The following is a 55908-nucleotide window of genomic DNA, read 5'->3' on the forward strand; positions in this document are numbered from 1 at the left end:
GCCATCGAGCTCAAGGCGGAAGTCGTAATGCAGCCGCGTGGCGTCATGCTTCTGGACGCAAAATTGGAGGGCCTGAACCTTCCGCTTCGACTGCTTACGATTTCCAGAGGGCTCAGGAGACGCGTCGAAATCTCGCATCCGGTTGTATTTTTCAAGGCTGGAAGCATCGGCATTGGTTGGAGCATCGGGCTCGATGACGGCCTTGCCCAAAATCATTTCAACGAGTTTGCCCAGGGTTTTGCGCTGATCCTTGGCTTCAGCACGGAGGATCTGTACGGCCATGGTTTCACGCAGATCCGGGAGTGCTTCGCCAGCCTCCAATGCATCCGCTTCTGTAAGCGCTTGCACCTGCTCAAGCACCTCAGGCCGTGAGGCAGCGAACACCATGAATGCCAACATCGTGTCGTCCATCGCCACGCCCCCTCGCTCAATCGGCCTGGCTCTTCTTGCACGGGCTCAAATCGTTCGATACCGGTGTGATCAGGAATGTTCAGCTTGAAATGGTGGAGTCGAGAATGAGTTTTACGTACCACCGGACTTGTTGGTCTGAACTTTGCCATCTCTCATGGCTTCACCTGCATACCAATCACGAAAATACGCGGCTGCAGGAGCTGACTTTCATGAGAGCACTCACCTACCACGGCGCAAACGACGTCAGAGTCGATAACGTCCCTGATCCCATCATCGAGCAAGAAGACGACATTATCCTCAGGGTCACCGCCACAGCCATTTGCGGCTCCGACTTGCACCTCTACCGAGGCAAAATTCCAGAAACCGAGGCTGGCGATATCTTCGGCCATGAGTTCATGGGCATCGTCGAAGACACCGGCAGTGCCGTCACCAATCTGCAAATCGGCGACCGCGTTGTGATTCCCTTCGTAATCGCTTGCGGCAGCTGCTTCTTCTGCCAGCACGACCTGTTCGCTGCCTGCGAAACCACCAACACAGGTCGTGGCTCGATCATCAACAAGAAAGGCATTCCACCGGGCGCCGCATTGTTCGGGTACAGCCATCTCTACGGCGGTGTCCCTGGCGGCCAAGCGGATTACGTCAGGGTGCCCAAGGGCAACGTCGGCCCGTTCAAAGTGCCCACCGACATAGCCGATGACAAGGTGCTGTTCCTCTCGGACATTCTGCCCACCGCTTGGCAGGCGGTCATCAATGCCGACATACACCAGGGCTCATCGGTGGCGATCTACGGCGCCGGGCCGGTGGGCTTGCTGAGTGCCGCCTGTGCGCGAATGCTCGGGGCACAGACCATCTTCATGGTCGATGACAACGACTACCGCCTGGCCTACGCCAGCGAGGCTTACGGCGTCATACCGATCAATTTCGAGCAGGACGACGATCCAGCCGACAGCATCATCCGCCAGACACCAGGCATGCGCGGGGTCGATGCGGTGATCGACGCGGTCGGCTTCGAGGCCAAGGGCAGCACTGCCGAAACGGTGATGACGGCCCTCAAGATTGAAGGCAGCAGTGGCAAAGCATTGCGACAGAGCATTGCTGCCGTGCGGCGTGGCGGCGTCGTCAGCGTGCCCGGGGTCTATGCGGGGTTCATACACGCCTTCATGTTCGGTGATGCCTTCGACAAAGGCCTGACCTTCAAGATGGGACAAACCCATGTTCAAAAATACCTTCCCGAGTTGCTCGAGCATATCGAAGCAGGACGCCTTCAGCCCGAATTGATTGTCACCCACCGCCTTGCGCTAGAAGAGGCAGCCATGGGCTACAAGATGTTCGATCAGAAGCAGGATAACTGCCGCAAGGTCATCCTCGTGCCAGGCGCTGCAGCGGGCACCTTGGGCCCCGACTACGTGTAAAAGAGGCAAGCATATGAACGGCCTCGCCAGCTATTTCTGGATTGCCATAGCGGTCATTCTTCTGCTCGTCGACCTGTGGGCCATCGTCAGCGTGTTCCGGAGCGACAAGAGCGATGCTGTCAAAGCGGCCTGGGCGCTTTTGATCCTGGCGCTACCCCTGGTTGGCCTGGGTATCTGGGGCGTTGCTGGCCCGCGCGGTATCAAGCGAGGTAATGGGCCCACTTCCGACGAGCACAGCAAAGGCTGACATTTCCGAGCTCCACTTACAGGGGTTTCAACATGATCGATCAATCAACCGGCATGAAATCAGGCGAGCGCTATCGCGTGGAGAACGTGGAGCGCGCTCATCAGTTTCCAGGCTTCTTTCAAGATGGGAAGTATTACCTCGGCCCTGAGCTTCTCACCGCCGTGGGCTGGCTGGAAGGTACGCGCTTCATCTACGACAGCTTGGATGCCGAAGGTGAGCCCGTATTTCCAAACCGGGAGGCAGGCACGGTCGAAGGGCTGACGCTGACCTTGGTCGTTGGCACCACCCTTGAGCTCTCGCGGATCGAGGCCAGCGACGCCATTGCCCCCCTTGACCCCAACGCCTCGGGTGCGGAACCAGAAGCGCCTGACCGTGGCGCTCCGCTCAAAGGGCCTCTGCGCGGCAAGGTTGTCGTGATCACTGGTGCTTCCTGCGGTATTGGCCGAGCCGCCGCGCATGCCTTTGCGTGCAAAGGTGCTCGCCTGGTACTGGCCGCACGCGACGAAGAGGCGTTGTTCGACGTCCTGGATGAATGCACCGATTGCGGTACGGATGCCATAGCGATCACGACCGACGTCACTCACAGCGACCAAGTTCAAGCGCTGGCCGCTCAGGCCGCAGACTTTGGCCATGGACGGGTCGATATCTGGGTCAACAACGCCGGAGTTGGCGCGGTCGGCCAGTTCGAGGACACCCCATTGGAGGCACACGAACAGGTTATCCAGACTGACCTGATCGGTTACCTGCGAGGTGCCTATGTCGCCCTTCCCTTCTTCAAGGCGCAAGGCAGCGGCATTCTGATCAACACGCTGTCGCTGGGGAGCTGGGTGGCCCAGCCCTACGCCGCCGCTTATTCGGCGAGCAAATTCGGCTTGCGTGGAATGACCGAGGCATTGCGGGGCGAACTGACTGAGTTTCCCAACATCCATGTGTGCGATATCTATCCAGCAGTCATGGACACACCAGGCTTCCGAGACGGTGGCAATTACACCGGGCATGCGCTGACACCGCCAGGCCCCGTATACGATCCCGAAATGGTGGCGAAGGCTATGGTGGCCTGCGCAATCTCGCCTCGTGCTCACACCACGGTTGGCGTTGCGGCGCGCCTCGCGCATTTGGCCAGCTACCTGATACCAGGCCTGCCTCTGTTGTCAGGAAGGCTGACGCGCTGGGGGATCAATCGCAGCCCCATAGCCGAAGCATCATCAGGCAACCTCTTTGATCCTCCAAGTGGCCGGAGGGGTATCGACGGAGGCTGGAGAAAGCCGAAAGACAAAACGCCGCTGCTGATCGGCGCAGCGGCGCTGGGAATCCTTGTAGGTTTTACACTCACACATTCACGACGCAGGGATAGCTAGAGGAGGTCTGCGTACCGAGAATGAGCATGGTTTCATTGCGAGATCACGTTCGATCCCTACTTTGCTGACGAGCTCGTGGGATTAACCGGGCGATAGTCCTCCCCTGCTACCGCTCTCAAGTAAGCAGCGTCAGCCTCCAGACGAAGATCGCGCCATTCCTGCCAGCAGATAATCCCTCGACGATCCATCTCATCGGCCTGGCGAAGCAATTCGTCATGATATTCGTCTGGCGAATCCATTCGGAAGGCCCTGCTTTTCAGCACGCGGTACCAGTCTGCCAGACAGTTGAGCTTCAGCAATTGGGCGGCAGAGAGGTTTTTCTCGAACGTTCGCATCAGGAGGCCTCACACGCTGATGGAGGGTTGAGTCACGAAGATTCCAGAGGTTCAGTAAAGCGGTGTCAGCGGCGTCGATGTGTCCAGAAGGTCGCCCCGTTATGGTTCCGCTCACGGATGGGTATGGACGGCACTGACTCAAGTTGGAGTGAATTTCTTGAACGCTGGCGATGTCGTAGTGATGGCGCGCTGCTACGTCTTGCTGGAAGAAAGCAAGCAGACCTGGATGTCCCTCCCTTCCTGCAGCCGCATGTCCGAGTACCCATATGAAAGAGCTGCTTTCCGCTGCGAAGATAATTCGCCCAACTGTTCTCATCGTTGAGGACGAACCCATGATTCGAGAGCTTTTGACCCTGTACCTGGAAGAATGGGGGGCCATGGTGACAGCGGTGGCGACTGCCGATGACGGCAATGAGGCGTTGAGGAAGCAAAATTGGACGCTGCTGATAACGGATGTGCAAACGCCTGGTTCACTCAATGGGGTCGATCTTGCCTGGATGGCAAGCCAGCAAAAACCTCAGACGCGCATCATTGTCATGAGCGGATACTACGAATTTGCAGGGAGAGTGTTGCCGCCAGGTGCCCGGTTCCTTCCTAAGCCGTGGCCAATAACCCAGCTCCAGGAACTGCTCTGCGCTCAGCTTAACCACGCCGGCGGAGGCTGAAAATTCGGCGTCTGCAGACGGGATGCGAGCTTGATCCTTCCCAAACGTTCGCGAACAAAGCTTAAGGACGCCACACACGCCTGCACCAGTTCTTTCGCGCAACCCGTCGGCCTCGGCAAGAACCCACGGAGTAAACACCCCACGCCCCGACGTCCGAGTTGAACACAGACTTTCCTGTGTGACGACATGAGGTGAAAGATCATGGCTAACAACCAAACCAATCGTGGCCATCAAGGTGGTACTGCTCAGAACAATCCTGGCAATTTTGCCAATGATCGCGAGAAAGCGTCGGAGGCAGGTCGCAAAGGCGGGCAGAGTTCAGGCGGCAATTTTGCCAACGACCGTGAGCGCGCCTCAGAGGCAGGCCGTAAAGGCGGTCAAAACAGCCACGGCGGCGGGCGCGGTAGCGAAAACCGGTAACTTGAAATGAGGCTGGCCGGGGTGCCTGGCACTCTGGCCACTTTTTGAGAAAATGAAAGCGGTCTTAAGGAGACAGCGAAATGGGCAACAAGGGTTTGCTTCTCGCTCGAAGACGACCACCAACAAGCACCAGCGCCAATGACGCTGCCGCTAGCAATAGGCTCACCCCTAGCATCTGGCTAGTGAGGTTATGAAACCCTGAAACCGCAGCGCCGATTATGGCTAACATTCCTGAAAGCCCAGCGTAGCCTACCGCAGTCATCAGCCATCCCCAGTTACGCATCCCCTACTCCTCCAATGATGATTCCAGGTCTCGAATCAGCCTGATTACGACTATACGCATTTGGCTAAGTGCCATCGGTGTGCGCAGGCGCGCCTAGAGTTTGAAGCGTACATGGATACAACTTTTACTATCCTGCCGATCAACCACCACTGCCGCGCTACCGTAGCCGGAATAGCTTTTGACCAATCGCATGCCAAGCCCCGTACCTGTCGGCTTAGGATAATTATCAGGAAAGCCGTCGCCCTCATCCCTGACGGTGAGCTGAGCATGATCGCCGGCATGCTTGACGATCACTTCTATGGATCCTTTGCCGTACTTAAGGGAGTTGGTGATCAACTCAGAGATCACTAACCCCAAGGGAGCCATTCTTTCAGGTGGCAGGACGAAGTCGTCAGCCTCCAACAGAATTTGCCGGTCGGCCAAAGCCTTGCCCAGATCACCCAACAGGGCACTTAGGTAATCGCGAGCGCGTACTTCTTGGTCTTCGGCGGCCTGGTATAGTCTCTCGTGAACACTGGCAATGGTCACCACTCGCCCTGCGGCAGTTTCGAGCTGCAACTTAACAGCCGCATCTGGCGTGAGATTGGCTTGAAGTAACAGCAGGGTGTTTACAAGGTGGAGGCTATTTTTGACGCGATGATGGATTTCTTCGAGATAAAGGTCGCTTCGATTTTGCCTGCTGTTCTGCGCCTCAATGAGAGAGAGCAGCTGAGCTTCGTACTGGTGCCGTTCAGTGATATCCCGTGATACCGCTATGATCCGTTCGACCTGACCATCCGTGCCCATGATTGGCGCCACAGTCACGTCCCACCATTTGGGTTCATCGGGAGCGATTGGGCAGTACGATTCGAACCTCATGGTTTCGCCAGCGCTAACTTTAGCTACCGCCTCCCAAACAAGTGATCGCGACTCCTCAGGCCACAAGTCATACCATCGCTGACCTTTAACACTGGTCAGTTGGGTATCCAGGAATTTCAGCCCGGCTTCATTCATGAACTCGATCTCGCCGCTCGGGGCCAGGATATCCACCCAGTCAGGGCTTGCGTTCAGAATGGTCTCGGAATAAGGGTCGGGAACTGGAACATCCACGCCTGCAGATATTCTTTCGACAGCCATGGAAATGACGTTCGAGATGCCTTCCAGAAATACCAGATCGCTCTCTACGAAATCGTCCCCGTTGCTGCTGTCGGCTTCCAGTACACCAAACGGGCTGAGCACACCCCGGATCGGGACATTGATGGCCCGCTCGATTCCATATTTTTTGAGCAGTTCCGGCGTTCGAAAGCGATTTTCCATACCCAAATGATTCGAGAGTACGGGCCTATAGGTGGCCAATGCATAGCCTGCGGGACTAGCCACATCGCCGCCCACGGTTGCCCGCCCGATGTCAGAAGCATCCCAGCCAACGCCATGGGTCAGAACAAACCCTTCCCCGTCCTCTGCTGGCTGGAGCACCTTGGAAAAACGAGTGCACATTCCTTCAGCGACTACTTCACATGCACGGGTCAGCAACAGATCCAAGTCCGCAGCCTTCAGGGACATTACGCCAAACTCGACCACGAGCTCATGTTGGCGGTGCAAGCGCGTATGAGTCTTTTTCAAGGCCGCTCGGATTGTTTCGTCCACTGGTAGCTGCTGCATAGTCTTCCCTTCCGGATTAACGGGAAACGCCCAGAATCCTTTCAGGGCGTACAGGCGGTTCGCTTACCGCTTTCCTACCATAGCCGCTAATCCATGACGGCGCCTAGCGCACCACTCATCGCCCAGTAGCAACGGCGTAGAGGCCCAGAGCCCTAATGCATATGACCCGCGAGCAAACCCTACATGCCGAAAACCATCCTCATTGTGGAAGACGACGACCTCCTAAGAGACCTAACTGCCGAGAGCCTCTCGTCACTCTACGCCGTTGCTATGACGTGCTGCGCAAATGCTGACGAGGCGTTGCATTACCTTTGCAATAAGGAAGTCCCTAGCTTGGTGATGACCGATATCCATATGCCTGGAAGCATGGACGGTTTAGGCCTTGCACACGAGATTTGGCGTCGATGGCCTACCCTGCCAGTGATTCTGACTTCGGGCGACGCAATAATCGACACCGGTTTGCTGCCTGCTCGGACAGCATTTCTCCCCAAACCTTGGGAGATTTCTGATCTCGCCTCGCTGATCAACAAATTAGTAACGCTCCCGCCGCAAGTTGAAACCTGATCCAAAGAACACTGCCTATCCCTTCCATGCTTCGTATTTGGCTAGCAGCGGTTGAACGCTCAACCCATGCAGCAGAATGCTCAACGCCACCACGGACAGCACCAGGTTGATGCTTTGCGCGGCCAAGGTGGGAAGCAGCCCATGATTGAGGGCATAGAACAGGTAGTAGAAGCTGCCGATACCTCGGATGCCAAACCACCCTAAAAGTCCACGCTGGCGGATATCCAGCATTCCTCGAGCCGGGAACAGCAGGATGCTGATGGGGCGAATGACAAAAAACAAAGCACCGGCAACAAGCACTGCCCGCCAGTCCCAATGCTCAATGAGCACTACCCCGAGCAGGGTCACCAGAAATACTTCCATTGCCCGTTCGATCAGGCTACCGAACGCCAACATGTCACCCAACATGATCCCCGCTGCTACCTGCGAGTCGTCGAGCCCTTTCAGATCGCCTTTGACTGCTAGCTCCGGTGCCACGTGCTGGTGACCTACCACAGGCTGTACCAAATGTTCAGCAGCCGGCGCTTCAGGGCTATTGGCGGTCTGCACCTCCGCCTGACGTAAACCAAGTCCCGCAGCGAACACCGCGAGGAACCCATAAGCCTGTATCGACTCGGCGCTCACGTATGCCAACGCAATCAGGGCAAGGGCCAGATAGTCATTGGGCGAGACGGTGCTGTCGTCGTTGCGCAGACGCAAGAACAGCGTGAGCTTGCCCAGGCCGCGCCCCATCCAGTAGCCAAGCACTAGACCTGCGGTTACTGCCCACAGCATGTCCTTGAGCAACCAGTCACTGAACCAAGTCTGGCCATTGTCCTGTTGCAGGAACAGTCCAAGCATGACGAAGGGAAACGCCACGCCGTCGTTGAGCCCTGCCTCACCCGACAAGCTGAAACGGACAAGATCATCGTCCCGGGCATCAACCACCTGCACCAGGGTTGCGAGCACGGGGTCAGTGGGTGCGAGGATCGCTCCGATCAGTAGCGAGACGCCCCACCCCAAGTTCAGGCCGTAGTGCAGCACCAGCGTTACCCCACCGATGCAGAGCAACATCACCGGCCCGGCTAGAAAAAAGGCGCTGCACCAACGGCGGTTGTGCAAGGGCAGGCGCAATTTCAAACCACTGAAGAACAGCGAAAACAACACCGCGACTTCTGTGAGGTGCTCCATCCACTCGCTCGACTTGCTCACGTCCAGTTGAAGAAAACCCAGCCCCGATGTCCCCAGGACGATGCCCAGGGCAAGGCACACTACAGACGAGGTCACAGGGATCCAGCGTAGGTAGGAGGATGAGAGTGCGAGCAGCAGCAAGACTGCGCCCAGCATGGCGAACCAGACGATGAAGGTCATCTGTGCAGAAGCCTTGGGAAAGTTTTCGAGTATTTTTTTGACTTTCCGGCAGGCCACGTCGTTCCGCTGCGCTTGGTGGGCTCACCCAATACCTCGGTGAAATGTAAAAAAAGATTTCAGCGCTCCACTGCGGTCAAACCCTATAGATCGCAGTGGAGATTACGTCATGAAATTCGCCCAGTTCTGCCAATGGCTCGCCAACCACGCCGGTAAGCCGAGCACCTTCTTGATCGCCGTGGTGTTGATTGCCATTTGGGCGGCCTCTGGGCCCTGGTTTCACTACAATGATACCTGGCAACTTATCGTCAACACGTCGACCACCATCATCACATTTCTGATGGTTTTCCTGATCCAGAACACCCAGAACCGGGATAACGACATCATCCACGTGAAGCTCGACGAACTGATTCGCGCTACGAAATCTGCGGAGCAGTCGGTATTGGATCTCGAAGCGCTCGATAACCGGGAAATCCATAAACTTCGCAAGCAATATCAGGCGATGGGCAGCGAATGTGATCCCCAACATCAGGCGCCTGCTGAGCATCAGACGGACGATGTGGCTCGGGATAACCTACAGCGCTAGAGACCTTGTTGGTGGCCCAGCAGAAGAGTTGAAGGTACGTCTGCAGGGGGAAGCGCTTGGTCAATAGCTTGAGCGAGCTCCTCTATCGACCACGGCTTGAAGAGGTAGGTAACAGGTGGTGTGACCTGAGAAGCATCCAGCTGATAGCCCGAGGTCAGAATGGCGGGTAGCCCAGGCCACCTTTCGTGTGCCATGGAGATGAATTCCATACCTTTGATGCTTCCCGGAACACCGTGATCGACAACGATCAACGAGCAGTCGCTCTTGAGTCCCATCAAGTGAATCAAAGCATCTTCTGAGTTATCGAACGCATCGCAGGTGGCGCCCAACTCGATCAGGATTTCCACCAGAAGGGCTTGAAGCGTTGGATCATCCTCTACGACAACTACTGTCTTCCCTGACAGCGACAAACCCTCAATGTCGAGCTTCATCACCCTCTCCAGTACGTAATCCAATGGTCGAGTGTTTCACTCTTCCGGACATGCGTCGATGGGGGCTAAAGGCCACCAAACTCAATGGCCTTACAACTTCGTCAAATGGGACAAGCCTTCACGCATGAAAATCTCCACGGTCTTTGGGCCTACGCCCTCTAAACTCAGTAGCCAGCGCTTAAATCCCTCAGCATCTGACCCCTCCTGCAGTGCCTCAAGTTGGGCAACCAGTTCCACTTCTACCTTGTTGCCAAGATCATGCAGTCGTCGGGCAGTGGATTCATCGTAGCGCGCATAGCCGGCCTGGCCGAGGAGTTTGACCAGCGTGGAATGAGAAGTCTGGGCAAGCTTAATCGGCGTATCCAGGCCCTGCTGATCGACAAGCGTCCGGTACGCCTGCACTGCTACGGTGGCGCGGATGCGCTTCCCCATGAGAAAGCTGGCCAACAACCATCTGAACACGCCAAGGGCATCCGTGACCTCAATGTCGAGGTCACAGGCAGTTATAGTCTTCAACCTTTGCTACGGCGCGGGTCAGCTGAACGTGGATAGGTGCGTTCCTCCTCGAGAGTGCCGTCCGCTTTGTGGATCTTCACGGACGCCGTCTTATCCTCGAAGACATCTGCAAGGACACTGACAAGCTCCTGCTTCGTGGCGGCTCGTTTTGAGGCTCGCTCAGCACCGACTTTCTTCAATTCCCAGCCATCCGAAGTCGGGCTGAGGTGATAACTATCCATCAGCTGGTTCTCCTCTCTAAAGGGATTGGCCATCGTCCTGAAGGTCTTCTTCAGGCTCAGCCGCATCCGTGGCATCAGCGTCATTCAGTGGCGGCGACGTGGGCTTTTCCGGATCGTTAATGAAAGGCACGTCGCTTGGGCCTTTTTCTTCAGAGCCTTCGGTTTTAGGCTGCATGGCAACACCTCCAGGCACGTTGATGGAATACCGGTCTCAGGCCCCTTAGGTAGCACCTGAGAATTTGCCGACATCGATAGGTTGCGGAACGAATTCGGGGCCCTCTCCAGCCAGCCTCCACTTCACCTTGGCAATGCCATACCGCTCAGCCATCGGGCGACTGACCAGTTTGATGTTCTGCTGACTGAAACGCGGAATGATGCCCACGCCGGCATCACAGCTGGCCCAGTGCCATGCGGCGCCGTTGTCCATTTTCTCCAGACGGATAATGAATGTCCGAGGCTCACTGTGAAGCTCGTACTCAATTACATAGAGTTGCTGTCCGATCACCAGAATTCCCTCCCTAGTCATGCGTTATTGAGCAAACCAAGGAAGAAATAATTCCATCGAAATGGCAGGCGGTAAGGCATTCTTTGCATGTACGGCGCGTGGGGGCTATTTGTCCTGACTGCCTGTAAGAAATTCGAACAAGGTTTCAGCGCAGGCTGTGATCCCTTCCACATGCACCATCTCGAAGCCATGGGTATTCTCGGTCGGTATCGCAATGCAACCGGCCCGGGCATCGATGCCGGCACTCAATACCGCACTCGCATCCGACGCAAAGTCAACGAGCAATGCCGCCTGGGGCTCATAACCGGCCTTTCGTCCAGCGGCGATCAGGCCCTGCACCACGGTGCGGCTGTAGTATCCCTTCTGGTCGCCGGTATTGATGATCGGGTTGACCGAAAGCTCCGTGCCGTACTCCTCTAGTACAGGGCCGACCTCGACGGCGATTGTGGTGTCACCGGGCAGCCGGGAAGCTGCGTACATGGCGCCGGCATTCGACTCTTCCTCCAGCGTCGTAAGCACGAACCAGACATCCTGCTTCAGTCTTTCTCGCCGTTTACTCAGCAGCTCCGCGCAGAGAATGACAGCGCTCAGCGGAGCTCGGTCGTCCAGGAAGTGAGCCGCAATACAGTCATGTACCTTGAAGGGCTTACGCCAGTGCTGACTGAGCACGACTCGAGTACCAGGCCGAACGCCTAGCTCCTGGAGTTCCGACTTGCTCTTGCGCGTGACGATGTAGACATCTTTCCACTGAACATTACCTGCCAGCACGTCTCTTCCATTCGAAGTCCGACCGCTGTTGTGCATTGAACCGTAGGACAAAACACCCGGCAGGATGTGTTCATCGCCCAGAATATCGACAGGGCAGACGCCGAAGCTTATCGGTTGCGACCCACCTAGAGCGAGCACCTCCAGGGTGCCGTTCTCCAGCACATTTCTGACAATCATCGCGATCTCATCGAGGTGGGCCATAACGCGTATGGCTGGCTCGGGGCTACAAGCGCGGCCCCCACGAATCACCCCCACCACATTTCCAGCAGGGTCAATATGGGCCTCCTCACAGAAACGGCTGAGCTCCCGCAGGCAAATGTCTCGCACCTCATCTTCTTGTCCGCCCGGCCCTCGGGCGTTGAGGAGCTCGGTCAGTAGTGCCTCAGTCTTCAAAACGTTACCTCCATGTTTGCACGCAAACGTGTTCAGGCCAGCTGGATGTACACCGAGTAGCTACCCAATAACACCCAGAACACCAGAAAGATCCAGGGCGTCCGTAGCGAGAACAGCAATGACTTTCGATGCCCTGCACGCGAGGTTTCCGCCTCACAGAACAGCGGTGACTCGTCGTAAGCCAACCCCATCAGCGGCTCGCTGCGCAGCAGGTGGCTCTGCTTGAGCTGCCAGTGATCGATGATGTTGTACGCCGCCCGGATGCCAGGCCAGGCGTTGAGCGAGCTCAGTACACCGAGTAAGGCGAGGAACGCGGGCACGATCAGGGTGAACATCTCGCCCCATCCTTGATTGAGATTCCCCATGGAAGAGACGAAGGCGATGACCAGGAATGACTGCGCCGCCAGATAGGCATCCGTGCGGTTGGCCAGGATGCTGGTTTCGTATTGGATCTCACGCCGGTAAAAATCCAGACGCTCCTTGGGAGAGCCAAACATCCTGGCATTGTGCTCGCTGATCTCGTGCTCAGGGGTCGCAGGGGTAATGATTCGAGGCACTCGCTACTCCGGGAATTAGGCTCCAAGCGAAGAGATGAGCCTGGAGCTGAGTCCGGTAGAACAGGCGATGGAGCATGGAATTCAATTGGATTGATATCCCGCACCGCTCGTCGTACCAACGGCAGATTGAAACCAACACGCGGAGGCCAGGCCTTTCGAACCGGTATGAACGTTCTCAACTGCAGGAGCTTCTACCATGCGAGACTTCCCTACCCCGCCGTTCCCTTCGCAGCCTCAAAATGTCCCTGGCTCACAGCGCAAGATGGAGCCCTACCCCGACTGTGGTGAGCAGTCGTATATCGGCCACAATCGACTCGAAGGCAAAGTTGCACTCATCACCGGAGCAGACAGCGGCATCGGTCGGGCAGTAGCGATTGCCTATGCCCGTGAAGGAGCCGACGTCGCCATCGCTTATCTGAATGAGCATGAAGACGCGCAAGAAACCGCGCGCTGGGTTGAGTCTGCAGGCCGTCAATGCCTGCTGTTGCCCGGAGATCTGGCGCAGAAACAGCATTGCTACGACATCGTCGAAAAAACAGTCAGCCAGTTCGGGCGTATCGACATCCTGGTCAACAACGCGGCGTTCCAGATGTCTCACGAGACCCTGGAGGAAATCGACGATGATGAATGGGTGAAGACCTTCGATACCAACATCACCGCCATCTTCCGTATTTGCCAGGCGGCCCTGCCTTCCATGTCCAAGGGCAGTTCGATCATCAATACGAGCTCGGTCAATTCCGACGATCCCTCCCCAAGCCTGCTGGCCTATGCCACGACCAAAGGAGCCATTGCCAACTTCACTGCTGGCCTGGCTCAGTTGCTAGGCAAGAAAGGTATTCGGGTCAACAGCGTTGCGCCAGGGCCTATCTGGACGCCTCTAATTCCTTCTACCATGCCAGACGAAGCGGTCACACAGTTTGGTTCCAAAACACCATTGGGTCGTCCTGGACAACCGGTGGAGGTCGCTCCGATTTACGTGCTGCTGGGTTCCGACGAGGCCAGTTACATCAGTGGGTCACGTTACGCAGTGACTGGCGGCAAACCGATCCTTTAGCGAATGAAGGCTCGCCGTGCTGGCGAGCCTTACCCTCTTTTTGCGTGGCAGTCTCAGCGTTTGTGCTGATCGTGATCACGGGCCGTTTTTTGCGCTGTCGAGTCATGTGATGTGCCGGTGGATCCATCCGGACGATGGGCATCGTTGTCTCGCTCCTCTTCCCCATGCGGCCTTGTCTGCGCACCTTCTTTTTGCCTGTCGCTCTCTTTCTTCATGTTGCTCTCCTCCCATTGCCTTTGAACAAGGGAAGCCAATCTACGGAGCAAAGTTCAGGTCAGTGACACTTCAGGAGATGGGCGGGCAACAGGGGCGATGAACCAATTACCCCAGGATCGCGTCCACCGCAAAACAAGCGAGTCGATTCTGGAATGGTAAACGACCCTGTACTGGCCGCCCTCGGCTATCTCAAAGACAACCGATTGATCTTGACCACAGCAGAGTCGTGCACTGCGGGCTGCATGGTGGCTTTGTTGGCGGCGGTACCGGGTACAGGAGAGGTGCTGGAAAGCGGCTACGTCGTCTACTCCCCCAGCGCCAAGAAACGCCTGCTGGGGGTCAGCGCCGAAACCATCGAACGATACGGCCTGACCAGCGAAGCAGTAGCCTGGGAAATGGCCTTGGGCGCCTTGAGAGACAGTGATGCGAATGTGGTGATCGCCACCACCGGGGTAGCCGGGCCTGCGCCCGAATCAGGGATACCACCGGGGACGATGTGCTTTGCGTGGGCTTTCGCCGGCGAGCCAATTGCCGTTTTCACACGCACTCAACGTTTCTTCGGCGAGCGGTCTGAAGTCATGCGTCAAGGCGCCCTGTTCGGATTGACCCGGCTTTCCCACTATCACCAGCGCTGGCTACGCGGTGAGCGCGCTTGAGGGCTGGGATCATGTCGGAAGATGAACTGCTATCCAGGCGTCACCCTGTTCAAGAAGATATGCCGATGCAACAGCGTGTCTGGCGCTTCGAGCGCGTGGGGTGGTACGTGCTCGTGGCCATCGTATTGCTTGCCTTGGCAGGCCTGTTCGGTAATGGCCCATTGAGCGATGCCCAGGTGGTGAGCCAGGATGGCCGGGTACGGGTTGAGTACCAGCGCCTCAGCCGAAGCGGCACGACAGACAGTCTTTTCATCACCGTTCAGGGTATCCCTGGTCAGCCGGTGGAGGTGCAACTCGAGGGGTCATTGCTCCGTGACGCCAGTATCGAGACGTTGCAACCGGAGCCACAACGGTCGATGTCGCATGGCCAGGCCATGCTGTTCCAATTAGGTACTAAGCAAGATGGGGTCGCCACCTTGTACCTAACCCTTCGAAGTGAGCACGTGGGAACCCTGAAGGGCAGCGTCATGGCTGGCCCTGAAAGCGCCGTTCACTTCTCCACATTCCTTTACCCCTAGGAGTGCGTCATGGATTCGATCCTCCGCGCAGCCGGGATGTACGTCGCCCTTATGCTGCTGTTTCGCGTAGCCGGGCGGCGCTCACTGGCCGACCTGACGACCTTTGACTTCGTCTTGCTGCTGATCATCGGGGAGGCCACCCAGCAGGCTCTTCTAGGCGAAGACTTTTCGTTCACCAATGCCATGCTGGTAATTGCCACGCTGATCGTTTTGGACGTCGGTCTTTCACTCGCAAAGCTCAACTCCAAGCCCTTAGCCAGACTTCTGGACGGGCACGCTACCCTGGTTGTAGAGAATGGGCGCTTTCTGCATCACCGCATGCGTCGGGCACGACTCACGGAGGACGATATCCTTGAGTCAGCGCGGGACAGCCAAGGCATCGAAAATATTGAGCAGGTCAAGTTCGCTATCGTCGAACGAAATGGAAAGATTTCGATCATTCCTGTCGAGTAAGGCACGGCGCTACTCCTCGCAGAGCCCAGGCCGTTCAGAGTGCCAATATCGCCTGGCTATGGTCTATGGTAGGTACGGGCATCAGTTCGCGCCGAGATATTAGCCAGGCCCGCATCCGCTCGGTATCAAAAATCTGACCCTCTTCCATCATCAGCACAATGAGCGACTGGGACATTCGGTAACAGCCGCATTGAGAACAGCGTCGCTCTTCCCAACCACCGATGCATTCGACGGACTCAGCTTGCCCGGCGCAAATCAGACAGCTCATGTAAACCCCCTTTTGTTCTTGTTCCCTGCAGGGTAAATGCGAGGTCACGAAGCTCCCTTGTGTCTCGCTTTACATGAGATATACATACCAATCCTAAATTCCCTCTATTTGCGCAGCGCTCACATAAGACGAACCAGAGCTAGATAGCCATGTCGGAATCAGAACACGTGATCTCGAAGGCATACCGATGGAAAGAGAACCAGTAGACGCTCAACAGGGTGCGCCTCAGAGAGATGAGGGTGGATGGTTGCCCCTGGAGCAGTATGGTGCGCTCGGCGATGGGCGCTCTGTGGCACTGATTGGCCTGGACGGTTCCATTGACTGGTGGTGCGTACCCCACATGGACTCCCCACCCCTGTTCGACAAACTGCTGGCCCCGCAAACAGGCGGCTGCTTCTCCATCACCCCCATCGAGTCGTTCGTTGCCGAGCGCCGTTATCTTCCTGACAGCAACGTTCTCGAAACGACGTTCATCACGGGTGATGGTCGCGCTCGACTCACAGAATCCCTGAACAGCGGCCCTGCTGGCAGGTTGCCGTGGGCAGAACTGGCCAGGCGTATCGAGGGCGTCGAAGGACAAGTGGATTTTCAGATCGCCATCGATTTCGGAACCCAGGCCGATACGGTCAGCCCCTATGTAGCGCCGAACGACAACGCCTGCGTCTTTCATGCTGGGCGCATACTTGGCATGTTCCTGCACGACGACCAAGTACACATCGAACGCAAGAACGACATGGGCGTGCGTGCATCCCTTACCGTTGCCGCTGGACAGCGCTCTGTGGTCGCGATCATTGCAGGTCGAGATGAGCCGCTGGTGGTACCGCCAGTAGCCTTGATCGATGAACGAATCGACGGCTCACACAGGGAGTGGTGCCAATGGTCTAAGGGGCTTATCTACGACGGCCCATACAGGCACCAGATAGTTCGGAACGCTTTGGCCCTCAAGCTGCTGCTGTCCTCTCCAAGCGGCTCCATTATGGCGGCAGCTACGTCATCGCTTCCTGAACGAATCGGTGGCAACAAAAACTACGACTACCGCTTCGCCTGGGTTCGTGATGCCGGCTACACCATCGAAGCGTTTCTGAGCATCGGTGCGCAGCCAGAAGCCAAGGCTGCCTTTACCTGGTTGCTGCGCCGCCTGGATGAACATGGGCCACGGGTGTTTTATACCCTGGATGGGGCCATTGGTGATTGCGTGCGCCAGGTGGATCTCCCGGGTTACAAAAACTCGCCTCCAGTGGTTGGCAACGACGCGCGCGACCAGCTGCAGCATGGTGTGTTCGGCGACATTTTCGAAACCGCCCGCTGCTTCATCGACAGCGGCAACATTCTCGACTCGCCGAGCGCCATGATCCTGTCCGAACTTGCCGACCAGTGCGCCGACTGCTGGAGGCAGGAAGACGCTGGCATCTGGGAGTTGCCGGAAAAACAGCATTACACGATGTCCAAAATCAGCTGCTGGCAAGCCTTGAGCCGGGCCATCGAATTGGCCGATGGCGGTCACCTTCCCACTACATGCCGGGAACGTTGGGATCGCGAGAGGCAACGGATCAAAGAGTGGATTGAGGCCAACTGTTGGAGCGAGGCACACCAGGCCTACCTGTTCTACCCCGACAGTGACCGCTTGGATGCTTCGGTGGCACTGGCTGTTCGATTCGGTTACCCCAGCGTGGATCGGCTGCGCAGCACGCTGGAGGCTGTTCAAAATGAGCTGGGCGCCGGCGCTTTCCACTATCGCTACAGCAAAGCTCAGGAGGAGGAAGGTTGCTTCCTAGCCTGCACGTTCTGGTTGATCGAAGCCTGGGCAATCCTTGGCCAGCAAGATCGAGCCGAGGTTGCATTTTCCAGGTCACTGAAAGAGCTGTCGCGGGGGGTGGGCATCTACTCGGAGATGATCGACCCGGAGAGTGGAGAGTACCTTGGCAACCTACCGCAGGGTCTGACCCACTTGGCTGCGCTTCGGGCAGCACTAGCCATCGGTGGTTGTCGCCCTGATCGGTGATGCCAACCATCGTGAATGATGAACCCTCCCGATTGGCAACGACTCAACCACAGGCAAGTTCTCCATTCTTTCAATCCGTGATGAGGTAACGCCATGAACGCTATCGACTTACTGATTCAAGACCACAAGCTGGTAAAGAAGCTGCTTGAGGAGCTATCTACCACCACCGAAAGGGCTGTGAAAAAACGCGCAGAACTGCTGCACCGCATCGAGCAAGAGTTGCAGATTCACACGGCACTCGAGGAGGAAATTCTCTATCCAGCCATCAAGCAGGCGGGAGGTAAGGAAGAAGCGAAGATGTACTACGAGGCTAAGGAAGAACATCGGACTGTCGACTCCCTCGTACTCCCCGATTTGCTTCACACCGAAACCGGCACCATCGAGTTTGCCGGTCGTGTAAAGGTCATGAAAGAGCTTCTGGAGCATCACATTGAGGAAGAAGAAGGCGAGCTATTTCCAACGGCCAAGAAGCTCCTGAGCAAAGACATTCTGGAGGAGCTTGGGCGAACCATGGAAACGCAGAAAAAGATGCTCAAGGGCGAGCAGCGGGCCGCCTGATACGGCCAGTCCCTGCCAGCACTCACAAGGCTGGCAGGTCTCCACTTTCAAACATCGAACAACGAGTTGGGAAAGGTTTCATGGAGCATTGGATCGGATTACTGTAATGGCCAGCCATGGTGATGACCGTGCTGGCAGCATGGTGCATCGGCTCCCGCCGTCCGGGCAGAAGAAAGGTCGGCTTCTGCTGCTTCATCGCGAGCAATGTCTTGTGGGCCGTCTGGGGCTGGCAAGCAGAGGCTTGGGCCCTGATCATCCTGCAGTTCTGTCTCTGCGCCATGAATTTGCGCGGTTGGAGGAAGAACACACAACTAGAGGTATGTGGCTGAGGGAGATTGGCTGAACTGACATCGAGTGATTCCCGGCAGCAAGTTGGTACTGTTCAACCACCCATCATGCTTCCCTCCCTGGAAGCATGGGTGAACGGATCATGCCGCCGGCTTGAGCACCACCTTCGTCCAACCATCATCCCTAGCATCGAAATGCTTGTAGGCTTCTGGGCCTTCAGCAAGCTTCAGACGATGAGAGATAATCTGGGAAGGCTTGGCACGCCCATGATGGATGAGCTCTGCAAGACGACGGTTGTAGGCCTTCACGTTCGCCTGACCTGTGCGGATCTGCTGGCCCTTAAACCAGAACGCACCGAAATCGAAGGCCATCTTGCCCTCTTTCGCCAAGTCATTCTTCGCACCAGGGTCTTCAGGCACGAACACGCCCACAACGCCAATGCCACCGGTAGCCTTGGTAGAAGCGACCAGGTTGTTCATGGTGAGGTAGTTCGCTTCATGACCATGTTTGTCGCAGCACTGATAGCCGACGCACTCGCATCCCCGGTCGGTGCCTTTGCCATGGGTAAGGTTCAATATCTCTTCCACGGCCTTCTGTTCGACTGCATTGATAGGCGTTGCCCCAAGCTGCGCGGCAAGCTGTAGGCGATCCGGCTGATTGTCGATCACGAAAACCTGTGAGGCACCTTTGATGATCGCTGAATGCGCCGCCATTAGCCCGACAGGCCCTGCACCATAGATTGCGATGCTCTCGCCTGGCTGCAAGCCGGCCAATTCCGTGGCATGCCAACCGGTGGGGAAAATATCCGAGAGCATGACGTAGTCATCTTCTCGTTCCTGGGCATCCTCAGGCAGCACCAGGCAATTGAAATCTGCGTACGGAACGCGGAGCAGTTCCGCCTGACCGCCTTGGTAGGGCCCCATCTCGGCAAAGCCGTAAGCGGCGCCGGCAGAACCGGGGTTGGCTGTCAGGCAGAATCCCGTGAGCCCTTTTTCGCAGTTCTCACAGAACCCGCAGCCTATGTTGAATGGCAGGCAGACGCGATCACCAATTTTGACCCGGTCGACTCCGGCTCCCACCTCAATCACTTCGCCGAGGTTTTCATGGCCAAAAACTCGACCTGTCTCGAAAGACGTGCGGCCTTCGTACATGTGCAGGTCGGAGCCGCAGATGTTGGTCGTGGTGATACGCACCAGTACGTCGGTGGGCTTCTCGATTTTTGCGTCAGGAACATCCTTGACCGCGACGTCTCGTGGCCCGTTGTACACGATGGCTTTCATGTTGAACTCCCAAAGTCAGGGGCGACGGAAAAGTGCCCTACCCTTTTCAGGTAATCGCTGAGCCTCAGGTGTTCACCACAGTCTGTCGCAGCTCGGATCGGCGGTACTAATCATCATCGCCCTATGATTTAGCGTCCTTGTATGTAGCGAATGAACTGTACTAATTCCTAATCAACACTGACATTGAGCATCGCAATGCTTGCAATGCCAGAAAGCCAAATCACTTTCCTGAAAACACCTAACAGAATCAAGAAAAAGCCCCCATCAGGGGGCTCTAGCAGAATGTCGGAGGAACGTGTTACCGGGCAAGCCAGCCTTCCACTACGTCGCCGCCATACTGGGCTTTCCACTCTTTGAGCAGCTTGTGATTGCCGCCCTTGGTCTCGATGATCTCGCCGTTATGCGGATTCTTATACTGCTTAACCTGGCGCGCACGACGCGGGGCCTTTCCAGCTGCTGCAGGGGCGGCGGCACGACGGTTGGCTTGAGGATCCAGGATGTTGATGATATCTCGCAGGCTGTAGCCGTACTCAGCTAGCAAGTCACGCAGTTTGGTCTCAAATTTAATTTCTTTCTGAAGTTCAGAGCTGCCTTTCAGGGCTTCAAGCTCTGCGAGTTGCGCGGCGAGTTGCTGTTCAAAGATATTGATCAAGCAGTGAATACCTGGAGAGAAAGTATAACGATTTTGATCTAGCGCAGGTACCGGCCCCACTACTGTGGGGCCTTTCGATCTCTCTAAAATGTGGCTATAAATTCAATTGGATACGCCAGAGGCCTTTGCTGCCAAAAACGCCGCAACCCATAGTTGGTCGGCGAACCATTCCGCTTCCGTAGGGCTCAACATCCAAGCCACCCATCCGAACTGAAGCATAATCGACTGCTCATAAGGTCTGATCGACAGGTCGTAAATGGCCTGTGCCTCGTCGGCAAAATGAACGACTGGGTCTGGATCTCTCAGCGCTCCAATTGCGGCGAAATCTGCGCCATCCCCGTCGCAGTGCATTTTATCAATACCTACTTGAGGCTTTGATAAATGCGGCATGATCAATTGAGTCCAAAAACCTATGGTGTCGTAGACCTTCATGGACTTGCGGTCGTAGGCGTTTGTTAGTGATAGACGCAGATTCATGGCCGCCCGGAGTAAGCCGACTGCGTGTCGGCGCTGATTGAAAACTGACCCACCCTGCCGATTGAAAAATGACCCAGGGCTGCTTGCCGATTTAGACCCCGGCAATTGTGGATAAGCCTAGCAGTCGACAGCGTCGTGAAAGTGCTGACCCTGCACTCAGCAAGGCCAGCCCAAAGAGGTCAAAACGGGTCGTCCTCCGATTCCTCGACATCCTGCCGTCTGCGCTCCCTCGCCTGGATCTTGGTCTTGGCCACCAAGGTGCTGTTTTGCAGGCGGTATGATTCATTCCCCGTCTCGACGATGTGGCAGTGGTGTGTCAATCGGTCGAGCAAGGCCGTGGTCATCTTGGCGTCGCCAAATACGCTCGACCACTCGGCGAAGCTGAGGTTGGTGGTGATGATCACGCTGGTGTGCTCGTAAAGCTTCGAAAGCAGGTGGAACAGCAGGGCTCCGCCGCTCTGACTGAAAGGTAGGTAGCCAAGCTCATCAAGGATTACCAGATCTGCACGCAGTAGTCCTCGGGCGATACGCCCTGTCTTGCCCTCATGTTTTTCACGCTCCAGCAGGTTGACCAGATCGACTGTGGAGTGAAAACGCACACGCTTGTTATGTTGGGTGATGCCGGCCACTGCCAAGGCAGTAGCGAGGTGCGTTTTACCGGTGCCAGGGCCACCGATGAACACCACATTTTGCGCTGTGTCGGTGAAGGCCAGAGTGGACAGTTCCCTGATCAATCGGACATCGGCGCTGGATACACCGAAGTCGAAGCCAGCCAGGTCACGGTGCATGGGCAGTTTCGCCATGCTCATCTGATGATGCACCGAGCGTACTGCTCGGTCGGCGTGCTCTTGATCAAGGAGATGCTCGATCAGCCATTTCGATGACGCAGTGGAAGATTCGCCTTGTGCGGCCAGCTCTGCCCAGGCATCGGCCATGCCGTGCAGGCGTAAGTCTTTGAGTTCCTCTGTGAGATCACGCATTGCGCACCTCCTCATCCGTGCTGCGCAACCGGTCATAGCGTGCGGTATTGGCAACAGGGGTAACGTTCAGTTGCAGGTTGGTTTCGACCGAGGGTGGTGCTTCACGAGCGGTCAGACGGGCCACGATGTTGAGGATGTGGTCAGCGCTCAGGCTGCCAGACTCCAAAACCAGCTCAACCGCTACGAGAACAGCATCCAGGCCAGCGATGGGCACGGCGGCCAAGACCTGGGTCATAACCCGGTCACCCTGTAGATTCCGCAGCAGCCCGCGCCTGAGCAGGCGTAGTGGCTTAGGCAGATCGGCAAACGGGGCACCATTGCGTAGGGCCCCCGGTTTGCGTTCAATGAGGGGGATGTAGTGTTGCCAGTCGTAGCTGACCTGATCGCGATCAAACAGGCGCTCATGGCTAGCAATCACACCCTCATCGGCAATCACGACGATTCGCGAGGGATAGAGCCGACTGCTGACCCACTGGCCAACACGCTCACAGGGTACTGAATAGCGGTTGCGAGCCACGTTGATCAGACAGGTGCTGGAAACGCGAACCGTGCGTTCTACATATCCGTCGAAAGGCGTCGGCATCGGCATCATTTCGACGCGCTCCAATTCCAAGACTTCTGCGACGGTAAGGCCGTTGTACTGCGGATGAATCAGCTCATGCCAGAGAGCCCGGCAGCGCTGGGCAAGCCAGGCATTCAACTCTTCGAAGCTATGGAAAGTATTGTCGCGGGCGGACAGCCAGATGCGGCGCCGACTGTCTTGGACATTCTTTTCGACGATACCTTTTTCCCAGCCGGACGCTACGTTGCAGAAGTCCGGGTCGAACAGGTAGTGCGAGCACATCACCATGAAGCGAGCATTGACCGTGCGGCCTTTACCCTTGGAGACCTTGTCGACCGCAGTTTTCATGTTGTCGTAGATGCCGCGACGCGGCACGCCACCTAAGGCGGCGAATGAGCGGGTATGGGCATCGAACAGCATTTCATGCCCTTGGCTGGGATAGGCCACTAGCCAGAAAGCTCGGCTGGCACATAGCTTCATGTGCGCGACCTGGACGCGCCTGAAAACACCGCCAACCAGCAGGCCTTCCTCGCTCCAATCGAACTGGAAGGCCTCGCCCAAGGCGAATGCCAACGGCACAAATGCCCGTACCGCCTTGCCTTGCTCTCCGCGCCAATGACGAACGAAGGCAGTGAGCTGGCTGTAGCCGCCGTCATAGCCTTCAGCGCGGATCATGGCCAGCAGCGCCTTGGCACTGCGACGATGTTGCTTGGCCCTTAAGGCATCAGCCCGCAGCGCTTGCTCCAACATCTCGTGAAAGGGACTGAGCTTGTTGAACACGGCTCGACGCTGATAAACCGGCTGTTTGGACTCCGGCGCTCTGACCCATTTTCGGATGGTGTTGCGCGACAGTCCGGTGCGCTTGGCTATCTCATGCAACGACAGCTTGTCGCGGAAATACATCCGCCGAATTTTGCCCATCATTTCCATGCTGATCACCCTGTGTTCTCCTGCTCAAAAATTGAGCAGGTGCAGTGGAACACCTGGGTCAGTTTTCAGTCAGCACAACGGGCGAAACTGGGTCAGTTTTCGGTCAGCGGCAACAGCCGACTGCGATTTGATGGGCCTGGCAGGGCGTATAAGCTACTCGGAAATCATGTAGCCATGTATCAATGAGGCCCGTGCTGGTGAGGCTCACAGAGGCCTTGTAGCTCTCCTCCGTTTCTGGAAAATTAAAGGCCGAGGTAGCCTCAAATAGAGCGGTGGCTTTGCACTTGCTGTAATTCATTTTGCACTCTAGAAAATACGCTTACCTACCAAAACGGTTCGTTTCGGCAAACCTTGAGCGTAAAATTCAAATTTCTTCGAAATTTTTCATAGCGTGGGGCACGCACTGCATCACCGATCGAAGAGATGGCTGACTCCGCAAAATTCAGGCAAAAAAAAGCCCCACTTAAGGGGCTTTTCACACGCGCCTAGATATTCCATATCTTCGATCGCGGCTCTTGATGGAGATCGGAGGTCTTACACATCAGCTGCAGTGTCCATGAGCGCTCCACTTCGAGATGGAGAGAGCATATTGGAAACATCATCCATTCGTCAAATTTATTTTTATTTACAAATACTTATAAGAAGTTGGCCTTCTCCCCCAGGACAGAGATACCAGTCTCTAGGGAATCTCCGAACAAGCCTTCAGTTATGCGAGAATCCCCGCAACACCTGATCCGAGCCGCCCATGAGCCAGATGAGCTTTTCCGACTTTGAGTACGCCGGCAAGCGCAAGCAAACCCGCCGAGAGCGCTTCCTCGCCGAAATGGATCAGGTGGTGCCCTGGGCAGGCCTGCTGGAGCTGATCGAACCGTTCTACCCCAAGGCCGGCGGCGGTAGAAAACCCTATCCTCTGGAAACCATGCTGCGCATCCATCTGTTGCAGAACTGGTTCTCCCTGAGCGACCCGGCCATGGAAGAAGCGCTCTACGAAATCACGCCCATGCGCCAGTTCGCACGCCTGACGCTGAGCGCGCCAATCCCCGAAGACACCACGATCATGAACTTCCGGCACTTGCTGGAGAAGCATCAGCTCGCACCGGCAATCCTTGCGGTCATCAATGGTTATCTGCAGGAAAAAGGCCTGTCGCTGCGCCAAGGCACCATCGTCGATGCCACCATTATTCATGCCCCCAGCTCGACCAAAAATAAAGAAGGCAAGCGTGATCCCGAGATGCACCAGACCAAGAAAGGCGGTCAGTATTTCTTCGGGATGAAGGCGCACATCGGTGCCGATGTCGAGTCCGGCCTGGTGCATCACGTCCATGGCACCGCTGCCAATGTGGCCGATGTCACGCAGGTGGCTGAACTGCTGCATGGCGAAGAAAACGCCGTGTATGCAGATGCCGGTTACACCGGTGTCGAAAGGCGCGAAGAGCATGAAAATCGGGGGGTGATCTGGCAGATTGCAGCGCGTCGCAGCACCTATTCCAAGCTGAACCAGCGCAGCGTACTGTACAAAGCCAAGCGCAAGATCGAGTTCTGCAAGGCTCAGACACGGGCCAAGGTCGAGCATCCGTTTCGCGTGATCAAGCGGCAGTTTGGTTACGTGAAAGTACGTTTTCGTGGGCTGATGAAAAACACGGCTCAGTTGACCACGCTGTTCGCCCTGGCAAACCTGTGGAGGGTTCGAAAACAGCTCATGGGTATGGGTGAGGTTCGCGTTTAACACGGAGAACCGGTCGAAAAAGCTCTCCGTACATGATTTTTCGGTCACTTTTCGTCCAATGACGCTGTAGGTGCCTGGAAAATTGCAACTTGCCGCGGCTGCACGACAAGTTGATCGGAGCATCCCTAGGATAACCAGGCGGCCTGTACTCTAATCCGGCCACCTAAGCTACTCACCATTGTCAATTTCGGCGGACTTTGCATATCTGAGAGTTTCTCCGCGATCAGGCCACGTGCTCTCCAACGATCGCGGACAAGGGATACGTTCAAGGATCAGCTCTGTATTTGCTATGATACCTCTACCAATGGCGCTCCCCCCTTCGAAGTATTCAGGCACGATCATGACGCTTACAGATGCAGTAATTGTCCTCCTTCTGGCCGAGAGAATTCACGGCACAGATGAGGCCATACGAAAGTCAGCGAAGAATGTGGCCAAGAAGCTACCGCGTAGTAAGCGCGACCTTATGTACCACATAGCTAAAAGCCAAAGGCCTTCAGAGATGATACGGCACATAGCCCTAGGCTTGGACGACTAGCACCTCCGGCCAAAACCACACCACGTAAAGGCTGAATCCGCGAGGATCTAATCCGGCACACGCAATTCTGTTCGACTGTTAAATACCTCTCAGGCAAGCGGAGCGCGCAGGCCAGGAAGGCCGGAGGCGAAAAGGATCGAAGCCCGAAAGGGCCGAGACTGGGCGGAACGCCATGGCTCGGTTCACGACAGCCTGGCCGCTATCAGCGGCACGCCTAACGCCTACAACTCACTGAAGCCGATTCGGTGATGCGACATATCAGCCCCCAGCCAAGCGCTTGAACTCACGCAGACTCCTACGACCGTTATCCCGATTAAAGGTAGCCACAACGTAACGGGAACTAACGGTAGTAATAACCCAAAACCTCCCTTCCCTCGCTACCTTCTGGATGTCCGAAGTCCGGATCAAATGCCCATCTGAGAAGCGCCCATATGGCCCTTTGCGCGCGTGACCGAATACCACGCCTACAGCACTGCAAGCGTGTATTTGAACGTTCAACAAGAACGCGGTGACCTCGTCCTCATACCCCTGCCCGACAGCTCGAGCAATTCGAAGCAGGTCAAAATCAGAGTAACGCTTAACATGGAAGTCGACTGAAACCGTGCTGATGTCTGTCATGACTATTACGCCCCCGCCATCTCGGCTGAAGCAGCTTTTACAGGGCTGCGCCGGTACAGCTCTTTCAGCCCTGCCAGTGACTCAACATTGAGACCTGGCTCATGCGAGTCGATGTATACCTTGCCACCCTCGACCTCGAGGATCGACACCGGAACTTCTTCCCGGCTAAAGCCCATGGAGAGAGACATTAGCTTTTCCATCTTCCAGCCATCACCGTTCATCCAGCCGGGTGTGACCGCTTGGACTTCCCGGACAATCAGGCTTTCATCTTGCGCTAACAACAGCTCAACGAGTCGGGCCTCATCGTTGGGCATCTCTACACAATCCCTGAGTTGACCATCAAGAAGACGCTGAACACTGACATGGTACCAGTGGGTAGCGAGAGCTCGGGAAACGCAATGCCAGTGCATTAGCCCGTCGCCAAACATGCCAGGAATACCGGCCATATCAGCTTGGTGGGAACGGAACATATTTTGATCTCTGGAATAGTCGAGTCGTCACGAGCAAGGCCGTGACACTTAAAAGATGGAGAAGATGCCTTGCAGGGTGGAAGGCTTGCGATACCCCGGCCCCTTCAGAACGTAGATCGTGTTCCTTGTCCCGAAGAGATAGCCATCCTTGAAGGCATGAGCGATTGTCGACCTGACCCAATCACCAGGCTCGAAGCGCCGCTGTTCGTCGTGAACAACCTTGTGGGCAAACAGGAACATGGGATGGCACCCAGCCGCAGCCACCCTGGTCAACTCCTCTTCCGTGAGGATGGCGTCCAAGATGACCCATTCCTCGACAACGCAGAGAGGCATCCACTTGAAGTGTCCTCGAGCAGCGAGGAGTAAATCATCAAGAGTCAGATCAGAGCCGACCAGCTCAACGCCTCCCTCCCCCAGTAGCCCGTCGCTGAGTGGGCTATCCATCAAGCACATCCCCGCATTTCATTTTCCATAAATCGCTGGCTAGACCGCTGAACCGCCAAAAGAACAACTATAGACGTTTGTTTGGCGGCAGGCAAACGGGGCATACCTCTTGGTTTTTGGGGATTCGCAATGTTGCTCCGTCAGTCCTTCGCGGCAGTGCTGCAATTGCTACGCATGCGCAAGGGAATATCGCAACCCTCTATAAGCAAGCACGTCGACCAAAGGACAGTCAGTAAATTGGAGCTGGCCAAGAGCTCTGTATCCCTCGAGACGAGCTATAAGCTGGCTTCCGGTCTCCAGGTTGAAGCCACCACGCTCATTGCGCTGACCGTTGCCTCACACGATCACCGCACAGCCAGGGAGATCCTTCTTTCCTCATTGGCTGAGATCGAAGCTCTGGAACTAGCTGACATCGCTCTACCTGAACACCCGGAATCCAAGACACCGTTGAACGTATCTGCAGCAAGAGAGAAATTGCAGGCAGTCCAGCAGTTGAAAGCGAAAGGAACTACTCAGGCTGAGGCAGCTAGAGAACTCGGATTGCCTGAGTCAACAGTGCGACGGATGTGGCATCAGGAACTGGACAGCTGACAGCACGATGGTCAAGCGCCTGTGCTTCTCGTCATTGCATCATCACTTGGTTCAAGGAAGCTGAATGGGCTGATTCGGATGCGGCTTTCCGACACCACCATGCAGGCCACTACGCTTATCAGCTGAGTCGGCGGCTGACTGCTTCATGAGGCACGCATCTGCCAACAGAATCGCACAAACTACCTTCGGCCTTCCGAGCAAGCCGAGACCTTTAGTAGGAGCCGAATTGGATCACTCCTATCAGCTCGCCCAGCTACCGAGCTGGTCATAACGGGAGCTCGGCTACGCGCCCTCAGCGTTAGAAATGTTGATGCATCGGAAGGAAAAACGAGGGGAGGATAATGGAAATAAAGGTGACAATTGTCAAAATTGGCGATGGTTGACGGGAGGGCTTGAGAGCCCCATGAATGCTCAGGCCGCCAGCGGTGGTGCCGAAATTTTTGACAAGAAATTGGCCATTTGTGGTGACATTAGCAATATCGGCTTGCCTTCGTAGAAGACGGTGGTACAGCCGCTCATCAACGGCCCGTAGACGATCAGTGAATGGCCGACCACCCAACCGACGTCGGATATGCCCCACCACACATCGCCAGCCTGCATGCCATAGATATGGCGAATGGCGTAACACAGCGCCACGGCATTGCCGCCGTTTTCCCGGACGATACCCTTGGGTTTCCCGGTGGTGCCCGACGTGTACATGATGTACAGCGGGTCGCCGGCATCCAGCTCGACGGGCGCCACCGGCACGGCGCCGGCCAAGGCCGCCTGCCAGTCCAGGTCGCGGCCTGGCAGCAGTTCAGCGTGCGCCTGTGGCCGCTGCAGCACCAGCACATTGCGCGGCTGGTGCCGGGCCAGTTGCAGGGCACGGTCAACCAGCGGTTTGTAGGCAATGACCCGGTCGAACTCCAGCCCGCACGATGCCGTCAGCAACAAGGTGGGCCGGGCGTCATCGATGCGCAGGGCCAACTCGTTGGCGGCAAAGCCACCGAACACGACCGAATGCACCGCGCCGATCCGCGCGCAGGCCAGCATCGCCATGGCTGCTTGCGGCACCATGGGCATGTAGATGATCACGCCATCGCCCTTGTTCACCCCCAGCTGGCGCAGCAAACCGGCCAGGCGTGCTACCTCGTCGCGCAACTGGTTGTAGGTGTAGGTCTGCTGCACGCCGGTTACGGGCGAATCATAGATCAGCGCCAACTGCTCGCCCCGGCCCTGCTCGATCTGGTGATCGAGGGCCAGGTAACAGCTGTTGAGGCGGCCGTCAGCGAACCAGCGGTGGGTACCGTCGGCGTTGTCTTGCAGGGTCAAGGCAGGCTTGCGGTGCCAGGCCAGGTGTGCGGCCTGTTCCGCCCAGAACGCGGCAGGGTCGGAAATGGAATGGGCGTAGCTGTGCTGGTAGCTCATGTCGTTAGAAACCCGGTACTTGTTGTTATTGAAGGGCGAAACTTGAGTATGGACCGCTATACCCACGCCGCCATGGGACTAAAGTCACAACCGACCTGCAAATTTGCAGACAACGCAATAGCGCCCCATAACGGTGCAAAGCCTCTAGAATAGGCAACCCCTTCAAACACCGAGCAGCCCATGGACATCGATCAGGCCCGTACCTTCCTGGAAATAGTGCGTTGCGGCAGCCTGGTCGCCGCGGCCGAACGCCTGTTCGTGTCTCAAACCGCGATCACCGCGCGCGTGCAGCGCCTGGAACAGCAACTGGGTTGCCAGTTGTTCGTGCGTAGCCGCAGCGGCGCCAGCCTGACCAGCGATGGCGAAGCGTTCGTCAGTTATGCCAACCAGTTGGTGCAAACCTGGGAAGCCGCGCGCCGCGACCTGCCGTTGCCTGAAGGTTGCCAGCAGGTGCTGCATGTGGGCGGTGAGGTGAGCCTGGGCAACCCGATGATGCTCGACTGGGTAAGTGCCCTGCACCGTGAATTGCCCAGCCATGCCATCCGCAGCGAGGTGAGCGATGGAGAGTCGCTGCTGCGCAAGGTCGAGATGGGCTTGCTGGACGCCGCGCTGGTCTACCAGCCGACCTACGGTCCAGGCCTGCAGGTGGAGCAGTTGATGGAAGAGAAGCTGATTCGCGTGCGCCGGGTCGAGCGGCCCGAGCCGTACATCTACATCGACTGGGGCGAGGCCTTCCGCCGCCAGCATGATGCGGCCCTGCCCGACTGCGCACGCCCGGCGCTAAGTTTCAACCTTGGCCCGCTGGCCCTGCAGTTCATACTCGACCAAGGTGGCAGTGGCTACTTCCGCACGCGGGTGGTGCAGGCCTATCTGGACAGCGGCGTGTTCGAGCGGGTACCGCAGGCACCGGAGTTCACCTACCCGACCTTTCTGGTGTACCCGCGTAAACGTGACAGCGAAGCCCTGCAACAGGCCTTCGCGATCCTGCGTCGGCTGGTAGCTGCCGGCGCCAGCGACTGGTCACAACGCTGGGACCCGGTTATCTGAAGCCTCGGTCTTGCTGAGCAACTGACGCTTGAGGCCGGCGATCAGGTCGGTCTGGGTGATCACCCCCACCAGCGTGTCGGCATCAAGCACCGGCAAGCAGTGCAGGCCTTGTTCGCACAACAAGGGCAGCAGGCGTTCCAACGGGTGCTGGCTGCTGACACTGACAACCCGCCTGCTCATCACTTGCGCCATGCGCACCGCCTGGCGGCCGAACAGACCGCGCCAGCTGAAACGCCCACGCTGCATCGCCGGGCCAACCAGGTCGCTGAGGCTGACGATGCCTACAAGCTTGCCGTGCTGCAGGACTGGCAGGGTTTTCAGGTGATGGCTGGCGAGCATTTTCCAGGCCTGCTCCAGCGTGGTATCAGGCGTGACGAACTGCACATCGCGGGACATCACCGAGGCCGCGGTGATACCGCCAAGGCTGCGCTGCAGGGCGTGCTGCTCGGTGGCGAGGATGATGCGCTCCAGCTCGTCACGGGTGACATCGACGAACTCGCCCAGCTCTTCCAGGGCCTGGTCCAGGTCTTCACTGCGGATGCCGACCCGCTCGCTGGGCAGCGGGTCATGGGTGTGGTGCAGGTCTTTGCGTGGCACCGTGCCTTTCGGGTAGCGCACCCCCGTCAAACGGTTGTAGGCGATTGCCACTGTCACCAGGATCAGCGCATTGAGCAGCACCGGCTCCAGCAGGTGATCGCCCATGGCGGTCAACCCCGGGTCGGCCAGCACCGCGCTCACTGCCACACCGCCACCCGGCGGGTGCAGGCAGCGCAACAGGCACATGACCAGGATCGAGATGCCGAGCGCCGCAGCGGCCACCCACAGCTCGGCGCCGAAGCCTTCACGCATGGCCAGCCCCACTGCACCCGCCAGGGCGTAGCTGCCCAACACCGGCCAAGGTTGGGCCAAGGGGCCGGAATGCACCGCAAACACCAGTACCGCCGAGGCTGCCAGCGGGCCGAGCAAGTGCAGGGCGATGCTGGGGCCATAGACCATGCTGGTCAGCCAGCCCGCGAGGAAAAGGCCAAGCAGCGCACCGATTCCGGCACGCAACCATTCTTTTGGGGGGATGTTGAGAGGGGCCGGCAACAGCCGCTGCAGACGACTTTCGGAACGCGAGGCAGACATTTGGGCAATCGGGATCTTTGGTTTTTCTGTTTAAAAAGAAAGCCCAGCCGAGCTGGCCTGGGCCTCGTATTGCGCATGCAATACCACAAGGGGCTCCGTCCGTGGAGAGATGGAAACCGCAGGGTTTCGTGGGGCGATTTTGCCGGGTGGGGGGAATTTGGGCTAATTCAAAAAACTGCGGCTGTACTGCAATTTTTTTGCAGTACTGATAGGGCCAAAGGGGCACTGCGCGCCCTTTCGCGACACAAGGCCCCACAGGGTATTGCGTACACCTGTGGGAGCGGCCTTGTGTCGCGATGGGCCGCACAGCGGCCCCGGCATTAACGAGCCTTGCGCGGCAGGTCGATGCTCACCCGCAGGCCGCCCAGCGGGCTCTCCAGCAAGGCCAGGCGCCCGCCCCAGGCATCAACGATATCGCGCACGATGCCCAACCCCAGCCCATGCCCAGCCACCTGTTCGTCCAGCCGCGAACCACGCTCCAGCACCTGCTGCCGCTGGTCTTGCGCAATACCCGGGCCGTCGTCATCAACCCACAGCCGGTAGCCCTCGGCGTTCGGCGCGATACCCAGGCGCACTTCGCTGTCTGCCCACTTGCAGGCATTGTCCAGCAGATTACCCAACAGTTCCAGAACGTCCTCGCGGTCCCAGGGCAACAACACCCCGGGCGACACATCACTTGCCAGCAGCAGGCCCTCGCCATGAATCATGCCCAAGGTGCCGAGCAACCCCGGCAGTTCGGCATCACAATCGAACTGCGCGCCCGGCAGCGCATCCCCTGCCAGGCGCGCACGGTTCAGCTCGCGCGCCAGGCGTTCCTGAATCTGCTGCAACTGCTCACGCATTTGCGCCCGTACCTCCGGCAGACCCTGCAAGCGTTCACTGGAGGCCAGGCTCAGCAGCACCGCCAGCGGCGTCTTCAGCGCATGGCCGAGGTTACCGAGGGCATTGCGTGAACGGCGCAGGCTGTCTTCGGTATGGCTAAGCAAATGGTTGATCTGCCCCACCAGCGGTACCAACTCGCTGGGCACCTCGGCATCCAGCTGCGAGCGCTGCCCCTGCTGCAGCTGGGCGATCTGCTGGCGCGCCCGCTCCAGCGGCCGCAGCGAGCGGGTAACCGTGATGCGCTGCAGCACCAGAATCAGGATCAGCGCCACCAGGCCCATGCCCAGGCCGATCTGCTGCAAGCGCCGAAAACCTTCGCGCACCGGCGAATAGTCCTGAGCCACACTGATCGAAATGTCCTGGCCCAGGCGCCGGTAGTCGGCACGCAGGGCCAGCAGTTGCTGGCCTTCCGGGCCGAGTTCATGGCTATCGGAAAGCCCGGGCGCTGCGGGCTTGGGCATGTCCAGGTCCCACAGCGAACGAGACCTCCAGGTACCCTGGTCGAAATCGATGCGGAAGTAGTAACCGGAAAACGGCCGCTGATAGGCAGCCGAGATGCGCCGCTCATCCAGCTGTAGGCCCGAAGGCCCGCGCACCAATGCCACCAGAAGGTTCTCGCTTTCGTTGCGCAGGCCGTTTTCCAGATAACGTTGCAGGCCGGCCTCGAACAGCCACAAGGTCAGTTGCGCCAGCACCACGCCGACCACCACCAATACCGCCACCAGGCCCAGGCTCAGGCGCGCCTGGATCGACTTCACTCGCCGCTCCCGGCATAGATGTAGCCTTGCCCGCGACGGGTTTCGATCACACTGCGGCCCAGCTTGCGGCGCAAATGGTTGACGTGGACCTCCAGCACGTTCGAGTCGCGCTCGGTTTCACCGTCGTAGAGGTGCTCGGCCAGGTGGCTTTTGGACAGGATCTGCTGCGGGTGCAGCATGAAGTAGCGCAGCAGGCGGAACTCGGCGGCAGTCAGTTGCACGTCCACACCCTCGCGGCTCACGCACTGACGGCTTTCGTCAAGGTGCAGACCGGCCGCTTCCAGCTTCGGCTGATTGGCCAGGCCACGGGCACGGCGCAGCAACGCCTGGATGCGCAGTTGCAGCTCCTCGGGGTGGAAGGGCTTGCTCAGGTAATCGTCAGCCCCGGCCTTCAGCCCTTCGATGCGCTCGGCCCAGGAGCCGCGGGCGGTGAGGATCAATACCGGTGTGGCCAGGCCAGCGGCGCGCCACTGGGCCAGCACGTCCAGGCCAGGCAAGCCAGGCAGGCCGAGGTCCAGGATGATCAGGTCGTAAGGCTCGCTTTGCCCCTGGTAAACCGCGTCACGGCCATCAGCCAGCCAGTCCACGGCATAGCCCTGGCGCTGCAGGCCGGCGGTCAGTTCATCGGCCAACGGTACGTTGTCCTCGACAAGCAACAGGCGCATTCAGTCATCTTCCTCGTCTTTGAGCAGGGCGCCGGTGCTGGCATCGAGCTTGATCTCGCGTACCACACCTTCAGTCGTCAGCAACTCGACTTCATATTCGTAGCGATCATCGTCTTCTTCCAGCTCGGCTTCCAGCAGACGCGCCCCGGGGTGACGCCCCAGGGCGGTTTCGAGCAGTTGTTCGAGCGGCAGGATGATGCCCTTCTGACGGAGCTTCAGGGCTTCATCCTGGTCCAGGTCGCGGGCAACAGCCAAGGAGCAGACGGCAAGCAGCGAGAGCGCCAGGTAACGTGCCGTCCGGGATACATGGATCATCAGTTGTCTCGTGCGTCCTTGAGTACCTCACCGGTCTTGGCATCCATGTCGACGTCCCATTCGACGTTCTGCGTATCACGCAGTTCGACCTTGTAGATGTAGCGGCCGTACTCGTCTTCAAGCTCCGAGTCAGTGACGGTGGCGCCTGGGTGCTTGGCCACGGCAGCGGCCTTGAGCTCGTCCAGCGACTTGATGGTCTTGGCGTTGACCAGTTTGACCACTTCGTCAGGCTGAACGTCCTTGGCGAAGGCGGCATTGGCGCCCAGGGCAAGGGCAGCGGCGGTGATCAGGGCAGTCATGGTTTTCATCGTTCTTCTCTCCTGAGAACTGTGCAAGTTGTCTACGGGGTTAAGATTAACCAGCGGTCCTTAATTCAACCTGAAAACAGCTGGCGGCATGATAGCGCAGTTACGCCGCCAACCCGACTCGGCCCCGTGCAAGGTGCGGCCTTGTGCTGCGAAAGGGCCAATACAGGCACCTACAGGTGTGTTATCTGTAACGGCTGCTTTTCGCCCAAGAGACCCGCCATGAGCGCCATCCACATCAAATACCCCGCCCTCACCTTCAAGGCCGGCCAGCGTGCCTTGCGACACATCCGCGAGCGCGGCCTGCAGGCGGCCGATGTCGGGGTATTGCCGGGCGCGGCGGGTGGGCCGAAGCCGCTGGGCATCCAGGGCCTTGACCTGGCGCTGTTCGGCGAGTGGCTACCCTCGGCACCCCGTCAACGTGCCCTGATCGGTGCTTCGATCGGTGCCTGGCGCTTTGCCAGCGCCTGCCTCGACGACCCGGTCGCCGGCATCCGTCGCCTGGGCGAGCTATACACCGAGCAGGATTTCGCCAAGGGCGTCACCCCGGCCGAAATCAGCCGCAGCTGCCAACGCATGCTCGATGACCTGCTGGAAGGCCGCGACGGCCAGCTGCTGGCCAACCCACACTACCGCCTGAACATTCTGGTGGTGAAAAGCCATGGCCAGCTCGCGCACGACCATCGCGGCCGCCTGGGCCTGGGGCTGGGCTCGGTGGTTGCCAGTAACCTCCTGGGCCGTTCGCGCCTGGCCCGCCACTTCGAGCGCATCATTCTGCACGATGGGCGCGCCGCGCCGCCGCTCGACACGCTGACCGACTTCCCCTCACGCTACCTGCCGCTGGACTTGACCAACCTGCGCCACGCCCTGCTTGCTTCCGGGTCGATACCGATGGTCATGCAGGGCGTGAAAGACATCCCCGGTGCCGGCGCCGGCACCTACCGCGACGGCGGCCTGCTCGACTATCACCTCGACCTGCCCTACCGCGGCGACGACCTGGTGCTGTACCCGCACTTCACCGACAAGGTCGTACCCGGCTGGTTCGACAAGGCCCTGCCCTGGCGCAAGGGCGATGCCACCCGCCTGCAAAACGTGCTGCTGATGACGCCTTCGCCGCAATACCTGGCCGCCCTGCCCTACGGCAAACTGCCCGACCGCAACGACTTCAAGCGCTTCATGGGCGATGCGCCAGGGCGCAAGCGCTATTGGTACAAGGCCATTGCCGAAAGCCAGCGCCTGGGTGATGAACTGCTGGAACTGACCGCCACCGGGCGGCTGCATGAACGCCTGCAAGCCTTGTAGCGGCCATGCTGGTAGACTGCGCGCATTATTGATTCACACAGAGTTATGACAGCGTGGAAATTTTCAAGGAATTCACATTCGAATCGGCCCACCGCCTGCCCCACGTCCCTGAAGGGCACAAATGCGGCCGTTTGCATGGCCACTCGTTCAAGGTCGGCCTGCACCTGACCGGCCCGCTCGACCCGCACACGGGCTGGATCCGCGACTTCGCCGAGGTCAAGGCGATCTTCAAGCCGATCTATGATCAGCTGGACCACAACTACCTGAACGACATCCCCGGCCTGGAAAACCCCACCAGCGAAGTGATCGCCAAATGGATCTGGGACCAGGTCAAGCCGCTGATGCCGGAGCTGTCCAAGGTGCGCATCCACGAAACCTGCACCAGCGGTTGCGAATACACCGGCGACTGATTCGCCCGGCTCACTGGCCCTGCGCGCTGCCCATGGCATCGCGCAGGAAGCTGGGGGCGATGTAGCGCTGGTAGTGCGCCTCTGAAAGCAGGAAGAACTCGCGATCGATCGCATCGCGCAATTGGGGCAGTTCCCAGTCACGGAACTCCGGCAGCAACGCCATGCCATAGGCCTCCAGATCACGGATCATCCGCGCCCCGCGGGCAATCAGCTGGTAAGCCCAGCAATACGCCGACTGCTGCTCGACAAAGCGGATGGAGCGTTGCTCCAGTTGCTGGCGCAGCAGGCCTTTGTCGAACACCTCAAGCTTGGCCATCATCACCTGCACCAGCAGCTGCTCAAGGCGCAACCACACGGCACGCTTCTGCGTGTCGTCGTAGCCGTTCCAGTTGATCACTTCGTGGTGAAAACGCTTGCAGCCACGGCACACCGTGTCTCCGTACACCGTGGAGCACAGGCCGACGCAAGGGGTTTTGATGGACTTGTTGGACATGAAAAACAACAGCTTGGCGATGGAACACAGGCCCATGTTAGCCCTTTGTCTAACCAGGGTCACTCGTTAAAGTCATGAACACCGCCTTACCTTCAGGCTTTTTTTACCGTAGAATCATCCGGCCTTTTCAAAGGCAACAATGTCCGTTGGAAGCTGTTTTCAAAGCGTCACGAGCACAGTTGATCCGGTAGAACGGCGTTGGCCCGGGCCATGCATCCCTCGCATGCCCGCGCCAGCCCTCATCAGTCCCCGTTCTGCAGGCGTAAAACTTTGAAAGCAGCTTCTGTAAGGATTCCTTGCGACCCTGGTTGGGCGGCCCACAAAGCCGCGGCAGCGCATGGGTGCATTGAATGCTGGATAAGCGTCCCGGACCCCCTTTAGGGACCACTGATGAGGGAAATAACTGTGCTTGAAGCCTACCGCAAACACATCGAAGAGCGCGCCGCCCTGGGTATCGTTCCCCAGCCGCTGAACGCCGAACAAACTGCAGGCCTGGTCGAGCTGCTGAAAAACCCGCCGGCCGGCGAAGAAGCCTTCCTCGTAGACCTGATCACCAACCGCGTACCGCCAGGGGTCGACGAAGCTGCCTACGTCAAGGCCGCTTTCCTCTCCGCCGTCGCCAAGGGCGAAGCCAAGTCGCCACTGATCGACCGCAAGCACGCCACCGAACTGCTGGGCACCATGCAGGGCGGCTACAACATCGAAACGCTGGTCGCACTGCTGGATGACGCCGAACTGGGCGCCGTCGCGGCCGAACAGCTCAAGCACACCCTGCTGATGTTCGATGCCTTCCACGACGTGGCCGAAAAAGCCAAGGCCGGCAACACGCACGCCAAGGCAGTCCTGGAATCCTGGGCTGCCGGCGAGTGGTTCACCTCGCGCCCGGCCATCGCCGACAAGTACACCCTGACCGTGTTCAAGGTGCCTGGCGAAACCAACACCGACGACCTGTCGCCTGCCCCGGACGCCTGGTCGCGCCCTGACATTCCGCTGCACGCCCTGGCCATGCTGAAAATGGCCCGCGACGGCATCGAGCCGCAGCAGCCTGGTTCGGTCGGCCCGCTGGCCCAGATCGAAGCCGTCAAGGCCAAGGGCTTCCCGGTTGCCTATGTCGGCGACGTGGTCGGTACCGGTTCCTCGCGTAAATCCGCTACCAACTCGGTACTGTGGTTCTTCGGCGACGACATCCCTTACGTGCCGAACAAGCGCGCCGGTGGCTTCTGCTTCGGCACCAAGATCGCCCCGATCTTCTACAACACCATGGAAGACGCCGGCGCCCTGCCGATCGAATTCGACTGCACCAACCTGGGCATGGGCGACGTCATCGACGTTTACCCATACAAAGGTGAAGTACGCCGTCACGACAGCGACGAGCTGGTCACCAACTTCGAGCTGAAAACCGAAGTGCTGCTGGATGAAGTCCGCGCTGGCGGCCGTATCCCGCTGATCGTCGGCCGCGGCCTGACCGAAAAAGCCCGCGCCGAGCTGGGCCTGGGTGCTTCCGACCTGTTCAAGAAACCAGAGCAGCCTGCCGATTCCGGCAAGGGCTTCACCCTGGCGCAGAAAATGGTCGGCCGTGCCTGTGGCCTGCCAGAAGGCCAGGGCGTGCGCCCAGGCGCCTACTGCGAGCCAAAAATGACCACCGTCGGCTCCCAGGACACCACGGGCCCGATGACGCGCGACGAGCTGAAAGACCTGGCATGCCTGGGCTTCTCTGCTGACCTGGTCATGCAGTCGTTCTGCCACACCGCGGCCTATCCGAAGCCGATCGACGTCACCACCCACCACACCCTGCCAGACTTCATCCGCACCCGTGGCGGCGTGTCGCTGCGCCCAGGCGACGGCATCATCCACAGCTGGCTGAACCGCATGCTGATGCCTGACACCGTAGGTACCGGTGGCGACTCGCACACCCGCTTCCCGATCGGCATCTCGTTCCCGGCCGGTTCCGGCCTGGTGGCCTTCGCTGCCGCCACCGGCGTCATGCCACTGGACATGCCAGAATCGATCCTGGTGCGCTTCAAGGGCAAACTGCAGCCAGGCATCACCCTGCGTGACCTGGTTCATGCCATCCCTTACTACGCCATCCAGAAGGGCCTGCTGACCGTCGAGAAGAAAGGCAAGAAAAACGCCTTCTCCGGCCGCATCCTGGAAATCGAAGGCCTGGACGAACTGACCGTCGAGCAAGCCTTCGAGCTGTCCGACGCCTCGGCCGAGCGTTCCGCTGCCGGTTGCACCATCAAGCTGCCGGAAAAGGCCATCGCCGAGTACCTGCAGTCCAACATCACCCTGCTGCGCTGGATGATCGGCGAAGGCTACGGCGATGCCCGCACCCTGGAGCGCCGTGCCCAGGCCATGGAAGCCTGGCTGGCCAAGCCTGAGCTGCTGTCGGCCGACGCCGATGCCGAATACGCCGAAATCATCGAAATCGACCTGGCCGACGTCAAAGAGCCTGTGCTCTGCGCGCCGAACGACCCGGACGATGCCCGCCTGCTGTCCTCGGTACAAGGCGAGAAGATCGACGAAGTGTTCATCGGTTCGTGCATGACCAACATCGGTCACTTCCGCGCTGCCGGCAAGCTGCTGGAGAAGGTCAAGGGTGGCATTCCGACCCGTCTGTGGCTGGCTCCGCCAACCAAGATGGACGCTCACCAGCTGACCGAAGAAGGCTACTACGGCATCTACGGCAAGGCCGGTGCACGCATGGAAATGCCAGGCTGCTCGCTGTGCATGGGCAACCAGGCACGTGTGCAGACCGGTTCGACCGTGGTCTCCACCTCGACCCGTAACTTCCCGAACCGTCTGGGCGACGCGACCAACGTGTACCTGGCATCGGCCGAGCTGGCCGCTGTCGCTTCGATCATCGGCAAACTGCCGACCGTCGAAGAGTACATGCAGTACGCGAAAGACATCGACAGCATGGCTGCCGACGTTTACCGCTACCTGAGCTTCGACCAGATTGCCGAGTTCCGCGAAGCGGCAGCCAACGCCAAGATCCCGGTGGTTCAGGCGTAAGCTGATTTACACGTTGTAAACAAAGCCCCGGCAGCGATGCCGGGGCTTTGTTGTTTTGGCCTGTGCCGGCCGCTTCGCGGCTAAAGCCGCTCTAACAGGGCCCCCACGGTGTTCGAGACCTGCGCATGCCCTTGTAGGAGTGGCTTTAGCCGCAAAACGGCCGGCACAGGCCACCTCATATCACAAACAAGTCCACGAACCTGTGCACAGCCGTGCCTTCCAGCTTCTGCTGGTCCTTGCACAGTTCGAAAACCTGCTGGCACCGCTGCCGGGCAAAGCGGGTCGCCAGGTTGGCCCTGAACTTGGCCTCCAGCAACGGTATCCCCTCCCCCCGCCGCCGACGATGCCCGATCGGGTATTCCACCACCACTTGCTCGGTGCTGCTGCCATCCTTGAAGAACACCTGCAGCGCGTTGGCGATCGAACGCTTGTCCGGCTCCAGGTACTCGCGACTGAAGCGCGGGTCTTCCACCACCTCCATCTTCTCGCGCAGGCGGTCGATACTGGGGTGGTTGGCATGGAAGGCGTCCTCATAATGCTCGGCTACCAAATGGCCAAAGATCAGCGGCACGGCCACCATGTACTGCAGACAGTGGTCACGGTCGGCGGCATTGGCCAGCGGGCCGCTCTTGGAGATGATGCGGATCGCCGACTCCTGGGTGGTGATGACGATGCGGTCGACTTCATGCAGGCGGTTACGCACAAGTGGATGCAGAATCACTGCCGCCTCACAGGCGGTCTGGGCGTGGAACTCGGCAGGGAAACTGACCTTGAACAGCACGTTTTCCATCACATAGCTGCCCAACGCCTGGGGCAGGCGCAGCTCGTACTGCCCGGCGGGCTTGAGCGCCAGGTCTTTGTTGGTGTGGCTGAACGAAACATCGTAGAACCCCCACTGCGTCGCCGTGAGCACGCCCGGCACGCCCATCTCCCCGCGCAAGGCGATGTCGGCCAGGCGCACACCTCGGCTGGAGGCGTCACCCGCAGCCCAGGACTTGCGCGAACCGGCGTTGGGCGCGTGGCGATAGGTTCGAAGGGCCTGGCCGTCGACGAAGGCGTGGGACAAGGCCGAGAGCATCTGCTCACGATTGGCCCCCATCAGCCTGGCACACACGGCGGTCGAGGCGACCTTCACCAGAATCACGTGATCGAGGCCGACGCGGTTGAAGGCGTTTTCCAGCGCCAGCACGCCCTGGATCTCATGCGCCATGACCATGGCCTCCAGCACATCACGCATCAGCAGCGGCTGTTCACCCGCGGCAACCCGTTTTTGTGACAGGTGGTCAGCCACTGCCAGGATGCCGCCAAGGTTGTCCGAGGGATGAGCCCATTCGGCGGCCAGCCAGGTGTCGTTGTAGTCCAGCCAGCGCACCGTGCAGCCAATGTCCCAGGCAGCCTTGACCGGGTCGAGGCGATAGGAGGTGCCGGGGACGCGAGCACCATTCGGGACCAGCGTGCCTTCCACCTGAGGACCAAGGAGCTTGGTGCACTCAGGGAAGCGCAAGGCGAGAAGGCCGCAACCGAGGGTGTCCATCAGGCAGTTGCGCGCGGTGTCCAGGGCCTCGAGGGATTCGACCCGGTAGCCGATGGCGTAATCGGCCAGGGTTTGTAGCACCCGGTCGTAGTCCGGGCGGTCATTGAGGTCTACGTTGGCGCTCATATCCAGCTCCCTTCAGAATTGCCGGGGTTGCTGTGCAGCCCTTCGCCGGCTCACCCGCTGCCACGGGTTGACCACAGCATCCAGAAGCTGTGGTTGCCCTGTGGCAGCAGGCAGGCCCGCGAAGGGCCGCCAAGCGGCCCCAACGAACTAAAGCCGAGCGCCAGTGGTGCGTTAGAAGCTGTCGCCAGGTACGCGAACCCAGCCCTCCATCAGCACGCGAGCACTACGGCTCATGATTGCCTTGGTTACCGTCCACTCACCCTTCACCTGGCGTGCCTCGGCTCCGACCCGCAGGGTGCCCGAAGGATGACCGAAACGCACAGCGCTGCGCTCGCCACCGCCAGCGGCGAGGTTGACCAGCGTGCCCGGAATGGCCGCCGCAGTGCCAATTGCCACCGCAGCCGTACCCATCATGGCATGGTGCAGCTTGCCCATCGACAAGGCCCGCACCAACAGGTCGATCTCATCGGCCTGCACCGCCTTGCCACTGGACGCAGTGTAGGTGCTCGGCGGCGCGACGAACGCCACTTTCGGCGTGTGCTGACGCCCGGCAGCCTGATCGACGTTGTCGATAAGCCCCATGCGCACAGCGCCGTAGGCGCGAATGGTCTCGAAGCGCAGCAGCGCCTGCGGATCGCCGTTGATGGCGTCCTGCAGTTCGGTACCGGTGTAGCCGATATCGGCAGCATTGACAAAAATGGTCGGGATACCGGCATTGATCATGGTCGCCTTGAACGTACCGATCCCCGGCACTTCCAGGTCATCGACCAGCTTGCCAGTGGGGAACATGGCACCGCCACCGCCGTCTTCATCGGCTGCAGGGTCAAGAAACTCCAGCTGCACCTCGGCCGCCGGGAAGGTGACCCCGTCCAGCTCGAAGTCGCCGGTTTCCTGCACTTCACCTTCAGTGATCGGGACGTGGGCGATGATGGTCTTGCCGATATTTGCCTGCCAGATACGCACGGTGGCGATACCGTTGCGCGGAATACGCGCCGGGTCGACCAGCCCACTGCTGATGGCAAACGAACCGACCGCAGCGGACAGGTTGCCGCAGTTGCCACTCCAGTCGACGAAGGCCTTGTCGATGCTGACCTGGCCAAACAGGTAGTCGACATCGTGTTCGGGCTTGATGCTTTGCGACAGGATGACGGTCTTGCTGGTACTGGACGTGGCGCCGCCCATGCCGTCGATCTGCTTGCCGTAAGGGTCGGGGCTGCCGATTACCCGCAGCAGCAGTGCGTCGCGAGCGGGGCCTGGAATTTGCGCCTGCTCGGGCAGGTCTTGCAGGCGGAAGAACACGCCTTTGCTGGTGCCGCCGCGGATGTACGTGGCGGGGATTTTGATCTGGGGTACATGTGCCATTTTCTTGGGCATCCTGATAGTCCGGTGAAATACCCTGGGGCTGCCTTGCAGCCCTTTCGCGACACAAGGCCGCTCCCACAGGTACTGCGCCGCCCTTTGTGGGAGCGGCCTTGTGTCGCGAAAGGGCCGCAAAGCGGCCCCCGATTCATGCTCAGGCGGTCGCTTCGAGGAAGTCCTGGGCAAAGCACTGCAGCACCCCGCCCGCTTCGTAGATCGACACTTCCTCGGCGGTGTCCAGGCGGCAGGTCACCGGTACCTCCAGGCGCTCGCCATTGGCACGGGTAACCACCAGGGTCAGGGTCGCCCGTGGCGTACGCGCACCCAGCACGTCATAGGTTTCGCTGCCATCCAGGCCCAGGGTGTTGCGGTCGGTGCCCGGCTTGAACTCCAGCGGCAGCACGCCCATGCCTACCAGGTTGGTGCGGTGAATACGCTCGAAGCCTTCGGCCACGATCGCCTCGACACCCGCCAGGCGCACGCCCTTGGCCGCCCAGTCGCGCGACGAACCCTGGCCGTAGTCGGCACCCGCAACGATGATCAGCGGCTGCTTGCGCTGCATGTAGGTTTCGATTGCCTCCCACATGCGGGTAACCTTGCCTTCCGGCTCGATACGCGCCAGCGAGCCCTGCTTCACGCTGCCATCGTCGTTGCGCACCATTTCGTTGAACAGTTTAGGGTTGGCGAAGGTGGCGCGCTGGGCGGTCAGGTGGTCGCCACGGTGAGTGGCGTAGGAGTTGAAGTCTTCTTCCGGCAGGCCCATTTTCGCCAGGTATTCACCGGCGGCGCTGTCGAGCATGATCGCGTTGGACGGCGACAGGTGGTCGGTGGTGATGTTGTCCGGCAGCACCGCCAGCGGGCGCATGCCGCGCAGGGTGCGCTCGCCGGCCAGGGCCCCTTCCCAGTAGGGAGGGCGGCGGATGTAGGTGCTCATCGGGCGCCAATCATACAGCGGCGCAACTTTCGGCCCGCGGTCTTCCTCGATGGCGAACATCGGGATGTAGACCTTGCGGAACTGCTCCGGCTTGACCGCAGCACGCACCACCGCATCGATCTCTTCGTCGCTGGGCCAGATGTCCTTGAGGCGGATTTCCTTGCCGTCGACCACCCCCAGTACATCCTTCTCGATGTCGAAGCGGATGGTACCGGCTATGGCGTAGGCGACCACCAGCGGTGGCGAAGCCAGGAAGGCCTGCTTGGCGTACGGGTGGATACGCCCGTCGAAGTTGCGGTTACCCGACAACACGGCAGTGGCGTACAGGTCGCGGTCGATGATTTCTTGCTGGATCACCGGGTCCAGGGCGCCGGACATACCGTTGCAGGTGGTGCAGGCGAAGGCGACGATGCCAAAGCCAAGCTGCTCCAGCTCCTTCTCCAGCCCTGCCTCCTCCAGGTACAGCTGCACCGCCTTGGAGCCGGGTGCCAACGACGACTTGACCCACGGTTTGCGGGTCAGGCCCAGCTTGTTGGCATTGCGCGCAATCAGGCCTGCGGCAATCACGTTGCGCGGGTTGCTGGTGTTGGTGCAACTGGTGATGGCAGCGATGATCACCGCGCCGTCCGGCATCTGCCCCGGCACTTCTTCCCAGCTGCCGGCGATGCCTTTGGCCGCCAGGTCGCTGGTGGCGACACGGGCATGCGGGTTGGACGGGCCGGCCATGTTGCGTACCACGCTCGACAGGTCGAAGCTCAGGGTGCGCTCGTAGACGGCGCCGCCCAGGCTGTCAGCCCACAGGCCGGTGGCCTTGGCGTAGGTTTCCACCAGTTTGACCTGCTGCTCTTCACGGCCGGTCAGGCGCAGGTAGTCGATGGTCTGCTGGTCGATGGCGAACATCGCCGCCGTGGCGCCGTATTCCGGGGCCATGTTGGAAATGGTGGCGCGGTCGCCCAAGGTCAGGGCGCGAGCACCCTCGCCATGGAACTCCAGGTAAGCGCCGACCACTTTCTGCTTGCGCAGGAATTCGGTCAAGGCCAGTACCAGGTCGGTGGCGGTGATGTTCGGGGCCAGTTTGCCAGTCAGCTCGACGCCGACGATTTCCGGCAGGCGCATCCAGGAGGCGCGGCCGAGCATCACGTTTTCGGCTTCCAGGCCGCCTACGCCGATGGCGATCACACCCAGTGCATCGACATGCGGCGTGTGGCTGTCGGTGCCGACGCAGGTGTCCGGGTAGGCGACACCGCGGTCGCTGTGGACCACCGGCGACATCTTCTCCAGGTTGATCTGGTGCATGATGCCGTTGCCCGGCTGGATCACGTCGACGTTCTTGAACGCCTTCTTGGTCCAGTTGATGAAGTGGAAGCGGTCTTCGTTGCGGCGGTCTTCGATGGCGCGGTTCTTTTCGAAGGCCTGCGGGTCGAAACCACCGCACTCGACGGCCAGCGAGTGGTCGACGATCAGTTGCACCGGCACCACCGGGTTGACCTGGGCCGGGTCGCCGCCTTTGTCGGCAATGGCGTCACGCAGGCCGGCAAGGTCGACCAGCGCAGTCTGGCCAAGGATGTCATGGCACACCACGCGGGCCGGGAACCACGGGAAGTCGAGGTCGCGCTTGCGCTCGATCAGTTGGCTCAGCGAGGCATCGAGCGTAGCAGGATCGCAGCGGCGCACCAGGTTCTCGGCGAGCACGCGGGACGTGTATGGCAAGCCGTCGTAGGCGCCGGGCTTGATCGCCTCGACCGCCGCGCGGGCATCGAAGTAGTCCAGGTCGGTGCCTGGCAGGTGCTTGCGGTATGCAGTGTTCATCATGGAATCAGGCTCGGTCACAGGATTCGGAAGGTTTCACCGTACCTGTGGGAGCGGGCGTGCCCGCGAATGCGTCAGCAGGTGCACAGTGGTTGCAAGGCCGGCGCATTCGGGGGCACACCCGCTCCCACAAGGGGAACGGGTTGCCTCTCTATAGCTATTCAGCGCTGCTCGATCGGCACGAACTGGCGCTGTTCGACGCCGACATACTCGGCGCTCGGGCGGATGATGCGGTTGTTGGCGCGCTGCTCGAAGACGTGCGCCGCCCAGCCGGTCAGCCGCGAGCAGACGAAGATCGGGGTGAACAGCTTGGTCGGAATGCCCATGAAGTGGTACGCCGAGGCATGGTAGAAGTCGGCATTGGGGAACAGGCGCTTCTGCTCCCACATGGTCTTGTCGATGGCTTCGGACACCGGGTACAGCACCTTGTCACCCACTTCGTCAGCCAGCTGCTTCGACCAGCCCTTGATCACCTCGTTGCGCGGGTCGGACTCTTTGTAGATGGCATGGCCAAAGCCCATGATCTTGTCTTTGCGCTCGAGCATGCGCAGCAGCTCGGCGGTGGCTTCCTGCGGGCTCTGGAAGCGTTCGATCAGTTCCATCGCAGCCTCGTTGGCACCGCCGTGCAGCGGGCCACGCAGCGAGCCGATGGCTGCGGTAACGCAGGAGTACAGGTCAGACAGGGTCGAGGCGCAGACGCGGGCAGTGAAGGTCGAGGCGTTGAATTCGTGTTCAGCGTAGAGAATCAGCGACACGTTCATGACCTTGACGTGCAGCTCGCTCGGCTTCTTGCCGTGCAGCAGGTGCAGGAAGTGGCCACCCAAGGTGTCTTCATCAGTGGTGCAGTCGATGCGTACGCCATGGTGGGTGAAGCGGTACCAGTAGCACATCACGGCCGGGAACAGCGCCAGCAGACGGTCGGTCTTGTCGCGCTGGGCTTCGAAGGTCAGTTCTGGTTCGAGGGTGCCCAGTACCGAGCAACCGGTGCGCATGACGTCCATCGGGTGGGCATCGCGCGGGATGCGCTCAAGCACTTCCTTCAAGGCTTGCGGCAGGTCACGCAGGCCCTTGAGCTTGCGCTTGTAGTCGGCCAGTTCGGCCTGGGTTGGCAGCTCGCCGTACAGCAGCAGGTAGGCGACTTCTTCGAACTCGGCACCGGCCGCCAGGTCACGCACATCATAACCACGGTAGGTCAGCCCGGCACCGGCCTGGCCCACGGTCGACAGTGCAGTCTGGCCGGCCACCTGGCCACGCAGGCCTGCGCCACTGAGTACTTTTGCTTCGGCCATGGTGTTTCTCCTTTCTTGAATTTGTTATGGATGCTTTCTGGCTAATTCGGGCGCTAGCGCTTAGCCCTTCTTCTGGGCAAACAGTGCATCGAGGCTCTGCTCGAAGGCGTGATAACCAATGGCATCGTAAAGCTCCATGCGAGTCTGCATGGTGTCGATCACGTTCTTTTGCGTGCCGTCACGACGCAGTGCGGCATACACGTTCTCGGCCGCCTTGTTCATGGCGCGGAACGCCGACAGCGGGTACAGCACCAACGACACGTCGACCGAGGCCAGCTCTTCGGTTGTGTACAGCGGCGTGGCACCGAACTCGGTGATGTTGGCCAGGATCGGTGCCTTCACCCGATCAGCGAAAGTCTTGTACATCTGCAGTTCGGTGATGGCTTCCGGGAAGATCATGTCGGCGCCCGCTTCGACACACGCCTCGGCACGGTCCAGGGCGGCGTTCAGGCCTTCGACGGCCAGCGCGTCGGTACGCGCCATGATCACGAAGCTGTCATCGCTGCGGGCGTCGACGGCAGCTTTGATACGGTCGACCATTTCCTGCTGGCTGACAATTTCCTTGTTGGGGCGGTGGCCACAACGCTTGGCGCCAACCTGGTCCTCGATATGGATAGCGGCAGCGCCGAACTTGCTCATCGAGCGCACGGTACGGGCAACGTTGAAGGCCGAAGCGCCGAAGCCGGTGTCGACATCCACCAGCAGCGGCAGGTCGCACACGTCGGTGATACGACGCACGTCGGTGAGCACGTCGTCCAGGCCAGTGATGCCCAGGTCTGGCAGACCCAGGGAGCCAGCGGCCACGCCGCCACCTGACAGGTAGATGGCCTTGAAGCCGGCACGCTTGGCCAGCAGGGCATGGTTGGCGTTGATGGCGCCAACTACCTGCAGCGGGTGTTCAGCGGCAACGGCGTCACGGAAACGCTGACCGGGGGTGCTCTTGACTGTCATTTCTCACCTCGTGTGCTGTTGTTGTGGGCGTCCAGGTAGTGACGCTCGATATTGCGCTTGGACGCGCCGATGTGGCGGCGCATCAGGAGTTCGGCCAGTTCGCCGTCACGGTCGGCGATGGCATCAAGAATGCGATGGTGCTCGGCAAAGGCCTGGCGTGGCCGGTTGGGGGTGGCAGAGAACTGGATACGGTACATGCGCACCAGTTGGTACAGCTCGCCGCAGAGCATCTTGACCAGGGTCTGGTTGCCGCTACCCTGAATAATCCGGTAATGGAAGTCGTAGTCGCCTTCCTGCTGGTAGTAGCCCAGACCGGCCTGGAACGCGGCATCGCGCTCATGGGTGTCGAGCACCCGGCGCAGTTCGTCGATGTCGGCCTGGCTCATGCGTTCGGCGGCCAGGCGGCAGGCCATGCCTTCCAGCGACTCGCGAATTTCGTACAGCTCGATCAGTTCGGCGTGGTTGAGCGATACCACCCGCGCGCCCACATGCGGCACGCGCACCAGCAGGCGCTGGCCTTCAAGGCGGTGGATAGCTTCGCGTAGCGGCCCGCGGCTGATGCCATAGGTGCGCGCCAACTCCGGCTCGGAAATCTTGCTGCCGGGGGCGATATCACCCTTGACAATGGCCGCCTGGATGCGTCGGAAGACGTTTTCGGAGAGGGTTTCCGTTTCGTCTGTCAGCACCGGGCCGGGGGTGGAAAGGTCCTGCATATTGTCGACACCTTTTAAATCTCTTCGCCAGAAACTAACGAAACGAGCCCTCCAAGTCAAAGACAAAATGAACATTGTCGACAATCGTCTAATCGCGAACTATCACCACTACAACGCTGTCAGATCGCGCACCGCTGGCGTCAAGACGTCGGCGTGATAGAATGCCGCGCCTCCGATGGGGTATGGATAGCCTGTCTGTCATGCATTCGTGCCTGTTGACAGATCAACGAGGAAGCTTGCGCAGTAATTGCCAGTCACCTTGACCTGAACCTTGCCTAGAACCTTGCAATGCACCGCGCCAGGAATATGAGACTTACACCCGTTTTATTGCTGCTATGCCTCACCCTGCTGCCGGCCCTTGGCCAGGCTGCGGGCAAGACCGTGTATGGTCTCAACGAATACGCACATCTGGGCGACCTGGACCTGGAAGTGGCCGCCAAGCTCGACACCGGTGCCAAGACCGCCTCGCTCAGCGCCCGCGACATCAAGCGGTTCAAGCGCAATGGCGAAAGCTGGGTACGCTTCTACCTCGCCATCGATGCGGCCCATTCGCACCCGATCGAACGCCCACTGGCACGCGTCAGCAAGATCAAGCGCCGGGCCGGCGACTATGATGCCGAATCAGGCAAGGCCTACACGGCCCGCCCGGTCATCGAACTCGAAATCTGCATGGGCCAGACCAGGCGCACCATCGAAGTCAACCTCACCGACCGCAGCGCCTTCCAGTTCCCGCTGCTGATCGGTTCCGAGGCGCTCAAGCACTTCGACGCACTGGTTGACCCAAGCCTTAAATATGCGGCCGGCAAACCTGCCTGTGCCACCGACGCTCCCAAAGCAGAGTAATCCCGATGCGCTCTCTCACCCTCCATCTGAAAGTCCTGATCACCGTGCTGGTGCTATTGGGCGTGGCGGTCACGGCTTATCAGATCTTCGTGCTCGGCATCCCGGTGACCGAGGATGAAACCGACGACCTGTGGAACATCGACGCCAAGGTCGAGTTCGTGGCCAGCAGCAAGGACCCGGTCAAGGTGCAGATGTTCGTGCCACCGCTGAACCGCGACTACGTCAGCCTCAACGAGAGCTTCATCTCCAACAACTACGGGGTCAGCATCAACCGTGCCGACGGCAACCGCAAGGTTACCTGGTCGGCACGTCGCGCCAGTGGCAACCAGACCCTCTACTACCGCCTGGTACTGACCAAGCGCTACAGCAACGAGAAGACCAAGATCAAAGGCCCGACCTTCCGTGACAGCCTGGCCGTCGAGGGCCCCGAGAAGATCGCCGCTGAAGCCCTGATGGCCCCTATACGTCAGCACTCGGCCGACGTCGAGACCTTTGTCAGCGAAACCATCAAGCGGGTCAACAACCTCAACGACGACAACGTCAAGCTGCTGCTGGCTGGCGACACTTCGGCGATGAAGAAGGCCCAGGTCATCGACCTGCTGCTGTCGATCGCCCACGTGCCGATGGAAAAGGTGCACACCATCCGCCTGCTGGCCGACACCCCGCAAACCCCGGAGCTGTGGCTGCGCAGCTTCAACGGTGACGACTGGCTGTACTTCAACCCGGACACTGGTGAGCAAGGCCTGCCGAGCGACCGCCTGCTGTGGTGGACCGGTGACGACAACCTGATCACCGTCGATGGCGGCAAGAAGGCCACTGTCACCTTCAGTATGAACAACAGCGAGATGAACGCCATCCGCCTGGCCAAGCTGACCGACGAGAACACCGACGCCGACTTCCTCGAATACTCGCTGTACGGTCTGCCGCTGCAAACCCAGCAGACCTTCATGATCATGGTCATGATCCCGATCGGCGTGTTGGTGATCCTGGTGCTGCGCAACCTGATCGGCATCCAGACCCTGGGCACATTCACCCCGGTGCTGATCGCCCTGGCGTTCCGCGAAACCCAGCTGGGCTTCGGTATTGTGCTGTTCACGGTGATCACGGCCCTGGGCCTGTCGCTGCGCTCGTACCTGGAACACCTCAAGCTGCAGATGCTGCCACGCCTGTCGGTGGTATTGACCTTCGTCGTGGTGCTGATTGCCGCCATCAGCCTGTTCAGCCACAAGCTGGGCCTTGAACGCGGGCTGTCTGTAGCGCTGTTCCCGATGGTGATCCTGACCATGACCATCGAACGCCTGTCGATCACCTGGGAGGAGCGTGGTGGCGGCCATGCCATGAAAGTGGCCATCGGCACGCTGTTCGCCGCCTCCCTGGCACACCTGCTGATGATGGTGCCGGAGCTGGTGTACTTCGTGTTCACCTTCCCGGCGGTGCTGCTGATCCTGGTGGGCTTCATGCTGGCGATGGGCCGTTATCGCGGCTACCGCCTGACCGAACTCGTGCGCTTCAAAGCCTTCCTGAAAAAGGCTGACTCCTGATGTTTGGCCTGATCAAGACGTGGAAAGCCCTGGAGGCCCGGGGCATCATGGGGATCAACCGACGTAACGCGGACTATGTGCTGAAGTACAACAAGCGCAGCCTGTACCCGATCGTCGACGACAAGATCATCACCAAGGAGCGCGCACTGGCGGCCGGCATCCATGTGCCGGAAATGTACGGCATCATCGAGACCGAAAAAGAGATCGATAAGCTCGACCAGATCATCGGCGGTCGCAGCGATTTCGTCATCAAGCCGGCGCAAGGCGCCGGCGGTGACGGCATCCTGGTAATTGCCGACCGCTTCGAGGACCGCTACCGCACAGTGTCGGGCAAGATCATCAGCCATGAGGAAATCGAGCACCAGATTTCCAGCATCCTCACCGGGCTGTACTCCCTCGGCGGGCACCGCGACCGCGCGCTGATCGAGTACCGCGTGACCCCGGACCAGATATTCAAGAGCATCAGTTACGAAGGCGTACCGGACATCCGCATCATCGTGCTCATGGGCTACCCGGTGATGGCCATGCTGCGCCTGCCGACTCGCCAGTCCGGCGGCAAGGCCAACCTGCACCAGGGCGCCATCGGTGTGGGTGTCGACCTGGCCACCGGCGTGACCCTGCGCGGCACCTGGCTGAACAACATCATCAGCAAGCACCCGGACACCACCAACGCGGTGGACGGCGTGCAACTGCCGAACTGGGACGGCTTCATGAAGCTGGCCGCTGGCTGCTATGAACTGTGCGGCCTGGGCTATATCGGCGTGGACATGGTGCTTGACCAGGACAAGGGCCCGCTGATTCTGGAGCTCAACGCCCGCCCGGGGCTGAACATCCAGATTGCCAACGATTGCGGCCTGACTCAGCGCACCCATGCCATCGAGGCGCACATCGAAGCACTGGCCAAGGAGGGTGTGACCGAAGACGCCGAGCAGCGGGTACGGGTAGCACAGGGTCTGTTCGGGCATGTGCCCAACCGCTGAAATACAGGGGCTGCTTTGCAGCCCATTCGCAGCACAAGGTTGCTCTTGCAAGCACTGCAGTTGAATCATGCGCTTCGCTCAACCTGCAGGAACTGCCTTGTGCTGCGTATGGGCCAAACACAATGTTGAATGTCGTACCCAGCGCTAGGCGCTTTTCCTGCACAGGTCTACAATCGCCCTCCTCGCTTTTACATCGCCGTCCATACTGATGCCGACCTGCACGCTACACCCCCTGCCCTACCAACCCGACCCTGCCGCCTATTTCGCCCACCTGCGCCAGGCCCCCGGTGCGATCCTGCTCGACAGCGCCCGCCCCGGCGCCGAACGCGGGCGTTTCGACCTGCTCAGCGCCTGGCCGCTGCAACAACTGCAGGCGCAGCCCGATGAAGATGGCCGCGTCTTCCTCCAGCGCCTGCGCGCTGGCCTGGCACAACTGGGCCACGCCGACTTGCCCAACGGTGTAGAACTGCCCTTTGCCGGGGGCCTGATTGGCTACCTGAGCTACGACTTCGGCCGCCGCCTGGAACACCTGCCAAGCCTGGCCGTGGACGACCTCGGCCTGCCAGACGCACAACTGGGCCTGTATGCCTGGGCACTGGTCAGCGATCATCTGCTCGGCACCAGCCAGCTGGTGTTCCACCCGAGCCTGGCAGACGACGAACGCCAACGCCTGATCAGGCTGTTCCAGGACACCACCACCACCACCGGCGACTTCCGGCTGCTCGCACCGATGGTCGGTGACCTGGAGCCCGAGCAGTACAAAACAGCGTTCGACCAGGTACAACGCTACATCCAGGCAGGTGACTGCTACCAGATCAACCTCACCCAACGCTTTCGCGCGCCCTGCCAAGGCGATCCATGGCGAGCCTACCAGGCCCTGCGCCAGGCCTGCCCGACACCCTTCTCCGGCTACCAGCAACTGGCCGACGGCAGTACCCTGCTGAGCTTTTCGCCCGAGCGCTTCATCCGCGTCAGCCAGGGCCAGGTGGAAACCCGGCCGATCAAGGGCACCCGCCCACGCGCCAGCGACCCGGCTGAAGACCAGCGTAATGCCCAAGAGCTGCTGCACAGCCCGAAGGACCGCTCGGAAAACCTGATGATCGTCGACCTGCTGCGCAACGACCTGGGGCGCACGTGTGAGATCGGCTCAGTGAAGGTACCGGAACTGTTCAGCCTGGAGAGTTACCCCAATGTGCACCATCTGGTCAGCAGCATCACCGGCCAGCTGGCCAGCGACAAAGATGCGCTGGACCTGATCGGCGACAGCTTCCCTGGCGGCTCGATTACCGGCGCCCCGAAAATCCGTGCCATGCAGATCATCGACGAACTGGAACCCGCGCGCCGCGCGCTGTACTGCGGCTCGCTGCTGTATGTGGATGTGCGCGGCGAAATGGACAGTTCGATCGCCATTCGCAGCTTGCTGATCAAAGATGGACAGGTCAGTTGCTGGGGCGGCGGCGCGGTGGTAGCCGACTCGCAGTGGCAGGCCGAGTATGAAGAGTCGATCGCCAAAGTGCGGGTGCTGATGCAGACCCTGCAGAGCTTGTGAGCCCATCTAGACCACGTTTTTTTTGTTACCATCCCCCTACTACGAGCGCACAGCGCCACAGCCAAGATGGAAACCGCCTGATGAGCCAACCCTTCGACGTCGCCGCCCTGGCCGCGACCTATGCCAACAAGTCCCCGCAGGACATCCTCAAGCTTGCCTTCGAGCACTTCGGTGATGACCTGTGGATCTCCTTCAGCGGCGCCGAGGATGTGGTGCTGGTCGACATGGCCTGGAAGCTGAACAAGCAGGTAAAGGTATTCAGCCTCGACACTGGGCGCCTGCACCCGGAGACCTACCGGTTCATCGACCAGGTACGCGAACAGTACAACCTGCCGATCGAAATCCTCAGCCCGGACCGCGCCAAGCTCGACCCGTTCGTCAAGGAAAAGGGCCTGTTCAGCTTCTACAAGGACGGCCATGGCGAGTGCTGCGGCATTCGCAAGATCGAGCCGCTGCGACGCAAGCTGGCCACCGTCAGCGCCTGGGCCACCGGCCAGCGCCGCGACCAAAGCCCGGGCACCCGCAGCCAGGTGGCAGCACTGGAAATCGACAGCGCCTTTTCCACGCCTGAGCGCACGCTGTACAAGTTCAACCCGCTGGCGCAGATGAGCAGTGAAGAAGTATGGGGTTATATCCGCATGCTCGAGCTGCCGTACAACAGCCTGCACGAGCGTGGCTTCATCAGCATTGGCTGCGAGCCATGCACCCGCCCGGTGCTGCCAAACCAGCATGAGCGTGAAGGGCGCTGGTGGTGGGAAGAGTCGACGCAGAAGGAATGCGGGTTGCATGCGGGCAACCTGATCAGCAAGGCTTGAGATAGCCCGGGCGGTCTGTAGGAGCGGGTTTACCCGCGAAGCAGGCGACGCGGTGCATGGCACCGCCTTTGCCGGTGATCGCGACCAAAGCCGCCCGCTCCCACAGCGGCCCCATCACTCCCGAATCAGTGAACCGGCAGTTCTACACCTTCGAACAACGCTTCCAGCTCTTGCTTGTTATGGCACTGAATGGCCTTGGCCATCACTTCACGGGTCAGGTGCGGGGCAAACTTCTCGATGAAGTCGCACATGAAGCCGCGCAGGAAGGTACCCCGACGGAAGCCGATCTTGGTGATGCTGGCTTCGAACAGCTCACTGGCATCCAGCGCCACCAAGTCACTGTCGAGCTTGGCGTCCACAGCCATGCCGGCAACGATACCCACGCCCAGCCCCAGGCGCACATACGTCTTGATCACGTCGGCGTCAGCCGCGGTGAAGACCACTTTTGGCGTGAGGCCACGGTGATTGAAAGCCTCATCCAGCTTTGAGCGCCCGGTGAAACCGAACACGTAGGTGACGATCGGGTACTCGGCGACGGCTTCCAGGGTCAGTTTCGGCAGCTTGGCCAGCGGGTGCCCCTGCGGCACCACAACGCAACGGTTCCACTTGTAGCACGGCATCATGATCAAATCGCCGAACAGCTCCAGCGCCTCGGTGGCGATGGCGAAATCGACCGTACCGTCCGCAGCCATCTCGGCAATCTGCATGGGCGAACCCTGATGCATGTGCAGGGACACCTCCGGATACTGCTTGATAAAGCTGCTGATAACCGGCGGCAACGCGTAGCGCGCCTGGGTGTGGGTGGTGGCGATGGACAGCGTGCCCTTCTTCTCGTTGGAGAACTCTTGGGCAATCTGCTTGATGCTCTCGACCTTGCGCAGGATTTCGCCTGCGGTATTGATGATGCGCTCACCGGCCGGGGTCACGCGGGTCAGATGCTTGCCGCTGCGGGCAAAGACTTCAACACCCAATTCGTCTTCGAGCAGGCGGATCTGCTTGCTGATACCTGGCTGGGAGGTATACAGGCTCTGCGCCGTCGCGGAGACGTTGAGGTCATGGTGCGCCACTTCCCAGATGTAGCGCAGTTGTTGAAGCTTCATAGGTTTCCCTCGGTTCAGCGATGAGTCCGCGGCAGCAGGCAGCGACGATATATAACTATATTAGTGGTTCTGGAAATAAATCTAGAACTATTTTGTTACATGCCCACGGAAATGGACTGCACCTATCTTCACGTTTTCCTACGCCCCAGATGCTGCGCCAAGGGCACCATGTACACTGGCACCGGCGACAGCTGCAGCAGCCGCACCGCCGTGCGCCCCAGCGGTACGTCCACCCCGGCACCGGCACTGTGGCTACCGAATATCAGCAGGTCGACGCTTAGCCGCTGAGCTTGGTCGAGAATCACCTGCGCCGGGTCGCCCTGACGCACACGCACGGCCTTGATCACCGCCAGGTCAGCCTCTTCGCCGAGCTCGTCGCGAAAGTTTTCCAGCACACGCTGCTCTATGTTCGCCATCACTGTATTCACCCCCTGGCTGTGCAATTGATCGAGCGTCTGTTCATCGAGGTAGCTTTGCAGGAGGGATTCGGCGAACTGGCCCATCGGCTCGACCGCGTGGATCACATACAACTCGGCACCGAACGTGCGCGCCAGGGCCAGCGCGTGTTGCATCACGAAAGGGGCGTAGACACCGAGGTCGGTGGCGTACAGCATGGAGCGGATCATTCGACCTCCTCGACTGCCGCAGCGGCAGAGCAAGCTTCAGCTTAGCAGCGCGCCGGACGCTCGCTTTGCCGTCC

The 55908-nt window shown here is 59.5% G+C and carries 59 protein-coding genes and 1 pseudogene (1 of these 60 only partly in view); 25 read left to right on the forward strand and 35 right to left on the reverse strand.

Annotated elements, in window-relative coordinates; genetic code table 11:
* Positions 1-411: the beginning of a DNA ligase D gene (gene ligD / locus KW568_RS19170; RefSeq protein ID WP_004573958.1), read on the reverse strand. It extends 2370 nt beyond the left edge of the window; only the first 411 of its 2781 coding nucleotides appear in the window; the start codon lies at positions 409-411; its stop codon lies off the left edge, out of view.
* Between the two features lie 209 nt (positions 412-620).
* Between ligD and KW568_RS19175 the strand changes: the two genes are divergently transcribed.
* The 3 genes from KW568_RS19175 to KW568_RS19185 are packed head-to-tail and all read left to right on the forward strand — an operon-like array spanning position 621 to position 3428.
* The gene (locus KW568_RS19175; RefSeq protein WP_004573956.1) at positions 621-1823 is read left to right on the forward strand and encodes a zinc-dependent alcohol dehydrogenase; all 1203 of its coding nucleotides are present in this window, start codon (positions 621-623) and stop codon (positions 1821-1823) included.
* A 13-nt stretch (positions 1824-1836) separates the two neighbouring features.
* A complete protein-coding gene (locus KW568_RS19180) occupies positions 1837-2070 on the forward strand; it encodes a PLDc N-terminal domain-containing protein (RefSeq protein ID WP_004573955.1) in 234 nt (77 codons plus the stop codon).
* Between the two features lie 32 nt (positions 2071-2102).
* Complete coding sequence (locus tag KW568_RS19185; protein WP_004573954.1) at positions 2103-3428, forward strand: SDR family oxidoreductase; 1326 nt, start codon at positions 2103-2105, stop codon at positions 3426-3428.
* 56 nt (positions 3429-3484) lie between these two features.
* Here KW568_RS19185 and KW568_RS19190 read toward each other — a convergent pair whose 3' ends face one another.
* Positions 3485-3763: a hypothetical protein gene (locus KW568_RS19190; RefSeq protein ID WP_004573953.1), complete on the reverse strand. Its 279-nt coding sequence runs from the start codon at positions 3761-3763 to the stop codon at positions 3485-3487.
* 266 nt (positions 3764-4029) lie between these two features.
* On the opposite strand from KW568_RS19190, the gene KW568_RS19195 reads away from it, so the two are divergent.
* A complete protein-coding gene (locus KW568_RS19195) occupies positions 4030-4428 on the forward strand; it encodes a response regulator (protein ID WP_004573952.1) in 399 nt (132 codons plus the stop codon).
* 201 nt (positions 4429-4629) lie between these two features.
* The gene (locus KW568_RS19200; RefSeq protein WP_004573951.1) at positions 4630-4848 is read left to right on the forward strand and encodes a general stress protein; all 219 of its coding nucleotides are present in this window, start codon (positions 4630-4632) and stop codon (positions 4846-4848) included.
* A 376-nt stretch (positions 4849-5224) separates the two neighbouring features.
* Here KW568_RS19200 and KW568_RS19205 read toward each other — a convergent pair whose 3' ends face one another.
* Positions 5225-6772: a sensor histidine kinase gene (locus tag KW568_RS19205; protein WP_004573950.1), complete on the reverse strand. Its 1548-nt coding sequence runs from the start codon at positions 6770-6772 to the stop codon at positions 5225-5227.
* Between the two features lie 183 nt (positions 6773-6955).
* Between KW568_RS19205 and KW568_RS19210 the strand changes: the two genes are divergently transcribed.
* Complete coding sequence (locus tag KW568_RS19210; protein WP_004573949.1) at positions 6956-7336, forward strand: response regulator; 381 nt, start codon at positions 6956-6958, stop codon at positions 7334-7336.
* Between the two features lie 15 nt (positions 7337-7351).
* Here the strand turns inward: KW568_RS19210 and KW568_RS19215 are convergent, their stop codons facing one another.
* On the reverse strand, positions 7352-8686 hold the full coding sequence (locus tag KW568_RS19215) for a sodium:proton antiporter (protein WP_004573948.1): 1335 nt from the start codon (positions 8684-8686) through the stop codon (positions 7352-7354).
* A gap of 166 nt (positions 8687-8852) precedes the next feature.
* Here KW568_RS19215 and KW568_RS19220 point away from each other — a divergent pair, with 166 nt between their 5' ends.
* Positions 8853-9269 carry a low affinity iron permease family protein gene (locus KW568_RS19220; RefSeq protein ID WP_004573947.1) on the forward strand — a complete coding sequence of 139 codons (417 nt, stop codon included), beginning with the start codon at positions 8853-8855 and terminating at the stop codon, positions 9267-9269.
* On the opposite strand, the gene KW568_RS19225 is transcribed toward KW568_RS19220, so the two are convergent.
* From KW568_RS19225 to KW568_RS19255, 7 genes are all read right to left on the reverse strand, one after another.
* Entirely contained in the window at positions 9266-9700 is a 435-nt protein-coding gene (locus KW568_RS19225) for a response regulator (protein ID WP_004573946.1), read from the reverse strand. The genes KW568_RS19220 and KW568_RS19225 overlap by 4 nt on opposite strands.
* 90 nt (positions 9701-9790) lie before the next feature.
* The gene (locus KW568_RS19230) at positions 9791-10216 is read right to left on the reverse strand and encodes a hypothetical protein (RefSeq protein ID WP_004573945.1); all 426 of its coding nucleotides are present in this window, start codon (positions 10214-10216) and stop codon (positions 9791-9793) included.
* The gene (locus KW568_RS19235) at positions 10213-10437 is read right to left on the reverse strand and encodes a DUF2188 domain-containing protein (protein ID WP_004573944.1); all 225 of its coding nucleotides are present in this window, start codon (positions 10435-10437) and stop codon (positions 10213-10215) included. Before KW568_RS19235 ends, KW568_RS19230 begins: the two co-directional genes overlap by 4 nt.
* Before the next feature lie 16 nt (positions 10438-10453).
* Positions 10454-10612 (reverse strand): hypothetical protein, encoded by a 159-nt coding sequence (locus KW568_RS19240; protein WP_004573942.1) that lies wholly within the window; start codon positions 10610-10612, stop codon positions 10454-10456.
* A gap of 45 nt (positions 10613-10657) precedes the next feature.
* A complete protein-coding gene (locus KW568_RS19245) occupies positions 10658-10942 on the reverse strand; it encodes a DUF6555 family protein (RefSeq protein WP_029380192.1) in 285 nt (94 codons plus the stop codon).
* Between the two features lie 105 nt (positions 10943-11047).
* Positions 11048-12103: a peptidase M42 gene (locus KW568_RS19250; protein ID WP_004573939.1), complete on the reverse strand. Its 1056-nt coding sequence runs from the start codon at positions 12101-12103 to the stop codon at positions 11048-11050.
* A gap of 32 nt (positions 12104-12135) precedes the next feature.
* Positions 12136-12660, reverse strand: coding sequence for a hypothetical protein (locus KW568_RS19255; protein WP_004573937.1), 525 nt, complete (start codon positions 12658-12660; stop codon positions 12136-12138).
* Between the two features lie 196 nt (positions 12661-12856).
* Here KW568_RS19255 and KW568_RS19260 point away from each other — a divergent pair, with 196 nt between their 5' ends.
* Positions 12857-13714: an SDR family oxidoreductase gene (locus KW568_RS19260; RefSeq protein WP_004573935.1), complete on the forward strand. Its 858-nt coding sequence runs from the start codon at positions 12857-12859 to the stop codon at positions 13712-13714.
* Positions 13715-13767: 53 nt separating this feature from the next.
* Here KW568_RS19260 and KW568_RS19265 read toward each other — a convergent pair whose 3' ends face one another.
* Positions 13768-13929, reverse strand: coding sequence for a hypothetical protein (locus KW568_RS19265; protein WP_198290782.1), 162 nt, complete (start codon positions 13927-13929; stop codon positions 13768-13770).
* A gap of 153 nt (positions 13930-14082) precedes the next feature.
* Between KW568_RS19265 and KW568_RS19270 the strand changes: the two genes are divergently transcribed.
* The 6 genes from KW568_RS19270 to KW568_RS19295 all read left to right on the forward strand — a co-directional run bounded on the left by KW568_RS19270 (position 14083) and on the right by KW568_RS19295 (position 18714).
* Positions 14083-14586: a CinA family protein gene (locus KW568_RS19270; protein ID WP_004573933.1), complete on the forward strand. Its 504-nt coding sequence runs from the start codon at positions 14083-14085 to the stop codon at positions 14584-14586.
* Positions 14587-14651: 65 nt separating this feature from the next.
* Positions 14652-15104, forward strand: coding sequence for a hypothetical protein (locus tag KW568_RS19275; RefSeq protein WP_004573932.1), 453 nt, complete (start codon positions 14652-14654; stop codon positions 15102-15104).
* Positions 15105-15113: 9 nt separating this feature from the next.
* Entirely contained in the window at positions 15114-15557 is a 444-nt protein-coding gene (locus tag KW568_RS19280) for a DUF421 domain-containing protein (RefSeq protein ID WP_004573931.1), read from the forward strand.
* 515 nt (positions 15558-16072) lie between these two features.
* The gene (locus KW568_RS19285) at positions 16073-17827 is read left to right on the forward strand and encodes a glycoside hydrolase family 15 protein (protein WP_004573928.1); all 1755 of its coding nucleotides are present in this window, start codon (positions 16073-16075) and stop codon (positions 17825-17827) included.
* A 93-nt stretch (positions 17828-17920) separates the two neighbouring features.
* Complete coding sequence (locus tag KW568_RS19290; RefSeq protein ID WP_004573926.1) at positions 17921-18385, forward strand: hemerythrin domain-containing protein; 465 nt, start codon at positions 17921-17923, stop codon at positions 18383-18385.
* A gap of 116 nt (positions 18386-18501) precedes the next feature.
* Entirely contained in the window at positions 18502-18714 is a 213-nt protein-coding gene (locus tag KW568_RS19295) for a hypothetical protein (protein WP_009684109.1), read from the forward strand.
* Positions 18715-18813: 99 nt separating this feature from the next.
* Here KW568_RS19295 and KW568_RS19300 read toward each other — a convergent pair whose 3' ends face one another.
* The 5 genes from KW568_RS19300 to istA form a co-directional block, all read right to left on the reverse strand.
* Entirely contained in the window at positions 18814-19953 is a 1140-nt protein-coding gene (locus tag KW568_RS19300; protein ID WP_004573923.1) for a glutathione-independent formaldehyde dehydrogenase, read from the reverse strand.
* A 298-nt stretch (positions 19954-20251) separates the two neighbouring features.
* Positions 20252-20605: a histone-like nucleoid-structuring protein, MvaT/MvaU family gene (locus KW568_RS19305; RefSeq protein WP_004573922.1), complete on the reverse strand. Its 354-nt coding sequence runs from the start codon at positions 20603-20605 to the stop codon at positions 20252-20254.
* 102 nt (positions 20606-20707) lie between these two features.
* Positions 20708-21037 (reverse strand): hypothetical protein, encoded by a 330-nt coding sequence (locus tag KW568_RS19310; RefSeq protein WP_259536594.1) that lies wholly within the window; start codon positions 21035-21037, stop codon positions 20708-20710.
* A 224-nt stretch (positions 21038-21261) separates the two neighbouring features.
* Positions 21262-22062: an IS21-like element helper ATPase IstB gene (istB, locus tag KW568_RS19315; RefSeq protein ID WP_013970780.1), complete on the reverse strand. Its 801-nt coding sequence runs from the start codon at positions 22060-22062 to the stop codon at positions 21262-21264.
* Entirely contained in the window at positions 22055-23554 is a 1500-nt protein-coding gene (gene istA / locus KW568_RS19320; protein ID WP_169725187.1) for an IS21 family transposase, read from the reverse strand. The genes istB and istA overlap by 8 nt, the downstream gene beginning before the upstream one ends.
* Before the next feature lie 745 nt (positions 23555-24299).
* On the opposite strand from istA, the gene KW568_RS19325 reads away from it, so the two are divergent.
* On the forward strand, positions 24300-25280 hold the full coding sequence (locus KW568_RS19325) for an IS5-like element ISPa41 family transposase (protein ID WP_014003920.1): 981 nt from the start codon (positions 24300-24302) through the stop codon (positions 25278-25280).
* Between the two features lie 793 nt (positions 25281-26073).
* On the opposite strand, the gene KW568_RS19330 is transcribed toward KW568_RS19325, so the two are convergent.
* From KW568_RS19330 to KW568_RS19340, 3 genes are read right to left on the reverse strand one after another with little or no spacing between them, the layout of a single operon-like run.
* Positions 26074-26433 carry a hypothetical protein gene (locus tag KW568_RS19330; protein ID WP_004573889.1) on the reverse strand — a complete coding sequence of 120 codons (360 nt, stop codon included), beginning with the start codon at positions 26431-26433 and terminating at the stop codon, positions 26074-26076.
* Between the two features lie 5 nt (positions 26434-26438).
* Positions 26439-26903 carry a hypothetical protein gene (locus KW568_RS19335; RefSeq protein ID WP_004573888.1) on the reverse strand — a complete coding sequence of 155 codons (465 nt, stop codon included), beginning with the start codon at positions 26901-26903 and terminating at the stop codon, positions 26439-26441.
* Positions 26904-26951: 48 nt separating this feature from the next.
* Complete coding sequence (locus KW568_RS19340) at positions 26952-27347, reverse strand: DUF6957 family protein (protein ID WP_033726360.1); 396 nt, start codon at positions 27345-27347, stop codon at positions 26952-26954.
* A gap of 129 nt (positions 27348-27476) precedes the next feature.
* On the opposite strand from KW568_RS19340, the gene KW568_RS19345 reads away from it, so the two are divergent.
* On the forward strand, positions 27477-27938 hold the full coding sequence (locus KW568_RS19345) for a helix-turn-helix domain-containing protein (RefSeq protein ID WP_004573886.1): 462 nt from the start codon (positions 27477-27479) through the stop codon (positions 27936-27938).
* Positions 27939-28415: 477 nt separating this feature from the next.
* Here KW568_RS19345 and KW568_RS19350 read toward each other — a convergent pair.
* Positions 28416-29345, reverse strand: a pseudogene (locus KW568_RS19350) (AMP-binding protein); the annotation flags it as partial.
* Between the two features lie 180 nt (positions 29346-29525).
* Between KW568_RS19350 and KW568_RS19355 the strand changes: the two are divergent.
* On the forward strand, positions 29526-30392 hold the full coding sequence (locus tag KW568_RS19355) for a LysR family transcriptional regulator (protein ID WP_004573884.1): 867 nt from the start codon (positions 29526-29528) through the stop codon (positions 30390-30392).
* Here KW568_RS19355 and KW568_RS19360 read toward each other — a convergent pair.
* From KW568_RS19360 to KW568_RS19380, 5 genes are all read right to left on the reverse strand, one after another.
* The gene (locus tag KW568_RS19360) at positions 30366-31520 is read right to left on the reverse strand and encodes an HPP family protein (protein ID WP_004573883.1); all 1155 of its coding nucleotides are present in this window, start codon (positions 31518-31520) and stop codon (positions 30366-30368) included. The two genes, KW568_RS19355 and KW568_RS19360, sit on opposite strands and share 27 nt — an antisense overlap.
* 320 nt (positions 31521-31840) lie before the next feature.
* A complete protein-coding gene (locus tag KW568_RS19365) occupies positions 31841-33160 on the reverse strand; it encodes a sensor histidine kinase (RefSeq protein WP_004573882.1) in 1320 nt (439 codons plus the stop codon).
* Positions 33157-33825 (reverse strand): response regulator transcription factor, encoded by a 669-nt coding sequence (locus KW568_RS19370; protein ID WP_003250345.1) that lies wholly within the window; start codon positions 33823-33825, stop codon positions 33157-33159. The genes KW568_RS19365 and KW568_RS19370 overlap by 4 nt, the downstream gene beginning before the upstream one ends.
* Positions 33826-34140, reverse strand: a complete 315-nt coding sequence (locus KW568_RS19375) for a PepSY domain-containing protein (protein WP_003250344.1) — start codon at positions 34138-34140, stop codon at positions 33826-33828. It abuts the gene before it with no gap.
* Positions 34140-34448: a PepSY domain-containing protein gene (locus KW568_RS19380; protein WP_003250340.1), complete on the reverse strand. Its 309-nt coding sequence runs from the start codon at positions 34446-34448 to the stop codon at positions 34140-34142. The genes KW568_RS19375 and KW568_RS19380 overlap by 1 nt, the downstream gene beginning before the upstream one ends.
* A gap of 219 nt (positions 34449-34667) precedes the next feature.
* Here KW568_RS19380 and KW568_RS19385 point away from each other — a divergent pair, with 219 nt between their 5' ends.
* Together KW568_RS19385 and queD are read left to right on the forward strand one after the other, a co-directional pair.
* The gene (locus KW568_RS19385; protein WP_004573881.1) at positions 34668-35747 is read left to right on the forward strand and encodes a patatin-like phospholipase family protein; all 1080 of its coding nucleotides are present in this window, start codon (positions 34668-34670) and stop codon (positions 35745-35747) included.
* Between the two features lie 53 nt (positions 35748-35800).
* A complete protein-coding gene (gene queD / locus KW568_RS19390; RefSeq protein WP_003250327.1) occupies positions 35801-36157 on the forward strand; it encodes a 6-carboxytetrahydropterin synthase QueD in 357 nt (118 codons plus the stop codon).
* A 10-nt stretch (positions 36158-36167) separates the two neighbouring features.
* On the opposite strand, the gene KW568_RS19395 is transcribed toward queD, so the two are convergent.
* Positions 36168-36650 carry a DUF1289 domain-containing protein gene (locus tag KW568_RS19395; protein ID WP_004576787.1) on the reverse strand — a complete coding sequence of 161 codons (483 nt, stop codon included), beginning with the start codon at positions 36648-36650 and terminating at the stop codon, positions 36168-36170.
* A 405-nt stretch (positions 36651-37055) separates the two neighbouring features.
* Here KW568_RS19395 and acnB point away from each other — a divergent pair, with 405 nt between their 5' ends.
* Positions 37056-39665, forward strand: coding sequence for a bifunctional aconitate hydratase 2/2-methylisocitrate dehydratase (acnB, locus tag KW568_RS19400; RefSeq protein WP_004576788.1), 2610 nt, complete (start codon positions 37056-37058; stop codon positions 39663-39665).
* A 175-nt stretch (positions 39666-39840) separates the two neighbouring features.
* Here acnB and prpD read toward each other — a convergent pair whose 3' ends face one another.
* The 6 genes from prpD to KW568_RS19430 form a co-directional block, all read right to left on the reverse strand.
* Positions 39841-41325: a 2-methylcitrate dehydratase gene (gene prpD, locus KW568_RS19405; protein ID WP_003250321.1), complete on the reverse strand. Its 1485-nt coding sequence runs from the start codon at positions 41323-41325 to the stop codon at positions 39841-39843.
* A 171-nt stretch (positions 41326-41496) separates the two neighbouring features.
* Positions 41497-42687: a 2-methylaconitate cis-trans isomerase PrpF gene (prpF, locus tag KW568_RS19410; RefSeq protein ID WP_003250318.1), complete on the reverse strand. Its 1191-nt coding sequence runs from the start codon at positions 42685-42687 to the stop codon at positions 41497-41499.
* Between the two features lie 151 nt (positions 42688-42838).
* Positions 42839-45427, reverse strand: coding sequence for a Fe/S-dependent 2-methylisocitrate dehydratase AcnD (acnD, locus tag KW568_RS19415; RefSeq protein ID WP_004576789.1), 2589 nt, complete (start codon positions 45425-45427; stop codon positions 42839-42841).
* A 161-nt stretch (positions 45428-45588) separates the two neighbouring features.
* Positions 45589-46716, reverse strand: a complete 1128-nt coding sequence (gene prpC, locus KW568_RS19420) for a 2-methylcitrate synthase (protein ID WP_003250313.1) — start codon at positions 46714-46716, stop codon at positions 45589-45591.
* Positions 46717-46776: 60 nt separating this feature from the next.
* Positions 46777-47667: a methylisocitrate lyase gene (gene prpB / locus KW568_RS19425; RefSeq protein ID WP_003250310.1), complete on the reverse strand. Its 891-nt coding sequence runs from the start codon at positions 47665-47667 to the stop codon at positions 46777-46779.
* Positions 47664-48380, reverse strand: a complete 717-nt coding sequence (locus KW568_RS19430) for a GntR family transcriptional regulator (RefSeq protein ID WP_003250308.1) — start codon at positions 48378-48380, stop codon at positions 47664-47666. Before KW568_RS19430 ends, prpB begins: the two co-directional genes overlap by 4 nt.
* Positions 48381-48686: 306 nt before the next feature.
* On the opposite strand from KW568_RS19430, the gene KW568_RS19435 reads away from it, so the two are divergent.
* The 5 genes from KW568_RS19435 (at position 48687) to KW568_RS19455 (ending at position 54108) form a co-directional block, all read left to right on the forward strand.
* The gene (locus KW568_RS19435; RefSeq protein ID WP_010953297.1) at positions 48687-49223 is read left to right on the forward strand and encodes an ATP-dependent zinc protease; all 537 of its coding nucleotides are present in this window, start codon (positions 48687-48689) and stop codon (positions 49221-49223) included.
* Positions 49224-49228: 5 nt separating this feature from the next.
* Positions 49229-50764, forward strand: coding sequence for an inactive transglutaminase family protein (locus KW568_RS19440; RefSeq protein ID WP_003250305.1), 1536 nt, complete (start codon positions 49229-49231; stop codon positions 50762-50764).
* On the forward strand, positions 50764-51744 hold the full coding sequence (locus tag KW568_RS19445; protein WP_003250303.1) for an alpha-L-glutamate ligase-like protein: 981 nt from the start codon (positions 50764-50766) through the stop codon (positions 51742-51744). The genes KW568_RS19440 and KW568_RS19445 overlap by 1 nt, the downstream gene beginning before the upstream one ends.
* 208 nt (positions 51745-51952) lie before the next feature.
* The gene (gene pabB / locus KW568_RS19450) at positions 51953-53293 is read left to right on the forward strand and encodes an aminodeoxychorismate synthase component I (RefSeq protein WP_004576790.1); all 1341 of its coding nucleotides are present in this window, start codon (positions 51953-51955) and stop codon (positions 53291-53293) included.
* An 80-nt stretch (positions 53294-53373) separates the two neighbouring features.
* Positions 53374-54108 (forward strand): phosphoadenylyl-sulfate reductase, encoded by a 735-nt coding sequence (locus KW568_RS19455; protein ID WP_003250299.1) that lies wholly within the window; start codon positions 53374-53376, stop codon positions 54106-54108.
* A 125-nt stretch (positions 54109-54233) separates the two neighbouring features.
* On the opposite strand, the gene cysB is transcribed toward KW568_RS19455, so the two are convergent.
* Positions 54234-55208 (reverse strand): HTH-type transcriptional regulator CysB, encoded by a 975-nt coding sequence (cysB, locus tag KW568_RS19460; protein ID WP_003250297.1) that lies wholly within the window; start codon positions 55206-55208, stop codon positions 54234-54236.
* A 128-nt stretch (positions 55209-55336) separates the two neighbouring features.
* On the reverse strand, positions 55337-55834 hold the full coding sequence (locus KW568_RS19465; RefSeq protein ID WP_003250295.1) for a universal stress protein: 498 nt from the start codon (positions 55832-55834) through the stop codon (positions 55337-55339).
* Positions 55835-55908: the final 74 nt, after the last annotated feature.

This window comes from Pseudomonas sp. HD6515, from assembly GCF_024971855.1.
In the GTDB taxonomy this organism is placed as follows: Bacteria; Pseudomonadota; Gammaproteobacteria; order Pseudomonadales; family Pseudomonadaceae; genus Aquipseudomonas; species Aquipseudomonas alloputida.

What these genes read in the sequence shown, in the direction of transcription:
- KW568_RS19175 (WP_004573956.1), top strand. Translation starts at nt 621, where the DNA reads ATGAGAGCACTCACCTACCACGGCGCAAACGACGTCAGAGTCGATAAC.
- KW568_RS19180 (WP_004573955.1), top strand. Translation starts at nt 1,837, where the DNA reads ATGAACGGCCTCGCCAGCTATTTCTGGATTGCCATAGCGGTCATTCTT.
- KW568_RS19185 (WP_004573954.1), top strand. Translation starts at nt 2,103, where the DNA reads ATGATCGATCAATCAACCGGCATGAAATCAGGCGAGCGCTATCGCGTG.
- KW568_RS19190 (WP_004573953.1), bottom strand. Translation starts at nt 3,763, where the DNA reads ATGCGAACGTTCGAGAAAAACCTCTCTGCCGCCCAATTGCTGAAGCTC.
- KW568_RS19195 (WP_004573952.1), top strand. Translation starts at nt 4,030, where the DNA reads ATGAAAGAGCTGCTTTCCGCTGCGAAGATAATTCGCCCAACTGTTCTC.
- KW568_RS19200 (WP_004573951.1), top strand. Translation starts at nt 4,630, where the DNA reads ATGGCTAACAACCAAACCAATCGTGGCCATCAAGGTGGTACTGCTCAG.
- KW568_RS19205 (WP_004573950.1), bottom strand. Translation starts at nt 6,772, where the DNA reads ATGCAGCAGCTACCAGTGGACGAAACAATCCGAGCGGCCTTGAAAAAG.
- KW568_RS19210 (WP_004573949.1), top strand. Translation starts at nt 6,956, where the DNA reads ATGCCGAAAACCATCCTCATTGTGGAAGACGACGACCTCCTAAGAGAC.
- KW568_RS19215 (WP_004573948.1), bottom strand. Translation starts at nt 8,686, where the DNA reads ATGACCTTCATCGTCTGGTTCGCCATGCTGGGCGCAGTCTTGCTGCTG.
- KW568_RS19220 (WP_004573947.1), top strand. Translation starts at nt 8,853, where the DNA reads ATGAAATTCGCCCAGTTCTGCCAATGGCTCGCCAACCACGCCGGTAAG.
- KW568_RS19225 (WP_004573946.1), bottom strand. Translation starts at nt 9,700, where the DNA reads ATGAAGCTCGACATTGAGGGTTTGTCGCTGTCAGGGAAGACAGTAGTT.
- KW568_RS19235 (WP_004573944.1), bottom strand. Translation starts at nt 10,437, where the DNA reads ATGGATAGTTATCACCTCAGCCCGACTTCGGATGGCTGGGAATTGAAG.
- KW568_RS19240 (WP_004573942.1), bottom strand. Translation starts at nt 10,612, where the DNA reads ATGCAGCCTAAAACCGAAGGCTCTGAAGAAAAAGGCCCAAGCGACGTG.
- KW568_RS19260 (WP_004573935.1), top strand. Translation starts at nt 12,857, where the DNA reads ATGCGAGACTTCCCTACCCCGCCGTTCCCTTCGCAGCCTCAAAATGTC.
- KW568_RS19265 (WP_198290782.1), bottom strand. Translation starts at nt 13,929, where the DNA reads ATGAAGAAAGAGAGCGACAGGCAAAAAGAAGGTGCGCAGACAAGGCCG.
- KW568_RS19270 (WP_004573933.1), top strand. Translation starts at nt 14,083, where the DNA reads ATGGTAAACGACCCTGTACTGGCCGCCCTCGGCTATCTCAAAGACAAC.
- KW568_RS19275 (WP_004573932.1), top strand. Translation starts at nt 14,652, where the DNA reads ATGCAACAGCGTGTCTGGCGCTTCGAGCGCGTGGGGTGGTACGTGCTC.
- KW568_RS19280 (WP_004573931.1), top strand. Translation starts at nt 15,114, where the DNA reads ATGGATTCGATCCTCCGCGCAGCCGGGATGTACGTCGCCCTTATGCTG.
- KW568_RS19290 (WP_004573926.1), top strand. Translation starts at nt 17,921, where the DNA reads ATGAACGCTATCGACTTACTGATTCAAGACCACAAGCTGGTAAAGAAG.
- KW568_RS19295 (WP_009684109.1), top strand. Translation starts at nt 18,502, where the DNA reads ATGGTGATGACCGTGCTGGCAGCATGGTGCATCGGCTCCCGCCGTCCG.
- KW568_RS19300 (WP_004573923.1), bottom strand. Translation starts at nt 19,953, where the DNA reads ATGAAAGCCATCGTGTACAACGGGCCACGAGACGTCGCGGTCAAGGAT.
- KW568_RS19310 (WP_259536594.1), bottom strand. Translation starts at nt 21,037, where the DNA reads ATGAAGGTCTACGACACCATAGGTTTTTGGACTCAATTGATCATGCCG.
- istB (WP_013970780.1), bottom strand. Translation starts at nt 22,062, where the DNA reads ATGCGTGATCTCACAGAGGAACTCAAAGACTTACGCCTGCACGGCATG.
- istA (WP_169725187.1), bottom strand. Translation starts at nt 23,554, where the DNA reads ATGGAAATGATGGGCAAAATTCGGCGGATGTATTTCCGCGACAAGCTG.
- KW568_RS19325 (WP_014003920.1), top strand. Translation starts at nt 24,300, where the DNA reads ATGAGCCAGATGAGCTTTTCCGACTTTGAGTACGCCGGCAAGCGCAAG.
- KW568_RS19330 (WP_004573889.1), bottom strand. Translation starts at nt 26,433, where the DNA reads ATGACAGACATCAGCACGGTTTCAGTCGACTTCCATGTTAAGCGTTAC.
- KW568_RS19335 (WP_004573888.1), bottom strand. Translation starts at nt 26,903, where the DNA reads ATGTTCCGTTCCCACCAAGCTGATATGGCCGGTATTCCTGGCATGTTT.
- KW568_RS19340 (WP_033726360.1), bottom strand. Translation starts at nt 27,347, where the DNA reads ATGGATAGCCCACTCAGCGACGGGCTACTGGGGGAGGGAGGCGTTGAG.
- KW568_RS19345 (WP_004573886.1), top strand. Translation starts at nt 27,477, where the DNA reads ATGTTGCTCCGTCAGTCCTTCGCGGCAGTGCTGCAATTGCTACGCATG.
- KW568_RS19355 (WP_004573884.1), top strand. Translation starts at nt 29,526, where the DNA reads ATGGACATCGATCAGGCCCGTACCTTCCTGGAAATAGTGCGTTGCGGC.
- KW568_RS19360 (WP_004573883.1), bottom strand. Translation starts at nt 31,520, where the DNA reads ATGTCTGCCTCGCGTTCCGAAAGTCGTCTGCAGCGGCTGTTGCCGGCC.
- KW568_RS19370 (WP_003250345.1), bottom strand. Translation starts at nt 33,825, where the DNA reads ATGCGCCTGTTGCTTGTCGAGGACAACGTACCGTTGGCCGATGAACTG.
- KW568_RS19375 (WP_003250344.1), bottom strand. Translation starts at nt 34,140, where the DNA reads ATGATCCATGTATCCCGGACGGCACGTTACCTGGCGCTCTCGCTGCTT.
- KW568_RS19380 (WP_003250340.1), bottom strand. Translation starts at nt 34,448, where the DNA reads ATGAAAACCATGACTGCCCTGATCACCGCCGCTGCCCTTGCCCTGGGC.
- KW568_RS19385 (WP_004573881.1), top strand. Translation starts at nt 34,668, where the DNA reads ATGAGCGCCATCCACATCAAATACCCCGCCCTCACCTTCAAGGCCGGC.
- KW568_RS19395 (WP_004576787.1), bottom strand. Translation starts at nt 36,650, where the DNA reads ATGTCCAACAAGTCCATCAAAACCCCTTGCGTCGGCCTGTGCTCCACG.
- prpD (WP_003250321.1), bottom strand. Translation starts at nt 41,325, where the DNA reads ATGAGCGCCAACGTAGACCTCAATGACCGCCCGGACTACGACCGGGTG.
- prpF (WP_003250318.1), bottom strand. Translation starts at nt 42,687, where the DNA reads ATGGCACATGTACCCCAGATCAAAATCCCCGCCACGTACATCCGCGGC.
- acnD (WP_004576789.1), bottom strand. Translation starts at nt 45,427, where the DNA reads ATGAACACTGCATACCGCAAGCACCTGCCAGGCACCGACCTGGACTAC.
- prpC (WP_003250313.1), bottom strand. Translation starts at nt 46,716, where the DNA reads ATGGCCGAAGCAAAAGTACTCAGTGGCGCAGGCCTGCGTGGCCAGGTG.
- prpB (WP_003250310.1), bottom strand. Translation starts at nt 47,667, where the DNA reads ATGACAGTCAAGAGCACCCCCGGTCAGCGTTTCCGTGACGCCGTTGCC.
- KW568_RS19430 (WP_003250308.1), bottom strand. Translation starts at nt 48,380, where the DNA reads ATGCAGGACCTTTCCACCCCCGGCCCGGTGCTGACAGACGAAACGGAA.
- KW568_RS19435 (WP_010953297.1), top strand. Translation starts at nt 48,687, where the DNA reads ATGAGACTTACACCCGTTTTATTGCTGCTATGCCTCACCCTGCTGCCG.
- KW568_RS19440 (WP_003250305.1), top strand. Translation starts at nt 49,229, where the DNA reads ATGCGCTCTCTCACCCTCCATCTGAAAGTCCTGATCACCGTGCTGGTG.
- KW568_RS19445 (WP_003250303.1), top strand. Translation starts at nt 50,764, where the DNA reads ATGTTTGGCCTGATCAAGACGTGGAAAGCCCTGGAGGCCCGGGGCATC.
- pabB (WP_004576790.1), top strand. Translation starts at nt 51,953, where the DNA reads ATGCCGACCTGCACGCTACACCCCCTGCCCTACCAACCCGACCCTGCC.
- KW568_RS19455 (WP_003250299.1), top strand. Translation starts at nt 53,374, where the DNA reads ATGAGCCAACCCTTCGACGTCGCCGCCCTGGCCGCGACCTATGCCAAC.
- cysB (WP_003250297.1), bottom strand. Translation starts at nt 55,208, where the DNA reads ATGAAGCTTCAACAACTGCGCTACATCTGGGAAGTGGCGCACCATGAC.
- KW568_RS19465 (WP_003250295.1), bottom strand. Translation starts at nt 55,834, where the DNA reads ATGATCCGCTCCATGCTGTACGCCACCGACCTCGGTGTCTACGCCCCT.